General features: G+C 38.1%; 56 protein-coding genes (1 of these 56 running past the window's edge). 26 read left to right on the top strand and 30 right to left on the bottom strand.

Annotation, left to right across the window (positions count from 1 at the left end):
• A protein-coding gene (lldP, locus tag G9371_RS11785; protein WP_171059188.1) for an L-lactate permease crosses the window boundary here: on the bottom strand, window positions 1-683 show its 5' end (the start). 985 nt of this gene lie to the left of the window's left edge; the window shows 683 of its 1,668 coding nt (coding positions 1-683); it begins with the start codon at window positions 681-683; its stop codon lies beyond the left edge, outside the window.
• A 374-nt stretch (window positions 684-1,057) separates the two neighbouring features.
• Here lldP and G9371_RS11780 point away from each other — a divergent pair, with 374 nt between their 5' ends.
• The gene (locus G9371_RS11780) at window positions 1,058-2,428 is read left to right on the top strand and encodes a phosphomannomutase/phosphoglucomutase (protein ID WP_038405837.1); all 1,371 of its coding nucleotides are present in this window, start codon (window positions 1,058-1,060) and stop codon (window positions 2,426-2,428) included.
• 43 nt (window positions 2,429-2,471) lie between these two features.
• On the opposite strand, the gene galE is transcribed toward G9371_RS11780, so the two are convergent.
• The 17 genes from galE to tviB form a co-directional block, all read right to left on the bottom strand.
• Window positions 2,472-3,488 (bottom strand): UDP-glucose 4-epimerase GalE, encoded by a 1,017-nt coding sequence (galE, locus tag G9371_RS11775; RefSeq protein ID WP_001062913.1) that lies wholly within the window; start codon window positions 3,486-3,488, stop codon window positions 2,472-2,474.
• Window positions 3,481-5,151: a glucose-6-phosphate isomerase gene (gene pgi / locus G9371_RS11770; protein ID WP_057690546.1), complete on the bottom strand. Its 1,671-nt coding sequence runs from the start codon at window positions 5,149-5,151 to the stop codon at window positions 3,481-3,483. The genes galE and pgi overlap by 8 nt, the downstream gene beginning before the upstream one ends.
• Window positions 5,148-6,410: a nucleotide sugar dehydrogenase gene (locus G9371_RS11765; protein ID WP_000686136.1), complete on the bottom strand. Its 1,263-nt coding sequence runs from the start codon at window positions 6,408-6,410 to the stop codon at window positions 5,148-5,150. Before G9371_RS11765 ends, pgi begins: the two co-directional genes overlap by 4 nt.
• A gap of 115 nt (window positions 6,411-6,525) precedes the next feature.
• Window positions 6,526-7,401 (bottom strand): UTP--glucose-1-phosphate uridylyltransferase GalU, encoded by an 876-nt coding sequence (gene galU, locus G9371_RS11760; RefSeq protein WP_032034428.1) that lies wholly within the window; start codon window positions 7,399-7,401, stop codon window positions 6,526-6,528.
• Window positions 7,402-7,426: 25 nt separating this feature from the next.
• Complete coding sequence (locus tag G9371_RS11755; protein ID WP_000826958.1) at window positions 7,427-8,047, bottom strand: sugar transferase; 621 nt, start codon at window positions 8,045-8,047, stop codon at window positions 7,427-7,429.
• Between the two features lie 381 nt (window positions 8,048-8,428).
• Window positions 8,429-9,487 (bottom strand): glycosyltransferase, encoded by a 1,059-nt coding sequence (locus G9371_RS11750; protein WP_000158234.1) that lies wholly within the window; start codon window positions 9,485-9,487, stop codon window positions 8,429-8,431.
• Window positions 9,487-10,563: a glycosyltransferase gene (locus G9371_RS11745; RefSeq protein ID WP_057690547.1), complete on the bottom strand. Its 1,077-nt coding sequence runs from the start codon at window positions 10,561-10,563 to the stop codon at window positions 9,487-9,489. The genes G9371_RS11750 and G9371_RS11745 overlap by 1 nt, the downstream gene beginning before the upstream one ends.
• Entirely contained in the window at window positions 10,563-11,552 is a 990-nt protein-coding gene (locus G9371_RS11740) for an EpsG family protein (protein WP_057690548.1), read from the bottom strand. The genes G9371_RS11745 and G9371_RS11740 overlap by 1 nt, the downstream gene beginning before the upstream one ends.
• Before the next feature lie 46 nt (window positions 11,553-11,598).
• Window positions 11,599-12,552 (bottom strand): glycosyltransferase family 52, encoded by a 954-nt coding sequence (locus tag G9371_RS11735; RefSeq protein ID WP_057690549.1) that lies wholly within the window; start codon window positions 12,550-12,552, stop codon window positions 11,599-11,601.
• Window positions 12,542-13,741 carry an oligosaccharide flippase family protein gene (locus G9371_RS11730; RefSeq protein WP_057690550.1) on the bottom strand — a complete coding sequence of 400 codons (1,200 nt, stop codon included), beginning with the start codon at window positions 13,739-13,741 and terminating at the stop codon, window positions 12,542-12,544. The genes G9371_RS11735 and G9371_RS11730 overlap by 11 nt, the downstream gene beginning before the upstream one ends.
• Window positions 13,742-14,779: a pseudaminic acid synthase gene (pseI, locus tag G9371_RS11725; protein ID WP_001166640.1), complete on the bottom strand. Its 1,038-nt coding sequence runs from the start codon at window positions 14,777-14,779 to the stop codon at window positions 13,742-13,744.
• Window positions 14,780-14,805: 26 nt separating this feature from the next.
• Complete coding sequence (gene pseH / locus G9371_RS11720) at window positions 14,806-15,705, bottom strand: UDP-4-amino-4,6-dideoxy-N-acetyl-beta-L-altrosamine N-acetyltransferase (protein WP_057093807.1); 900 nt, start codon at window positions 15,703-15,705, stop codon at window positions 14,806-14,808.
• Entirely contained in the window at window positions 15,698-16,819 is a 1,122-nt protein-coding gene (gene pseG, locus G9371_RS11715; protein WP_227560985.1) for a UDP-2,4-diacetamido-2,4,6-trideoxy-beta-L-altropyranose hydrolase, read from the bottom strand. Before pseG ends, pseH begins: the two co-directional genes overlap by 8 nt.
• Window positions 16,777-17,466 (bottom strand): pseudaminic acid cytidylyltransferase, encoded by a 690-nt coding sequence (gene pseF, locus G9371_RS11710; RefSeq protein WP_057690552.1) that lies wholly within the window; start codon window positions 17,464-17,466, stop codon window positions 16,777-16,779. The genes pseG and pseF overlap by 43 nt, the downstream gene beginning before the upstream one ends.
• 2 nt (window positions 17,467-17,468) lie before the next feature.
• Window positions 17,469-18,629, bottom strand: coding sequence for a UDP-4-amino-4,6-dideoxy-N-acetyl-beta-L-altrosamine transaminase (pseC, locus tag G9371_RS11705; RefSeq protein ID WP_000470518.1), 1,161 nt, complete (start codon window positions 18,627-18,629; stop codon window positions 17,469-17,471).
• Between the two features lies 1 nt (window position 18,630).
• Complete coding sequence (pseB, locus tag G9371_RS11700) at window positions 18,631-19,629, bottom strand: UDP-N-acetylglucosamine 4,6-dehydratase (inverting) (RefSeq protein ID WP_000939040.1); 999 nt, start codon at window positions 19,627-19,629, stop codon at window positions 18,631-18,633.
• Window positions 19,630-19,675: 46 nt separating this feature from the next.
• Window positions 19,676-20,950, bottom strand: a complete 1,275-nt coding sequence (gene tviB, locus G9371_RS11695) for a Vi polysaccharide biosynthesis UDP-N-acetylglucosamine C-6 dehydrogenase TviB (protein WP_004644022.1) — start codon at window positions 20,948-20,950, stop codon at window positions 19,676-19,678.
• A 355-nt stretch (window positions 20,951-21,305) separates the two neighbouring features.
• On the opposite strand from tviB, the gene G9371_RS11690 reads away from it, so the two are divergent.
• The 5 genes from G9371_RS11690 (at window position 21,306) to G9371_RS11670 (ending at window position 26,704) form a co-directional block, all read left to right on the top strand.
• Window positions 21,306-22,406 (top strand): polysaccharide biosynthesis/export family protein, encoded by a 1,101-nt coding sequence (locus G9371_RS11690; RefSeq protein WP_057690553.1) that lies wholly within the window; start codon window positions 21,306-21,308, stop codon window positions 22,404-22,406.
• A 4-nt stretch (window positions 22,407-22,410) separates the two neighbouring features.
• Complete coding sequence (locus G9371_RS11685; protein WP_057690554.1) at window positions 22,411-22,839, top strand: low molecular weight protein-tyrosine-phosphatase; 429 nt, start codon at window positions 22,411-22,413, stop codon at window positions 22,837-22,839.
• Window positions 22,840-22,858: 19 nt separating this feature from the next.
• Window positions 22,859-25,045, top strand: a complete 2,187-nt coding sequence (locus tag G9371_RS11680; RefSeq protein WP_057690555.1) for a polysaccharide biosynthesis tyrosine autokinase — start codon at window positions 22,859-22,861, stop codon at window positions 25,043-25,045.
• Window positions 25,046-25,236: 191 nt separating this feature from the next.
• Entirely contained in the window at window positions 25,237-25,959 is a 723-nt protein-coding gene (locus G9371_RS11675) for an FKBP-type peptidyl-prolyl cis-trans isomerase (RefSeq protein WP_000030402.1), read from the top strand.
• 49 nt (window positions 25,960-26,008) lie between these two features.
• Window positions 26,009-26,704 (top strand): FKBP-type peptidyl-prolyl cis-trans isomerase, encoded by a 696-nt coding sequence (locus G9371_RS11670; RefSeq protein ID WP_000724221.1) that lies wholly within the window; start codon window positions 26,009-26,011, stop codon window positions 26,702-26,704.
• Window positions 26,705-26,748: 44 nt separating this feature from the next.
• Here the strand turns inward: G9371_RS11670 and murJ are convergent, their stop codons facing one another.
• On the bottom strand, window positions 26,749-28,299 hold the full coding sequence (murJ, locus tag G9371_RS11665) for a murein biosynthesis integral membrane protein MurJ (protein ID WP_169538965.1): 1,551 nt from the start codon (window positions 28,297-28,299) through the stop codon (window positions 26,749-26,751).
• A gap of 72 nt (window positions 28,300-28,371) precedes the next feature.
• The gene (gene ampD / locus G9371_RS11660) at window positions 28,372-28,941 is read right to left on the bottom strand and encodes a 1,6-anhydro-N-acetylmuramyl-L-alanine amidase AmpD (RefSeq protein WP_000810015.1); all 570 of its coding nucleotides are present in this window, start codon (window positions 28,939-28,941) and stop codon (window positions 28,372-28,374) included.
• A gap of 171 nt (window positions 28,942-29,112) precedes the next feature.
• On the opposite strand from ampD, the gene nadC reads away from it, so the two are divergent.
• Entirely contained in the window at window positions 29,113-29,958 is an 846-nt protein-coding gene (gene nadC, locus G9371_RS11655; protein ID WP_000026927.1) for a carboxylating nicotinate-nucleotide diphosphorylase, read from the top strand.
• Here the strand turns inward: nadC and G9371_RS11650 are convergent.
• The 6 genes from G9371_RS11650 to G9371_RS11630 all read right to left on the bottom strand — a co-directional run bounded on the left by G9371_RS11650 (window position 29,955) and on the right by G9371_RS11630 (window position 36,100).
• Complete coding sequence (locus tag G9371_RS11650; RefSeq protein WP_000938939.1) at window positions 29,955-30,122, bottom strand: hypothetical protein; 168 nt, start codon at window positions 30,120-30,122, stop codon at window positions 29,955-29,957. The genes nadC and G9371_RS11650 overlap by 4 nt on opposite strands.
• Before the next feature lie 445 nt (window positions 30,123-30,567).
• The gene (locus G9371_RS11645) at window positions 30,568-32,736 is read right to left on the bottom strand and encodes a phosphocholine-specific phospholipase C (RefSeq protein ID WP_029424616.1); all 2,169 of its coding nucleotides are present in this window, start codon (window positions 32,734-32,736) and stop codon (window positions 30,568-30,570) included.
• Between the two features lie 22 nt (window positions 32,737-32,758).
• A complete protein-coding gene (locus G9371_RS19350; protein WP_254974790.1) occupies window positions 32,759-32,893 on the bottom strand; it encodes a hypothetical protein in 135 nt (44 codons plus the stop codon).
• 133 nt (window positions 32,894-33,026) lie between these two features.
• Window positions 33,027-33,743, bottom strand: coding sequence for a ribonuclease PH (rph, locus tag G9371_RS11640; RefSeq protein WP_001217232.1), 717 nt, complete (start codon window positions 33,741-33,743; stop codon window positions 33,027-33,029).
• A gap of 158 nt (window positions 33,744-33,901) precedes the next feature.
• Entirely contained in the window at window positions 33,902-35,044 is a 1,143-nt protein-coding gene (locus G9371_RS11635) for a fatty acid desaturase family protein (RefSeq protein WP_086221562.1), read from the bottom strand.
• Between the two features lie 30 nt (window positions 35,045-35,074).
• The gene (locus tag G9371_RS11630) at window positions 35,075-36,100 is read right to left on the bottom strand and encodes a ferredoxin reductase (protein ID WP_029424618.1); all 1,026 of its coding nucleotides are present in this window, start codon (window positions 36,098-36,100) and stop codon (window positions 35,075-35,077) included.
• 173 nt (window positions 36,101-36,273) lie between these two features.
• On the opposite strand from G9371_RS11630, the gene G9371_RS11625 reads away from it, so the two are divergent.
• Together G9371_RS11625 and G9371_RS11620 are read left to right on the top strand one after the other, a co-directional pair.
• The gene (locus G9371_RS11625; RefSeq protein ID WP_165471272.1) at window positions 36,274-36,912 is read left to right on the top strand and encodes a TetR family transcriptional regulator; all 639 of its coding nucleotides are present in this window, start codon (window positions 36,274-36,276) and stop codon (window positions 36,910-36,912) included.
• A 136-nt stretch (window positions 36,913-37,048) separates the two neighbouring features.
• Complete coding sequence (locus G9371_RS11620) at window positions 37,049-37,696, top strand: TetR/AcrR family transcriptional regulator (protein ID WP_001047028.1); 648 nt, start codon at window positions 37,049-37,051, stop codon at window positions 37,694-37,696.
• A gap of 78 nt (window positions 37,697-37,774) precedes the next feature.
• Here the strand turns inward: G9371_RS11620 and G9371_RS11615 are convergent, their stop codons facing one another.
• Window positions 37,775-38,392, bottom strand: coding sequence for a thiol:disulfide interchange protein DsbA/DsbL (locus G9371_RS11615; protein WP_000737567.1), 618 nt, complete (start codon window positions 38,390-38,392; stop codon window positions 37,775-37,777).
• A 179-nt stretch (window positions 38,393-38,571) separates the two neighbouring features.
• Here G9371_RS11615 and ubiG point away from each other — a divergent pair, with 179 nt between their 5' ends.
• From ubiG to G9371_RS11555, 12 genes are all read left to right on the top strand, one after another.
• Complete coding sequence (gene ubiG / locus G9371_RS11610; protein WP_000080757.1) at window positions 38,572-39,285, top strand: bifunctional 2-polyprenyl-6-hydroxyphenol methylase/3-demethylubiquinol 3-O-methyltransferase UbiG; 714 nt, start codon at window positions 38,572-38,574, stop codon at window positions 39,283-39,285.
• Window positions 39,282-39,983 carry an HAD family hydrolase gene (locus G9371_RS11605; protein ID WP_086221555.1) on the top strand — a complete coding sequence of 234 codons (702 nt, stop codon included), beginning with the start codon at window positions 39,282-39,284 and terminating at the stop codon, window positions 39,981-39,983. The genes ubiG and G9371_RS11605 overlap by 4 nt, the downstream gene beginning before the upstream one ends.
• Before the next feature lie 65 nt (window positions 39,984-40,048).
• A complete protein-coding gene (locus G9371_RS11600; RefSeq protein WP_029424620.1) occupies window positions 40,049-40,795 on the top strand; it encodes a YciK family oxidoreductase in 747 nt (248 codons plus the stop codon).
• Between the two features lie 217 nt (window positions 40,796-41,012).
• A complete protein-coding gene (locus G9371_RS11595; RefSeq protein ID WP_000732887.1) occupies window positions 41,013-41,423 on the top strand; it encodes an RcnB family protein in 411 nt (136 codons plus the stop codon).
• A gap of 222 nt (window positions 41,424-41,645) precedes the next feature.
• Entirely contained in the window at window positions 41,646-41,966 is a 321-nt protein-coding gene (locus G9371_RS11590) for an RcnB family protein (protein WP_000724539.1), read from the top strand.
• A 120-nt stretch (window positions 41,967-42,086) separates the two neighbouring features.
• Complete coding sequence (gene argA / locus G9371_RS11585) at window positions 42,087-43,442, top strand: amino-acid N-acetyltransferase (RefSeq protein WP_001142457.1); 1,356 nt, start codon at window positions 42,087-42,089, stop codon at window positions 43,440-43,442.
• A 333-nt stretch (window positions 43,443-43,775) separates the two neighbouring features.
• The gene (locus G9371_RS11580) at window positions 43,776-44,744 is read left to right on the top strand and encodes a sulfonate ABC transporter substrate-binding protein (protein ID WP_001173274.1); all 969 of its coding nucleotides are present in this window, start codon (window positions 43,776-43,778) and stop codon (window positions 44,742-44,744) included.
• A 71-nt stretch (window positions 44,745-44,815) separates the two neighbouring features.
• Complete coding sequence (locus G9371_RS11575; RefSeq protein ID WP_029424621.1) at window positions 44,816-45,799, top strand: sulfonate ABC transporter substrate-binding protein; 984 nt, start codon at window positions 44,816-44,818, stop codon at window positions 45,797-45,799.
• 26 nt (window positions 45,800-45,825) lie between these two features.
• Window positions 45,826-47,001, top strand: coding sequence for an FMNH2-dependent alkanesulfonate monooxygenase (gene ssuD, locus G9371_RS11570; protein WP_000689552.1), 1,176 nt, complete (start codon window positions 45,826-45,828; stop codon window positions 46,999-47,001).
• The gene (gene ssuC / locus G9371_RS11565; protein WP_029424622.1) at window positions 46,998-47,795 is read left to right on the top strand and encodes an aliphatic sulfonate ABC transporter permease SsuC; all 798 of its coding nucleotides are present in this window, start codon (window positions 46,998-47,000) and stop codon (window positions 47,793-47,795) included. The genes ssuD and ssuC overlap by 4 nt, the downstream gene beginning before the upstream one ends.
• A 13-nt stretch (window positions 47,796-47,808) precedes the next feature.
• Complete coding sequence (locus G9371_RS11560; protein WP_000183288.1) at window positions 47,809-48,609, top strand: ABC transporter ATP-binding protein; 801 nt, start codon at window positions 47,809-47,811, stop codon at window positions 48,607-48,609.
• Between the two features lie 260 nt (window positions 48,610-48,869).
• Window positions 48,870-49,490, top strand: a complete 621-nt coding sequence (locus G9371_RS11555; protein ID WP_001186827.1) for a TetR/AcrR family transcriptional regulator — start codon at window positions 48,870-48,872, stop codon at window positions 49,488-49,490.
• A gap of 34 nt (window positions 49,491-49,524) precedes the next feature.
• Here the strand turns inward: G9371_RS11555 and G9371_RS11550 are convergent, their stop codons facing one another.
• Together G9371_RS11550 and G9371_RS11545 are read right to left on the bottom strand one after the other, a co-directional pair.
• Window positions 49,525-50,091 carry a 5'-nucleosidase gene (locus tag G9371_RS11550; RefSeq protein ID WP_001090743.1) on the bottom strand — a complete coding sequence of 189 codons (567 nt, stop codon included), beginning with the start codon at window positions 50,089-50,091 and terminating at the stop codon, window positions 49,525-49,527.
• Between the two features lie 80 nt (window positions 50,092-50,171).
• Entirely contained in the window at window positions 50,172-51,305 is a 1,134-nt protein-coding gene (locus G9371_RS11545; protein WP_000828360.1) for a TDT family transporter, read from the bottom strand.
• A gap of 208 nt (window positions 51,306-51,513) precedes the next feature.
• Here G9371_RS11545 and ribF point away from each other — a divergent pair, with 208 nt between their 5' ends.
• The 5 genes from ribF to G9371_RS11520 all read left to right on the top strand — a co-directional run bounded on the left by ribF (window position 51,514) and on the right by G9371_RS11520 (window position 57,097).
• Window positions 51,514-52,515, top strand: a complete 1,002-nt coding sequence (gene ribF, locus G9371_RS11540) for a bifunctional riboflavin kinase/FAD synthetase (RefSeq protein WP_000771825.1) — start codon at window positions 51,514-51,516, stop codon at window positions 52,513-52,515.
• A gap of 61 nt (window positions 52,516-52,576) precedes the next feature.
• The gene (ileS, locus tag G9371_RS11535) at window positions 52,577-55,414 is read left to right on the top strand and encodes an isoleucine--tRNA ligase (protein ID WP_004843746.1); all 2,838 of its coding nucleotides are present in this window, start codon (window positions 52,577-52,579) and stop codon (window positions 55,412-55,414) included.
• Window positions 55,407-55,937: a signal peptidase II gene (gene lspA, locus G9371_RS11530; protein ID WP_001133879.1), complete on the top strand. Its 531-nt coding sequence runs from the start codon at window positions 55,407-55,409 to the stop codon at window positions 55,935-55,937. The genes ileS and lspA overlap by 8 nt, the downstream gene beginning before the upstream one ends.
• Window position 55,938: 1 nt before the next feature.
• On the top strand, window positions 55,939-56,421 hold the full coding sequence (locus tag G9371_RS11525; RefSeq protein WP_000136002.1) for an FKBP-type peptidyl-prolyl cis-trans isomerase: 483 nt from the start codon (window positions 55,939-55,941) through the stop codon (window positions 56,419-56,421).
• A 133-nt stretch (window positions 56,422-56,554) separates the two neighbouring features.
• Window positions 56,555-57,097 carry an NADPH-dependent FMN reductase gene (locus G9371_RS11520; protein WP_000964176.1) on the top strand — a complete coding sequence of 181 codons (543 nt, stop codon included), beginning with the start codon at window positions 56,555-56,557 and terminating at the stop codon, window positions 57,095-57,097.
• 45 nt (window positions 57,098-57,142) lie between these two features.
• Here G9371_RS11520 and G9371_RS11515 read toward each other — a convergent pair whose 3' ends face one another.
• Window positions 57,143-57,493, bottom strand: a complete 351-nt coding sequence (locus G9371_RS11515) for an ankyrin repeat domain-containing protein (RefSeq protein ID WP_005124945.1) — start codon at window positions 57,491-57,493, stop codon at window positions 57,143-57,145.
• Between the last annotated feature and the right edge of the window lie 178 nt (window positions 57,494-57,671).

The raw sequence follows: 57,671 nt of genomic DNA, 5'->3' as shown, positions 1-57,671 counted from the left end.
GGCCAAGTTTCCTTAACACCACGCCAGCCATCCATAATTGCCATAATCCAGAACAGCACAATAATGGTTAAAAATGGCAACTGACGACCCACCATCTGGCTAATTTCCATAGTGTCTACACCGGAAACCTGCCCCGCCACAATAATTGGAATACCCATTGCACCGAATGCAACTGGTGCTGTATTTACGATCAAACATAAACCAGCAGCGTAAAGTGGCTTAAACCCTAAGCCGACAAGTAGTGCTGCGGTAATTGCGACAGGAGCACCAAAGCCTGCAGCTCCTTCAAGGAAAGTACCAAATGCGAAACCAACGAGTAACATTTGCAGACGTTGGTCTTCGGTAATAGATAGAATGCTTGAGCGGATAACTTCAAACTGGCCTGTTTTTACCGAAATCTTGTATAGAAAAACTGCCCCGATAATGATCCATGAAATTGGCCATAGACCGTAGAAGAAACCGTAAATGATTGACGCAAAGGCCATTTGACCCGGCATTTGATAGAAAAATAGCGCAATCAGTAATGCAATAATAACTGTGCCCGTACCCGCGATACTGCCTTTTAAACGAAAAACAGCTAAGGCCAAAAAGAAGAAAATAATCGGGATTAATGCAACCGCACTAGACAGCCAAATATTATTTAAAGGGTCATAAAGTTGTTGCCACATATTGAGCATTGTCATCTCCTTGAAATGCCGGGGCGAATTTTTGTACCTTAAAATTTCAACATTCAACACAAATTGGTATGACCAATTAAAATTTAAGTGCAAATGTTTTTCCTTAAACCACAATGCGCATCATAAACACAGTTATTGGCAAGATCAATGATTAAATAATTACCACAATTGGTATGACCAATAGTGCTAAGTAAAATCAAGCTCTTTCTGATCTATAATTTTTTTTATTCGACTAAAGTCTTAAAAATACTTTCTTATAAACTTAAATATGACCTACAGAAATGAAGTGCAAAATTTTAATATAAAAACTATAAACGTACCAATTTGATGATCTATGTATAATGTGCACACAACTCAAACCACATGTATTGAATTGAATAATGACTACTTTAACGTGTTTTAAAGCTTATGATATCCGAGGCAAACTCGGCACCGAATTGAATGAAGAAATCGCCTATAAAATTGGCCGCGCTTACGGACAAATCTATAAACCAAAAACTGTGGTTGTAGGTTGTGATATTCGTCTAAGCAGTGAGGCTTTAAAACAAGCGGCCATCCGCGGTTTAAATGATGCAGGTGTGAATGTGCTTGATTTAGGCATGACGGGTACTGAAGAAGTGTACTTTGCAGCTTTTCATTTAGACGTACAAGGTGGTATAGAAGTAACTGCGAGTCATAACCCAATGGACTATAACGGTATGAAATTGGTTCGAGAAAATGCTCGTCCAATTAGTGCCGATACTGGTTTAAAAGAAATTCAGGCTTTAGCAGAGACCAATAACTTTGAAGAAGTTGGTCAAAAAGGTACAACGCAAAGCTATAACATTTTGCCTGAGTTCGTTGATCACTTAATTACCTATATTGAACCTGCAAAAATCCGTCCATTAAAGTTAGTGGTAAACGCGGGTAATGGTGCAGCTGGTCATGTGATTGATGCCATTGAAGAAAAATTTAAAGCGCTTAATGTACCGGTTGAATTTATTAAAATTCATCATGAAGCAGATGGCACTTTCCCAAATGGCATCCCTAACCCAATTTTAATTGAAAACCGTGACAGTACCCGAAATGCTGTTCTTGAGCATAAAGCAGATATGGGTATTGCATGGGACGGCGACTTTGACCGCTGTTTCTTGTTCGATGAAAAAGGTCAGTTTATTGAAGGCTATTATATTGTTGGTTTATTGGCTCAAGCTTTCTTAATCAAACAGTCAGGCGAAAAAATTGTGCATGACCCACGTTTAGTGTGGAACACATTTGATATCGTCGACGAATATAAAGGTGTTGCTGTACAGTCAAAATCGGGGCATGCATTTATTAAAGATGTTATGCGTGAACACAATGCCGTATACGGCGGTGAAATGAGTGCCCACCACTATTTCCGTGATTTTGCTTACTGTGACAGTGGTATGATTCCTTGGTTACTCACCATTGCTCTACTCTCTGAAACAGGACAATCTCTCTCAACACTCGTTGAAAATATGATTGCCAAGTTCCCTTGTAGTGGTGAAATCAACTTTAAAGTAGCCGATACGCAAACTACGATTCAAAAGATTTTCGACTTCTATGCCGATCAAAATCCACAAATTGACCGTACCGATGGTGTAAGCCTCGACTTTGGCGCATGGCGCTTTAACGTCCGTGCTTCAAATACTGAGCCTTTGTTACGTCTTAATATTGAAAGCCGTGCAGATCGTCAAGCTCAGCCAATGCAATATTATGTAGATGAGTTGACTGGATTAATTCAGAACTAATTAAAAATAAAAAAGGAGCAAATCGCTCCTTTTTTATCCGAATTTAATTGTAGCCATTAGGATTCTGCTTTTGCCAATTCCAGCTATCCTTAAGCATATCTTCTAAGCCATATTGAGGTTTCCAACCCAACTCAGCAACTGCGCGAGCATTGTCCGCAAAAGAAGTCGCAACATCCCCTGCTCTACGTGGAGCGAACTCAAAAGCAACAGGTACACCATTCACTTGTTCAAAGGTATTTTTGACTTGTAAAACAGATGAACCATTACCTGTACCAATATTCCATGCACGGCAACCTTGCGCCTGTAAGCGGTTATTTAAAGCGCATAAATGTGCATTCGCCAAGTCAACAACATGGATATAATCTCGCACACCTGTACCATCTATTGTATCGTAATCATTACCATAAATAGATAGTTTCTCACGGCGGCCCACAGCAACTTGAGTCACGTAAGGCATTAAATTATTTGGAATACCTTGCGGGTCTTCACCAATACGCCCACTCTTATGTGCACCTACTGGGTTAAAATAACGTAGTAAGGCAATAGACCATTTAGAGTCAGCTACTGAAAGTTTTTGTAATAATTGCTCAACAATTAGTTTTGTATATCCATAGTTATTACTTGGCATACCTGTTGGCATTTCTTCATTTAAAGGAGAGGTATTTGCTTCATCATATACTGTCGCAGAAGAGCTAAATACAAGTGTATAGACACCTGCCTTTTCCATCGATTTAACCAGTTGAATACTGCCCGCAATATTATTATCAAAATAAATAAGCGGTTTTTCCTGGCTTTCACCTACTGCTTTTAAACCTGCAAAATGAATAACCGCATCAATTGCGTGCTCTTGAAACACTTGGTCAAGCTCACCAGAATTCCGAATATCGCCCTCCACAAAAGTTAAACTTTTTTGTGTGATCTCTTGAACTCTATTTAAAGATTCTTTTGAGCTATTTGAAAGGTTATCAAATACAATAACTTCATGGCCTGCTTCTAAAAGCTCTACACAAGTGTGTGAACCAATATAACCTGCACCACCTGTAACTAAAATTTTAGCCATCGACTTTTCCTAATAAAATTTTAATCAAACCACGTGTTGAAGCATCAAGTGTTGAAAGATCATTTTGAGCACCATTTAAAATTGGAAGTAACTGATCAGCAATCTGCTTACCTTTTTCAACACCCCATTGATCAAACGGATTAATATTCCAAATTACCGACTGAACAAATACCTTATGTTCATATAAAGCAATTAACATCCCTAAACTATATGGATTTAGTTCTTTTAAAAGTAATGTCGAACTCGGCTGATTACCTTCATATTGTTTATAAATTGGTAAATTCTTTAGTTCAGCTGAATCCAAAGCTTCATTACCAAAAGCCAATAAACGTGATTGCGCCAAACAATTTGATAATGCGAGGTGATGTTGTTCAATCAATGCCTCAGCATTCTCCACATACGTAAAGTGATCTGCATTATAACGTTGGATCGGTGCAATGAAATCACAGCTTACTGCCTGTGTTCCTTGATGAAGTAGCTGATAAAATGCATGTTGGGCATTTGGACCAACCTCACCCCATACAATCGGACAAGTATCTAATTCAACTTTTTGGCCATCACGTTGTACCGACTTACCATTAGACTCCATTTCAAGCTGCTGCAAATAGGCAGCAAAATACTTTAATCTTCCGTCATAAGGTAATACCGCATGGGTTTGAATATTTAAAAAATTATTATTCCAGATACCGAGTAATGCCATGAGAACCGGTATATTTTGCTCAAAGCTTGTATTTTGAAAGTGTTCATCGACAGCATGTGCGCCAGCTAAAAGCTGTTGAAAGCCATCTATACCAATCGTCAGGGCTATAGGGAAACCAATACAAGACCAAAGAGAATAACGACCACCTACCCAGTCCCAAAGCAACAACTGATTTTCAGGAGCAATACCCCAATCAGTCATTTTTTCAGCTTTTGTAGATATACCAATGAAGTGACTTTTTACAACGCGGTCATGCTTTCCTAAAGCTTTTTCAAGCCACTGACGAACTGTTTGTGCATTTGATAAGGTATCAATAGTACCAAATGACTTTGAAGAAATAATAAATAAAGTTGTTTCCGGACGCAGTTGATGGAGTAAGTCTGATAACTGGCTACCATCCATAGTCGAAACAAAGTGTACATTAAGTGGTTTGGCAGTTTTTACTTTAAAATCGCATAGTGCATGGGTCACCATTTGAGGCCCTAAATCGGAACCACCTACACCAATATTAACGACATCCTGAATCACTTCACCCGTAGCACCGCGGTATTGCCCAGCATGGATTTTTTCAACCAAAGCGTACATACGCTGTAATTGAGTATGAACCTGTTTTGTGAGTTCAGGAAATTTAGAATATTCCGATGGTAAACGCAAAGCCCAGTGCATAGCTGCACGCTGCTCAGTACAGTTGACTTTGTCTTGGGAAAATAAGCGCTCAATCCAGTGAGTTAATTGTTTCGTCTTTGCTAAAGCAAACAATTGTTCTAAAACACTTTTTGTTATACGGTGTTTACTATAATCAAAAACCAATTGATCGAACTTTACCGAATAGTTTTGAAAGCGGTCTTGCTCGGCTGCAAATAATTCTTTGATATGTAATTTTGAATTCTTCTCAACTAATGAATGAAGCTGTGCTATAGGCGAGACTAACTCTTTAGGAAATTTCTCGATAGATTTACTCATAATCGACCTACTCCTTCATAAGCGAAACCTTTTGCTTTCACATATGCCGGATCGTAAATATTACGCCCATCCAAAATAAGAGGATGCTGCATTACTTGTTGTAACTGTTTAAAATCAGGGCTCCAATATTGTTTCCATGCTGTCACTAAGCATAAAGCATGAGCTCCCTGTGCAGCTTCATATTGGTCAGCACATAAAACCAGATCTTCACGGTCTCCATAAGTTGTTGCGATCTCATCTAAGGCTTGTGGGTCATGCAAACGCACTTTTACCCCTTGTGCCCATAATGCAGCTAACAAAATATGAATAGGTGAGTTATGAGTGCTAGAGGTGTTTTCCTTAAATGAAGCCCCCCAGATCGCAACAGTTTTACCGCTCAAATCACAGTGATAATAATTCCATAATTTACGGAATAAAATTTCTTTTTGTTGCTCATTAATCGCCCACACTTGCTCTAGCAACCGACTTTTAGCCCCTGTTCCAGATACAGTACTCGAAAGCGTTAAAATATCATGTGAAAAGTTTTCACCACCAAATCCAACACCTGCCGACAAATAGGCTGCACCAATACGTGTATCTGCAGCAATACCATGTTTTACATTAGCAATATCAATACCGAGTTTTTCGGCCACCATCGCCAAATCATTCATGTAGCTAATACGGGTTGCCAACATTCCCGAAATGCTGAGCTTTGTAAATTCAGCATCTAAAATTGGCATAAATAAATATTGATAGCTAAAACGGAAAAAAGGACGTAACAGCTCTTGCATAGTGTCTTGAGCATAACTCGATTCAACACCAACAATTACATGTTTTACGTTCAGCACGCTATTAATCGCATTTCCTTCTTGAATCACATCAGGAAAATAAACCCACTCATCTTTTGGCAAATGTTGTTTTAATTGATTCGTACCATGTAGACCAAAAGTAGAGCCATTGATCATTAAACGTGGATGAACTATCGGGCGCTCGCTCAACTTTTCAACGGTTTTTAAAGCAAGCTCGATTTGTGTTGGGCTAAAACAAAATAAATAAACTTCAATATCTAAAGGAATTTCAGAAAAAGGACTTTCTTTTAAAAAACCTGCTTTTCTCTGTTTATTTAAATAATGATTAACTTCTTGATCTTGATAAGAAAGTATAGAAATGTTTTCTTCACAGGTGACACTTGTACACCAATAGATCTGATTGCCATATTCAGCTAATAATGCTGCCATTACACCAGCATGTAAGGTGGTTCCAAATACCGCGATTTTCATTGTACACCTGATTTTAATATTCTATAAAATTCTCTTCCCTTTACAGGAAGAGAATATATTGCTCTGCTCATATATTCATTCGTTTTTACAAATAGTTAAGCAGAGCTACAAAATTTTATAATTTAAGTTCCTGAATTAACTGTTTAAAATCATTTCCTAACTTAGGGTGTTCAACTCCATAGTGTAGTACAGCTTTTAAATAGCCAATCTTACTACCACAATCAAACGTTTGACCTTGCATACGATAAGCTTCAACAGTATCTGTTTCTTGAAGCATTGCAATTGCATCAGTTAACTGAATTTCATTACCCGCACCTTTCGGCGTGTTCTCAAGTAATTGCATAATCTTGGCAGGTAACACATAGCGGCCAACCACAGATAAGTTTGATGGTGCAGAGCCTACTGCAGGCTTTTCAACAATACCCTGCATAGCAATACTTTCGCCTTCATTTGGAATATGTTTTACATCCACAATCCCATATTGATCCACTAAATGGTCTGGCACTGCCTCAACCATGATTTGAGCAGCTTGGCTTGAGTTATAGCGAGCAATCATACGAGATAGATCATTTTTTCCAGAGCTATCTTTCACTAGTACATCTGGTAATAGCACTGCAAAATCATCTTGACCAACAACACTTTTTGCACATAAAACAGCATGCCCTAGGCCTAAAGGCTGAGGTTGTCTAACACTTACTACACTCACATGCTCAGGCACAATTTGAGTAATCTCTGCAAGTAAATCGAATTTTTTCTTTTGCTCTAGAGTGGTTTCCAACTCAAAGTTACGATCAAAATAATTTTCAATTGATGCTTTCGATGAATGAGTAACCAAAATAATTTGCTCAATTCCAGCTTCTACCGCTTCTCGTACTACATATTCAATTGCAGGACGATCAACAACGGTAACCATTTCTTTTGGAATAGACTTACTTGCGGGTAGAAAACGTGTACCTAAACCGGCTACTGGTAAAACTGCTTTTTTAATCATAAGAAAGATTTCAAGATATAAAAATTTACTTAACAGAAGAATCAATATTTTCTTGGGTATCATTACCTTTAAATAAAGATGGCCCGACATGCCCAGGAGCATTGATTCCTTCACGTTTTAACATCACTTTGACTGTTTTAAACATGATTTTGAAATCAACCCAAACGTTGTGATTATCTACATACCATACATCACACTTAAATCGTTCTTCATAATCAAGTTCATTACGCCCGCTTACTTGAGCTAAACCCGTCATTCCAGGGCGTACTTCTAAACGACGCGCTTGTTCTGGTGAATATAAAGCAACAAAATCTTTTAGCATTGGACGCGGCCCTACCACACTCATGTCACCTTTTAGTACGTTAATGAGCTGTGGCATTTCATCTAGACTAGTTGAACGCAGTTTTTGTCCAAACGGAGTAATACGAGCTTCGTCTGGCAATGGATTTCCTTGAGCATCAAAAGCATCTTTCATTGAACGGAACTTAATCATTTTAAATAATTTTCCGTCTTTACCAGGTCTTTCTTGGTAAAAGAATATTGGTGAACCTAAATTTTTACGGACTTTATAAGCAACTATCAGAAATATTGGCGACAGTACAGTTAAAGCTATTAAAGAAATGACTATGTCTACTAGACGCTTCATATTTTCATTCACTCTTTTCTGAATCTTTCCTAGGAAAACATATAAATAAGAAAGTCATGTTAAACCATATATTATTAACTTCTCCTTAGTCATAAGGGAAGCTGACTCTATCGTGAGTTCACAGTATTATAAAGTATTGTATTACATCTTCCCTTTCAAATCTTGTAACTTTAATTAACTCAAAAAAACAAATATTTATAATAAATATTATATTGAAAATGATTAAGTCTACTCAGGCAGCGTTTAACCATCTGTTTTCGAAAATAATTTGTAAAAGACCCAATATTTTTTTTTGGATCTCTTACAAAATATACAAAAGTTATTGATTTAATTTATAACTTCTCCATTTATCTCATCCATTACTTCCTACCTCTACAAAAATTATTCTTTGGACGAATGCTCTAATAGTGCTTTCCATGATTGTATAATCTGTTCAGGATAATATTTACGTATTAACTCTGAATTTTGCTTTGATAAAGTTTTCCGCAAATCTTCATCTAAACAAAAAGAGGCTAATAATTTAGCAAATGCCTCGGGTGTATAGTCCGATACAATTTGTGTATTTCCTTCACCTAAAATTTCTCTAGCTCCTGTAGGGAAGTCGCTCACAAGAACAGGTAAAGAATTATTCATAGCTTCCAATAGAACCATAGGAAAAGCTTCAAATCTACTTGTCATGCACATAAGTGCTGAATCTTGATAATATTTTGATATATTTTTAGTAAATGGATGAATTCTAATGAACTCATTCATATTTAATAATTTAATTTTTTCTTCAAGCTCTTTCTGTTCCGAGCCCTCGCCTACGATATCGAGAACCCATCCATTCTCATAAATTTTAGATAAATGGAATGCTTCAATAAGAAAAGCAAAATTTTTCTGAAACTCCAATCGTCCTATTGATAAAATCTTTTTTGATTCGCTGTTATATTTACTATCTAGAGGATGAATAAAATTAGGAATTACTAGTGTACGGATGCCATCATTTAAGAACTTTCTCTTATCCGTCTCTGTTAAACAGACTAAGGTAACCGTATCTTGACTATAAAATTTTTTTCTAATGAGATTCCTAAACCCTTTATGATAGTTATATTCGATGTGCTCACAGACTATAGGGGTATAATTTAATATTTTTGAAAGTTTAATATTTACTAAATTTAAATCAAAAGAAAAACTTACAACCGTATCGTTTCTTTTGAGAATCGATTTCAGCTTACGGAAATAGTTTAATCTATGGATGATTTTAGCTAACTTATTATGGGTTGGAAATTCGCCAACTTCTAATGATTGTATATTTAAGTTTTCACATCCAGAAAAAGCACATTGCTCACTTCCTGGAACGAGAATAATGACATCTTCAAGAGCTTGTGCAAGTTGAACAATAACGCGCTCTGTACCAGCCATACGGTTAATGCCATTCGTTACAAAATAAATAGTCATTAGAAATGATCCATATTGTTACTAATTACTCGAGATGATTCATATGCTTGAACCGATTCAAAAGCTCGCTTTTGAATTGCATCTAAATCAAATTTTTTTAAATTTATCTCTTCAAATAATTTTAGAATTGAATCGGGAGATTTTGCTTCAACAATAAAACCATTTGAGTTGTGTTTTATAAAATCGGTTGGCCCTGGAATATTACAACACACTGGAATCACACCATGAGCGGCTGCTTCTAAATAAACTTGTCCAAAACCTTCATGGTGAGAAGGTACACAAAGTAAATCAGCATTTAAATAATAAGAACGCAAGTCAGATTGAAAGCCTTCAAATTTTACTTTTGATAAATCTAATTCTGTTTCCAACTCATTAGCTGTGCCACCCAAAACAGTTAATTCACAGTTCAGATTTGTATGATTTATTGCTTCAATTAAATCATAAATACCTTTTCGGTGCTCTAGACGCCCAACATATAATATTTTTAATATTGAGTTATCAGAGTTTGTTTTCAATAGCGCACGGGCAGATTGTAAGTCGGTATAACTTGAATAAGGGATTTTCACACCTACCAATGTACCAGGAATTAAAGCAGTAATTTCCTTTTTTTTATAATTTAAATGCTCAAGTAATTGCTTCATAGATTGAGTAATTGTAATAGACCGGTGAGAAAAATTAATATTAACAATCTCACATAATTTTAATATATATTGCATTATTGAGCTATAACCCAAATAGGGCACGCCATGATTCACATATACCAACTGAGCCGAACTAAACAAACTAAGAATAAAAATATTTAAAGTTGAATCTACTGTAGTATGAAAATATACTTTATTTATTTTGTACTTATGCACCATTTTCAAAATAAGAAAAAGCCTACCAATATGCTTAAAAATATTTTTATATTTACTGTTCCAAGAAACAAATTTAGCTTCGTCAAGCTCGGAAGTATTTTCTAGTACATTAGGAGCAGATATCCAAACTTTATTTCCTTGCTGTATTTGATAATTAGCAATAGGTAAAATAAAGATTTTAGACCACTTATATTCTGGAGCTATATGTAAAATATTCATCACTTCAAATAACCTATAAATGCGCCAACAGAAGAAAATATTTTATAACTATAAAATGCAAGTAAAGGGATAGTTGATAGAATAGCTACTTTTTTTATCCTAAATGTTAAAAATAAATATATCAGCAGTAAGTATTGAAATGGAATACCAAGTCGAACAAGAATTTCTAGCTCAGGAGTAATAAAATATGGCAAAAAGCCTAAAGCACCATAGATACGTAAAGAATTTAATTTCTCATCATTTAATCTTGGACAAAGTATTAAAGTTAAATAGCATATAAAGGAAATTACACTTGTTGCAATTGAAACACCTTCTAACTCATCATTAGTTAAATATCCAGTCAATCGCACATAAATAAAGTCAGGCAAAATACTAAATATTAAACTAAATTTAAAAGAAAGAAGAATTATAATAAAGCTTAAATGTATTAATTTATAACTTGGAGTCTGGAATAATTTATCTTTTATACGAATATAAAAAAGAGAAAATATAGCAAATATACTCGAATAATGAGTTAAAATACCTAAAACCCCTAACAAATAAGTTTTAAAAATTGACTTATTAGAATAAAACAAAGAAAATATATAAACAAATATAGCATTAGCCAAACCAAAACGTATTTGGATTAAACAATGCATTGTACCATATACTAACAACCATGCAAAAAGTAAAATATTTGAATTTATAATAGATTTTTTAGCAATATTATAAAAACCAAAAAGTAAAAATACTTGCAAGATAAAAATATAATTAAAATAGAATATTAAAATTGGATCAATACTTAAGAAAGAGGATAAGAGCTTTGCTAGAAAAGCTAATAAATACATCGTAGGTTCTACAGTAGATTCTGAGCTATCTCCATAGTAGAATAATGAAATATAAGGGCCTAAATCAGGATTTTCTATTAAATACAAAGATACCCAAGTAAGAACTAGAGCACTAAAAAAAGCTTCCAATGGAAATATGAGATTTTTTTTCTTAAGATTCATAAAAATACCTATCGAAATTATTTTAAAATTAGCATGATATGGAATACTAATTAATTGAATCCATGCCTACTGTAGTAGCTCCACTTTTAACAAATAACTGGACTAAATCAGGATACTTAATTTCAATAGTGCTAGTTTTAATCAATCTCACCTCAACATTATTTAAAGCAATTACATTTAGAGCAGCAGTACTACATAAAGTGTAAACAATTACTTTTCTATATTTACTTAACTCTTTAGCAAAAAAATCTTCAAATATGTAGGATGTTTTTATTTCTTCGAAAAAGGCCTCGCCTGTTTCTCGAGGATGTCTAAAATGATAATCTACACTCTCTTTAGCTAGAAATTTTTTTAGAGCAAGTATATCAAAATTTTTATCAATATCTTTTAAAGGTTGACCTAAAAATATTTTTATCTCTTTATTAATACAATTATCCTCACTTCTATTTTCTTTAAGTATAGAAACATACTCTGTTCGCTCTATAATATTTTGAATTCCCTTATAAATAGTATAATGCTTTTTTGATATTTTTTTGATCTTATTTAAGTTGAACATCACTCCCATAATATTAAAGAAAACGTCCTTTAGCTTAGACTTAAAAGACTGCTTAAAATAGACACTATCTTTAATTATATTTGCAGTACCATCATCATAAGTATATAAACTATTGAATTTCAGTGCACTTAAAATACTATGAGCATATTTATTATCTATACTAGATATATATATATTTTCATAAAACTCTTCAACAGCAAAGTTATTCTTAAAATTAATAATATTTAAAATTTTTGCAATTTTACTTTGATTAACATCTAATAAAAAATACTGTTTCTTCACATTTTTATGCTGAAAATTATTATAATAATATTTATATTTATCACTATTATTTAATGCTATAACTATAAGATCAACAGAAGGCTGTTGAGCAATAATTTTTTCAGCTATAAGCATTTGCAATGGAGTAAAACAAATCACCAAACTCTTTTTTTTATCTGACATATTTAATACTCCACCATAAACTACAAAGCAGCACGATATTACTTAAAATTAATGCATACGGGATTAAATATATATCTACTGAGCATAACAACCATAGTCCTAATAGATATATGAGAGAAGAAATAAGACTAATAGTTGAAATTGTCTTATTTTTTGCATAAAAGAAAAAATAATTTACTAAAATTAGATAAGGTAAATTACACCCAAATCCTAGCAAATACATGATAACGTAGTACTTTGATCCAATATAATCTGTCCCTAAAAACCAAAGGTATACTTGTTCAGGCAACAGCCAGCCCACTACTGCGGGTAGCACACTTAAAGGTAGACTAACCAATGTATATTTTTTTATTTTTTTTATAGTTAATGAACTATCCTTAAGTCCTTGATAGTAATAAGGTACAATTGCTTTATTGAGTGCCATAAGAATAATTGGTAGCACAGCCGCTATCTGCACCCCTGCCGAATAAATTCCAAGCTCTACTTTAGAGTATTGTTGATAAATAAAGATTCTGTCTAACTGACCTTTTATAAAAAAACTTGATTGATGCAGGATCAATGGTAACCCAAATGAGAAAATATAAAATAGGCCTAAACGCAATCTTTTCCATGTAAAGCGATTATGATCTCTAAACAGATCTCCTAATACCAAACTCGCAATTAGGAATGTTGTCATGTTAGCGATAACGATTGCTAATATACGGTAAGCTACTAAATCTTGACTGAAGTACTCAAGAGCAGCTATGGTGAATAAAACATTCGTTAAAGATAATATAATTTGAATTGTAATATATTTAAGTGGTTGCTTCTGGCACTGCCGTAAGGCAAGTTGGACGTTAACAAAAGACTGAAACATAGTAGCTAGTACAACATATGCCATAATTTCAGCTTTAAGCCACCAACAGCCGAGCAACAATATAAAAGAAATAACGATATTAAATAAATATCCTGCCTTAACCACAGTATTTAATGCTTTTTTTCCATAAAAATAGAAATATCGCGTAACCGCCCCATCTTGACTTAAACCAACAAAGATACCAAATAACGATAGCATGGTTAAATAGTAAGACAACTCACCAAAGCCATCTGGTCCAAGCTTTCTTGTTAGGTAAGGCAACATCAGAAAAGGGAGACTTTTTGCAAAAAGCTCCCCAATCAAATAAATAAAGCTATCTTTTAATATCCGCATTTAGCCAATAACATCCATCGTTACTGGTGTGTTTAAACTAATATTCTGCGTTACTTTTTTCCCTAGAATTTCATCATAAAATTTAGGTGGTAAACCGAACCCTGGGCGTACACTACGGATACTTGATTCGTCAATCACATCACCTGCTTTTAAGTCTTTTACAAAGTAAAGTGAACGTCTAAATTTAACATTACCTTGTTCACTTGATTTTCTGCCGTAGTCTACACGACCAAGTGCCTGCCATGCAGTTTTTGCAGATTGACACAAGTGTTGTAATTCTATGGGTTCCAAAGAGAAACTATCGTCTGGTCCGCCACCATTGCGGTCGAGTGTAAAATGTTTTTCAATAACACATGCACCTAATGTAACCGCTGCAATTGCTGTTGTATTATCTAAGGTATGATCAGATAATCCTACTTGAACATTAAAAGATTTTGCCATATCAACCATGGTTAGCAAATTATAATCTTCCGCTGGAGCAGGGTAACCACTTACACAATGCAAAACTACAAGCTCTTTGCAACCACCGTCATAAGCAGCTTGAATTGCTTCACCAATTTCTTCTTTGTCCGCCATACCTGTTGAAATAATCATTGGTTTGCCGGTTGAAGCTACATATTTAATTAATGGCAAATCGACCGCTTCAAAAGAGGCAATTTTATATGCTGGTGCATTAAGGTCTTCAAGTAAATCAACTGCAGTCCGATCAAATGGTGAGCTAAAAATCGTAATATCTAAAGCGCGCGCGTGGTCAAAAAGCGGTTTATGCCACTCCCATGGCATTTGTGCTTTTTGATAGAGCTCATATAGAGATTGCCCATCCCATAAACCACCACGAATCATAAATTCTTCGTTTTGGCTGTTTAATGTAATAGTATCCGCACTGTAAGTTTGTAACTTAACAGCATCTGCACCACAGCGCTTAGCTTCTTCAATAATTTTAAGTGCAGTTTCCAAATGCCCATTATGGTTTGCAGAGAGCTCAGCTATCACATAAGGTGGATACTGTATACCAATATTTCTATGATTTATTTGCATTTACTTCACCTATCTTATGGATAATACTAGCTTAATAAAAACTCGGATTCGCCTTGAGCTATAAGTTTTTCTTCCTGATAAACGCCATACTCAATAATGACATAACGTCCTATTTGTGTTTTTAACTTCGCCTTTCCGGTAAGCTCTACATTTGGATAAATCGGGGCTTTAAAATCAAGGTTTTGTCCTAAATAAATTGCATTTCTACTTGGATAGTCCATAGCTGCAACTTTTGATATCTCAGCAACAAGTAAAGCGCCATGCGCGATTCTATTTTCAAAACCCAGTGAAATCGCAGCCTCTTTATCCAAATGAACAGGATTTTTATCGCCAGACAAGGTAGCAAACTGATCAATTTTTTCCTCTGGAATAGAAAAACTCCATACATAGCTTTTCTCTATTGGGCTATAAGCTTGCGACTGTATTTTTTGATAATCTTTTTTGAACAGAGCTAACTGATAGATATCATAGAATTTACCGTCTCTATAGTAATCCTGCTTCTTAATGCCTTCCATTTTAAAACCAAATTTGCGATGGAAATTAACAACAGCAAAATTAAACTCTAAAACTTCACAACATAATTTATTTAAATCTAATTCATTAAAAGCATAATCTAATGCCAGTTGCTCCATCTCAGAACCAATACCTCGTACCGTGGTATCTCCAGAGTAAAAAGCCCAAGATGCTTTCTTATTTTTGAAATCGATATCATTGAAGGAGAGCACACCTAATGGTGTATTATTTTGTTCATAAATAAAATAACGACAAGTATCATTTACCAAAATAGAATTAAACCACTTCAGATGAGCATCTAATTCAATAATATCATGGTTATACATATTCATACGGACAGAATCTTGATTACGCCATGTTAAAATCATTTCTGCGTCTTTCAGTTGGACTGGTCTTATTTTTCCTTTAAACATTACTTAACTCCAAGATTTTTTCACATGTTCTGACAACACCAAGCCCATCAACAAGTTCCATTATTTTGATTCTTCTTTGACGGTAAGAAACACTGGTGAAATCTAATTTACTTAAAAATTCGAATAATCGATCTTCTGTTAAATCGTTACAATCGCCTAAATTATCAATTAAATCTTCCTCAGCCAAATATCCTAATAAGATACGCTGGTTATCTGCTACCTGTACTAACGCTGCATTTAACCCTAAACAAAAACGCTCCCAAACCGTTGAACCACAAGCCCCTATAGCAAAGCTTGAACTATTCATTAATTCAGCCATATTTGATGATGATTGCATAATTTTGATATTTGATTTATCAGTAACTAAACTCTCTAAATACTGAAATTGCTCTTTCTCCAACATTCCCGTAATTAAAATATAATCATACTTATCCACACGATTAATTACAGATATAACTTTTTGCAAAAGTGTAAAATTACCTACACCACCAAAGTTAATCAAAATCTTATTACTATTAATTTGTTCTTGATTTCTCAATGATCTAAACAGACTAAACTCTTTCTTAAGAAGGCAGTATTCCGGCCCCAACAACTTAATAGTTGTTAATGGCGTTGTAAGATCATAGCGCTGCTTATAATATGGGAAAAAGTTTTGATCTAATAGAATTTCACATTCATGTTCACGAGCTAAATCGTCTATAACAATTAACTTCGAAACATGCTTCCGAATAATCCGTTCCCAATTAACATTTAATGCATAATGATCAACGATACAGATATCTATTGTTTTCTCTTTTATTTTTTCAATAAAGTCTTCACTATCTTTTTCTATACTTACGCCTAACCAGTCTTTTTCCAACTTTGGCAAACTGCCAATTGTTGTTTGACCTATAATTTCAAGTTGGAAGCCTGCATTCAATACTAAATTATAAAAAGCTTGCCCATAGTCTCTACAATAGAAAATACATTGATGCCCCTTTGCCTTTAAATAATTAGCAAGAGTTAAACAGCGCTGTAGGTGACCAGTTCCAATATGTTTAGCAGCATCAACTCTAAAGCCTATCCGCATTATCATAATTTCAAAGCCCCAAATAACATCTCTGCTAATTGCCAATCCTCTAGGGTATCAATATCCTGCACACGTGTTCTAGGGAGCTCGACAATTCGAGACTTGCTTGAGAAAACTGGATATTTTTCCTGCCATGCCTGTGCCGTTCCCCAGTAGAACTGCCCCGCGTCATGCCACGCTTCTTCTAAATCCTGAGAACGCTTATTAAAGTTTTCTGGTTGGAACATTTCAACATTACCCTCCTTATTCAATTTAATAGCTCTTTGAATCGGGAAAGCAAAAGTCGTTGCACTAAAAGCATAATCTAGTGGATGAGATTGTAATAGCTGTAACCCAGTTTTCAGATCATCAACCTGTACAAACGGCGCGGTGGCATATAAACAACAAACAAAGTCTGGCGATTGTCCCCGTAATTGTGCAAAAGCTTGTGTCGCATGCTGCATGACATCTGCTGTAGTTGCATAATCATCAGACAAATGAGCTGGTCGCAGAAATGGAACTTTCGCTCCAAACTCTACTGCAATATCTGCAATTTCTTGATCATCAGTCGAGACCCAGACCTCGTCAAAACATTCACTTTTCAGTGCTGCTTCTATAGACCATGCAATCATGGGCTTACCGTAGAAGTCTTTAATGTTTTTACGAGGAATTCTTTTGCTTCCACCTCGCGCAGGAATAACCGCCAGTTGCATTATTATACCAACACCTCTTTTAGTGTCTGGTAAATGTACTGAATTTGCTCATCAGTCAAATCAGGGAACATTGGTAAGCTAATAGCAGCTTCATAATAAGCTTCTGCTTCAGGGAAATCGCCTTGTTTGAATCCTAATTGTTGATAATAAGGTTGGGTATGCACTGGAATATAATGTACATTTACTCCAATACCCTTTTCTCTTAATATTTCAAAAATTTCTTTACGCCCTTTACTCAATTCATCTAGCTTTAAACGTATAACGTATAAATGCAAACCAGAATATGTTTCCGGTAATTGGTATGGAGTAATTAATGGTAAATCTTTTAAAAGCTCATTATATTTTTTAGCAATCTCATGTCGTTTAGCTACAAATGTTTCTAAGCGAGTCAACTGTGTAACCCCTAATGCAGCTTGTAACTCGGTCATGCGATAGTTATAACCTAACTCAACCTGTTGGTAGTACCAAGGGCCTTCAGATGGTTTGGTCATAAATTCCGGGTTTCTTGTAACACCATGGCTACGCAATAAATCGATTTTCTTAGCTAAATCTTCATTATTGGTAAGCGCCATTCCACCTTCAGCCGTTGTAATAATTTTGACTGGGTGAAAACTAAAGATTGTAATATCGGAATACTGGTTAGAACCAATATAACGTTCTTTATATTTACCCCCAATTGCATGGGATGCGTCTTCAATAACACTAAAACCATATTCTTTCGAAAGTGCATGGATTTTTTCCATATCACATGGCTGCCCACATAAATGCACAGGCACTACAATTTTTGGTAATTTATTATTTTTCTTAGCAATTTCTAATTTTTCTTTTAGAGCATCAACTGAAAGATTATAGGTATCTGGGTCAATATCAACGAAGTCGACATCTGCTTCACAGTACAATGCACAATTAGCCGATGCAACAAAAGTAATCGGAGATGTCCAAAGGACATCTCCTTTTTTCAATCCCAATGCCAAACAAGCTACATGTAAAGCTGATGTTGCACTATTCATAGCAAAGGCATATTTTGCCCCAACTAATTCTGCTACTGATTTTTCAAATAAAGGAACTTGAGGACCTTGTGTCAAAAAGTCAGATTGGAGAACTTGAACCACTGCATCAACATCAGCCTGATTTATATTTTGTTTGCCATATGGGATAAACATGTTAGATATTTCCTACTTTCTCAGCGTTTTCAATTAACCATTGTTGTAAATCTTCTGGACTCATCCATTCAGTATTATTATCACTAGAATAGTGGAAACCTTCTGGAACTCGTTTACCGTCTTTAATACGTTCTTGTGTTTCCGCCCAATCATTGATTACAGGCAGGATTTTATAATGCTCTGGATATTCATAAGTATAATAAGCGTCTTCAACACTGATCATTTGCTCATGTAATTTTTCGCCTGGACGAATACCTACAACTTCTTGTTTAGCTTCAGGAGCAACCACTGCAGCAAGATCAGTCACTTTCATTGATGGAATTTTTTTCACATAAATTTCACCACCAACCATATCTTCAAATGCATGCCAAACAAGCTCTACACCTTGTTCTAACGAGATCATAAAGCGAGTCATACGGTCATCTGTAATTGGTAGCACACCTTTATCTTTAATTGACATAAAGAAAGGAATAACTGACCCACGAGATCCCATTACGTTACCGTAACGTACAACAGAGAATTTTGTACCATGTTCACCAGAGTATGCATTACCAGCAACAAATAATTTGTCAGATGCAAGTTTTGTTGCACCATATAAATTAATTGGACTGCTTGCCTTATCTGTTGAAAGGGCAACAACACCTTTTACCTTTTTATCGATACATGCATCAATCAAGTTCATTGCACCATTAATATTGGTCTTGATACATTCAAAAGGGTTGTATTCAGCAGTTGGTACAATTTTTGTTGCTGCAGCATGCACAACATAATCAACCCCATCTAAAGCACGATATAAGCGCTCTTTATCACGCACATCACCAATGAAAAAGCGAACACGTTTATCATCTTTAAATTTCTTCGCCATTTCCCATTGTTTCATTTCATCGCGAGAAAAAATAATTATTTTTTTAGGATTATATTTTTCCAATGTCATTGGAACAAATGTATTACCAAAAGAACCTGTTCCACCAGTTACTAATATTGTTGAGCCTTGTAACATCTCTTCCTCATTTTTAAACAAATTAAAATTATTAGCCTAAATAATATCAAAGTCTGATATCGGTCTCTGATTTATCTAAAACATACTTCAAATCATAAAGTACATGCTTTTCTTTACCTAAGGCATGAAACTCATGTGCACTCATTGATTTAAACTGATTATGGGCAACGGCAATAACGATCGCATCATACAAGCCTTGTTGTAATTCTTTAATTGGCGCTAAACCATATTCGTGTTGTACTTCTGTATCATCTACCCACGGGTCATAGATATCTAAATCTAAATCGTACTCTTTCAACGCTTTAATAAAATCAACAATTTTTGTATTACGAATATCAGGGCAATTTTCTTTAAAACTAAGACCCATTACTAAAATACGGGCACCAACGACCTGAATTCGCTGTTTAACCATCTCTTTAATGAGCTGAGTCGCCACATGCTCACCCATACGATCATTTAAGCGCCGAGCTGCTAAAATAATTTCGGGATGCAAGCCGATAGACTGGGCTTTATGTGTAAGGTAATAGGGATCTACACCTATACAATGCCCCCCAACCAATCCAGGTCGGAATGGTAAAAAGTTCCATTTCGTGCCAGCAGCCTTGAGTACATCTTCGGTATCAATATCTAGTTTATTAAAAATAAGTGCCAATTCATTAATCAGAGCGATATTGACATCACGTTGTGTGTTTTCGATTACTTTAGCTGCTTCTGCTACTTTTATATTCGGCGCCTTATGAGTGCCCGCCTCAATAATTAAATTATAAACTTCATCAATATAATCAGCCACCTCAGGTGTGGAACCCGATGTGATTTTTAAAATATTAGTTACGCGGTGCTGCTTATCACCAGGATTAATTCGCTCAGGGCTATAACCTGCAAAAAAGTCTTGATTAAATTTTAAACCTGAAACTTTTTCCAAAACAGGAATACATACTTCTTCTGTTGCACCTGGATATACGGTGGACTCATATACCACTACATCACCTTTTTTTAAAACCTGCCCAATACTCGTCGAGGCTTTAATTAAAGGGGTTAAATCAGGCTGCTTAAAGTCATCAATTGGTGTAGGTACTGTGACTATGAAAAAATTAGAGTCCTGTAAATCATCTAAATGAGCAGTATATTTGAGGTGAACAGCTTGCTTTAATTCTTCAGGTGAAACTTCTAAGGTATGATCTTGACCATTCTTAAGCTCATCTATACGTTTTTGATAAATATCAAAGCCGACAACCGGTACCTTTTTCCCAAACTCAACTGCCAACGGCAAGCCAACATAGCCTAACCCAATAATTGCTATTTTTAATTTGGCAATTTGCATATAAACGAGCCTTTTTCCTTAGAGTTTATATCTAATAAATCATGCTTTTGGCACTAACAGTGCAGCGTACTATATCAGATTTTCATTTAGCGCCGTACGTCAATTGTATAAATGTGTTTACAACATTCATAAGTAATCTTTTCTAATTTAGCCAAAATTATACATTATTAATATTTCTACACGGTGACCACCGCTTAAAAGCCTCGCCTAGATAAACTAAACATACAAAGCCTTGCGATTTTTCTATGTTTTTTCATTTCTTTTCAGCTAGAATCAGTTCAGCCTGCGTTTAATAGACACTTGTCGCTATGCAGTGGACAATATCAATTAAAGATAAATACACAAAGGGTCGCGTGTGAAGTATTGCCAGTTTTTCTCTGTTCTTGCCTTAAGTTTAAGTGCTGCCAGCTGTGCGGTTACTTCCGGTTTACAAACTTATGATATTCCGAGTGAGGGAGTTTATAAAACGGACCTCGGAACTACGGTTAATGTAGTTAAAATTTCTCAAGAGACATTACCGGCAATACAACCAGCTCAAATCGATTATCAACGGGACTACGCATCATTATTTAAAAATCAACAAACTATTTATCGTTTAAGTCCAGGTGATGTTCTCTCTATCCAGCTATGGGCTTATCCGGAAATTACCCCTCCTGTAAACAATATTAGTAATGAACAATCTATTCAAGCGAATGGTTACCCAATCGACCAAACGGGTTATATTCAGTTTCCATTAGTTGGCCGCTATAAAGCAGCCGGTAAGACACTTGCTCAAGTCAACCGTGAGTTACATAGTCAACTTGCTCGTTTTTTAAAAAATCCGGATGTTGTAGTGCGTGTAGTCTCTTATGAAGGACAGCGCTTCTCTGTTCAAGGTAGTGTTACCAAAGGCGGTCAATTTTATTTAAGCGACCAACCTGTGAGTATTTATACTGCATTGGGTATGGCAGGTGGCGTAACTACAACAGGCGATAATACTTATATTCAACTGATTCGGAATGGCCGAACTTATAACCTAAATACGATTGATTTAGAAAAAGCAGGCTATTCACTGCACAAACTTTTGGTTCAGCCGAACGATACCATTTATGTCAGTACTCGTGAGAACCAAAAAATTTATGTGATGGGTGAATCAGGTAAAAATCAAGCACTACCTATGCGTGATCAAGGCATGACATTGACTGATGCCCTAGGTGAAAGTTTAGGAATAAATCCCTTATCTGGAAGTGCTAGCCGTATCTATGTAGTACGGACTAACCCAAATGATCGTACAACCGAAATTTACCATTTAAATTTAATGAGTATTGGTGATTTTGGTTTAGCGAATCAATTTAGACTACGTAGTAATGATGTCGTTTATGTTGATGCAACTGGCTTAACTCGTTGGCAACGTATTGTCAACCAAATCATTCCTTTCTCAAATGCTTTATATAACATAGACCGTTTGGGACAATAAATTTATGCAAATTAAAAATATTTTGGTGGTTTGTATTGGAAATATTTGCCGTAGCCCCATGGCAGAATATTTATTAAAACAGCAATATCCTCAACTTAATATTGAGTCTGCCGGTATTTCAGGACTCATTGGACATCAGGCTGACGAAAAAGCTCGGCTCTGTATGGAACGTTTAGGCATTGATATGCAACCTCATATTGCAAAAAAACTCAATGCTGAGCTCATTAAAAAAGCTGATCTTATTTTAGTGATGAGTACCAACCAACAGAAACATATTGAACAAACCTGGCCCTTTGCGAAAGGTAAAACCTATCGCTTAGGCCATTGGCAAAATAAAAATGTGCCCGATCCTTACCAGCATGAGCAAGCTGTATTTGATGAAACTTGCCAGCTCATTCAGCAATGCGTAGCTGACTGGGAACCTTATATTTAACGTCTAGATTTTTAAGCATATGAACCAACAGAATACTAATACCGAAGATACAATTGACTTAAAAGAACTGTTTTTTTCATTGATTGCTCAGTGGAAACTCATTGCTCTATGCGTTATTTTAAGCGTTGTATGTGCCCTACTCTATTTACGTGTAACGCCAGATACCTATTCGGTAGATGCTTTGGTTCAGGTTGAGGATAGTAAAGGGGCTTCTGCTGCGCTTTTAGGTGATTTATCACAAATGATCGAGCAAAAATCACCAGCTCAGGCAGAAATAGAAATTTTAAAATCACGTCTGGTTTTAGGTTCTGTTATTAAGGATTTACATCTTAATATACAGGTCTCTAGCACTGAAAATACGCTTACCCATCGCTTATTGAGTGATACTGACTATAAAACTGAATATACTACGAAATCAGTCATTTTTAAGGATGGCTTAAAAAGTTTTGATATCCGTCAGTTTGAGATTCCTACTTATTACCTAGATAAGAACTTACTTCTTGATTTTGATAAACAATCTTTACGTTTAACAAACCCAGATACTGAAGAAGTCATCTTAACTGTTCCATTAAACCAAGTTAATCACGTTGCTGGTCCTCATGGTTTATGGAAAGTTGCTATCTTTACAAAAGATCAATTTGACGCGACCTATAATATTAAAAGTTTATCTTTACCTATTGCTGTAAATGCTATTAGTGCGAATTATGCTGTGGCCGAACGTGGTAAACTTACTGGGGTTTTAGGTCTAAGTTACCAAGGGCAAGACAAAGAACATATCACTAAAGTTTTAAACGCTATTTTAGCGACTTATAGTGCACAAAATATTGAGCGTCGTTCGGCAGAATCTGCTCAAACCTTAAAATTTTTGGATGAACAACTACCTGACCTGAAAAAACAGCTAGATGATGCAGAGCGTCAATTTAATAAATTCCGTCAGCAATACAATACAGTTGATGTGACTAAGGAATCTGAGCTGTATTTAACTCAAAGTATTACTTTGGAAACTAAAAAAGCAGAACTTGAGCAAAAACAAGCGGAAATGGCAGCTAAATATACGGCTGAGCATCCGGCAATGCGTGAAATTAATGGCCAGCTCGCTGCGATTAATAAGCAAATTGGTGAACTTAATAGTACTTTAAAACAATTACCCGATGTTCAACGCCAGTATTTACAGCTTTATCGTGAAGTTGAAGTTAAGACACAGCTCTATACAGCTCTTTTAAATTCATACCAACAACTTCGTATTGCCAAAGCCGGTGAAATTGGTAATGTACGTATTGTCGACACTGCAGTTGAGCCAGTTGAACCAATTAAACCTAAAAAACTGTTAGTTCTTATTTTATCGGTATTTGTAGGTGGTTTTCTTGGAGCTCTAATAGCCTTATTACGTAATATGTTACGTACAGGTATTAAAGATTCTGGCCAAATTGAAAATGAATTGGATTTACCAGTTTATGCAACCGTTCCTCGTTCTCCAATTCAAGAAAGCCGCATCAAGATTTTAAAGAAGAAGAAGAGTATTCCTATTCTTGCGGTTAAAAACAGTGATGATATTGCCATTGAGAGCTTACGTAGTATCCGTACAGCTATTCACTTTGCATTAGCAAATGCAAAAAATAATATCATTATGATTGCAGGCCCCTCTCCTGAAGTAGGTAAATCGTTTATTTCAACTAACTTGGCGACTATTTTTGCACAAGGAGATAAACGAGTACTATTGATCGATGCCGATATGCGCCGTGGTTATATGCATAAATATTTCGATGTTGATGTAAAACCAGGCCTATCAGAACTTTTAAGTGGACAAACTGATTTACAAAAAGTATTGCACAAAACTCAGGTAGCCAATCTAGATGTGATCACTCGTGGTAAGAGCCCAACAAATCCTTCAGAGATTTTAAGCTCAAATCAGTTTAAGGAATTACTTGAGCAGCTACAAAGCCAATACGACCACATCATTATTGATACTCCACCAGTACTTGCAGTAACCGATGGTATTATTATTTCGCAATATACTGGTGTGAACTTAATTGTTGCACGCTACGCCAAGTCACAAATGAAAGAGCTTGAACTAACTGTTAATCGTTTTGAACAAGCGGGTGTTAAAGTCAACGGCTTTATTCTCAATGATATTCAACGTGCTAGCGCTGGCTATGGTTATGGCTATAACTATGCTTATGCCTATAAGGCACAAAAAGAAGACTAATTAAAACTCTTCATAAAAACCGGATCAAATGATCCGGTTTTTTATTTGCTTTTTAAGTTTTGCCACATTAAAACTAACTAAAATATATAAAAAACCACTCGTTTTTTTTGTTAAACATTCTATGCTTAAGTCGAAGCATGCTAAGATCGAAGCAGCCTTTTAGACTCAAATGATTATTTTTGGAACCCTTTATGAGTAAAGCCTTACCCATTGCTGTCGCTGTAGTTTTAGGCGGTGCTGCACTTGTACCTGTATATTATGCAACTCAACATCCGACCACAGAAGTCGGACGTAAAGCAGACAAAAATGCTTCTCCAATTCAAAAAATCAGTTATGTTCTTGGGTATGAAGTTGCTCAACAAACCCCTCCTGAGCTGGATACCAAAGCATTTGTTCAAGGGATCCATGATGCGCGTAATAAGCAGCCTAGTGCTTATACTCAAGAAGATTTAAAAGCTGCCGTTGCTGCTTATGAAAAAGAGTTACAACAAAAAATGCAGCATCAAGACAAACCTGAGCAAGCGGGTACAGCTACTGACTCTGCAGATGCACAGTTCCTTGCAGAAAACAAAACGAAAGCTGGCGTAAAAACCACTGCATCAGGTTTGCAATATATCATTACTAAAGAAGGTACTGGTAAACAGCCAACTGCTCAGTCTATTGTTAAAGTACATTATGAAGGCCGCTTAATTAATGGACAGGTTTTCGATAGTTCTTATAAGCGTGGTCAACCAGTAGAATTCCCGCTTAATCAGGTCATTCCGGGTTGGACTGAAGGTCTTCAACTCATGAAAGAAGGTGGAAAAGCGACTTTCTTCATACCATCAAATCTTGCATATGGCCCACAAGAGCTTCCTGGAATTCCAGCAAACAGTACACTGATTTTTGATGTAGAACTCATTTCAGTGAAATAATAACAATCCAGGAGAGTCGTTATACTCTCCTGTTTTTTTGGAAAATGACATGAAAAAAATCAGTTTGGTTATTGCAGCGTCAACAATGAGTTTATCTGTTTTTGCTGCTGCACCGATAACAAATAAAAGTCCGGCGAAAGATCAGTTTAGTTATAGTTATGGTTATTTAATGGGCCGTAATAATACTGATGCATTAACAGATTTAAATCTTGATATTTTTTACCAAGGTTTACAAGAAGGTGCTCAAAATAAGACAGCACGCCTAACTGATGAAGAAATGGCGAAAGCAATTAATGATTATAAAAAAACATTAGAAGCTAAACAGCTAGTCGAATTTCAAAAACAAGGTCAACAAAACGCTCAGGCTGGTGCAGCTTTTCTGGCAGAAAATGCTAAAAAATCTGGTGTGGTTACGACTAAATCAGGTCTGCAATATCAGGTATTAAAAGAAGGCTCTGGTAAAACACCTAAAGCCACCTCTCGTGTAAAAGTAAACTATGAAGGACGTTTACTCGACGGAACTGTATTTGATAGCTCAATTGCACGTAATCACCCTGTTGATTTCCAGTTAAATCAAGTGATCGCCGGATGGACTGAAGGCTTACAAACTATGAAAGAAGGCGGTAAAACCCGTTTCTTCATTCCAGCAAAACTTGCTTATGGTGAAGTTGGCGCTGGGGATAGTATTGGTCCAAATAGCACTTTAATTTTTGATATTGAGTTGCTACAAGTTTTGCCAAAATAATTTTCGAAGATAAAAAAAGCGATCTAAATTGATCGCTTTTTATTTTAGTGTTTTAAATCTCTCGGTCTAAAGCCTGTCAGTAATAAGCCAATTAAGTAAGCGATTACACCTACAACGCATAAACCTACTACCTCTGCAACACGAATCCATTGAGAGAGTTCACCGTTATACCAATTTAGCCCGAACCAAAGCGCTGCAATCATCGCAAGGTTGGCCAAGCCATATTGAAGTGCCAGTTTTTTCCAATGTGCACCAAATCGGAAAATATTACGCTTATGCAGATAAAAATAGAGCAAACCTGCATTTACTAAAGCTGAACCAGAGGAGGCTAAAGCAAGCGCCATATGCTCTGCATGCCAATTGATTAGTTTAAAGAATCCAATGAATACAACGTTTAAAATCGCATTAGCTGCAACCGACATTAAACCCACACGCACTGGTGTTTTTGTATCTTGCTGCGCATAGAAACCTGGTGCAAATACTTTAATTAACATAAAGGAAATTACACCAGCGCTCATACACTGCAATGCGAGTGCTGTCATTTGTGTATCGCGTAAATCAAACTCACCGCGTTGGAACAATGCCTGAATAATCGGTGTAGAAAGCATAAATAAAGCAATACTTGCTGGTAACCCCACCAATACAATCACTTTCGCTGCCCAATCAATCATGCTACGAAACTTCGCTTGGTCTTGTTCAGCATGACGTGCTGACAGTGAAGGTAAAATCACTGTACCAATCGCAACACCGATTAATCCTAAAGGTAACTCGGTCATACGTTCGGCACTGTAGAGCCAAGACACTGAACCATCTTGCATGAAAGATGCCCAAATCGTATTTAGCAATAGGTTAATCTGAGTCACAGATACACCAAATAATGCTGGAAGCATTAATTTTAAAATACGTTCTACACCTTCATGTTTAAAATCAACTTTCGGTGGGATCAGTAAGTTTTTACGCCATAACTCAGGAATTTGTATCGCTAACTGTAAAATACCAGCCGCAACAACTGACCAACCTAAAGCTTTGATTGGCTCAGCCATATACGGTGTAAGCCACCAAGCCCCTGCAATCATTGCTACGTTCAGTAAAACAGGTGAAAAAGCTGGCGAGGCAAACGAGCCATAACTGTTTAAGATGCTACTGGCAAAAGCCGTAAGCGACATAAACATTAAATAGGGAATGGTCAGACGGAACATACTGACCGCTAAATCAAACTTTTCAGGGTCATTATGGAAGCCCGGCGCATACATATAGATAATTGCTGGAGCTAAAACCATAGCCACGAAAGTCAGTAAAGTCATGACTGTCAGCAAACAGCCAAATACCCGACTAATCAGGATTTGAACTTCTGCATGCGCACGACCTGTTTTATATTCGGTCAATACCGGAATAAAAGCCTGTGAAAAAGCCCCTTCGGCAAACAACCGTCGAAAGAAGTTGGGAATACGAAAAGCCACAACGAAGGTATCGAAATCTTTACCCGCACCAAACACGTTGAGCAATACGACATCTCGTACTAAGCCCAATACCCGTGACAACATCGTCATCGCACTGACAATAAAAGTCGATCGCCATAATGCCATCGTACTCACCTACAGCTATATTCGAAAGTCGCTATTGTAATGAAACTAGAAAATCTTTTCGTTGTGAAATGATGAATGAACTCAAGTTTTTTTCTGTGCTAACAACTGCCTAAAGTGCTGCCATTTAAAATAAGGTCCCGGATCGGTTTTTCGGCCCGGTGCAATGTCTGAATGCCCTGCAATATGGTTTTTAATTTCAGGATAGGCCTGACGAATAGCAGTAACAACGTCAGTTAGCACTTCATATTGTACGTCTTCAAAAGGTAAATCATCACTTCCTTCAAGCTCAATACCAATTGAATAATCATTGCATTCAACTTTGGCTAAGTAGCTTGAACGCCCTGCATGCCATGCACGATCATTAAAGTTAACAAACTGTAGGACTTCACCTGTTCGTAAAATTAACAGGTGTGTAGAGACTTGCATACCTTCAATAGTCTGAAAATAGGGATGAACGGACCAATCTAATTTATTCTGGAAAAACTGTTCAATATAGCCTCCCCCAAACTGAGAAGGCGGCAAGCTTATATTATGAACCACAATCATTTGTATTTCGGTACCAGCGGGACGCTGGTTAAAATTTGGAGAAGGTACTTGTCTCGCCCCTTTTAATTGTCCATTTATAACTTCATACGGTGTGATTTGCTTCATTGAGATGCCAATAAATTGCTTGCCAATTGTTTTAGTTTAAAACAGTTAATTGCTTTTCAGAGTAGTCAGCATGATTGTTTATCGCGATTAATCTGATAAAACAGCTTATTTTTAAAGTCGACGGTGCTAATATATCGCAAGTTTTAGGGTCATCGACAAAATGGAAACCGTATGAGCATACCTCAGTCTTTGCTTGAACAGTCAATTCAAATCAATATTCAACAAGCATTACAAGAAGATATTGGGGACGGTGACATTACCGCCATGCTCACACCTGAAGATGAACAAGCTACCGCAACTATCATCAGCCGTGAAGATATGGTTTTAGCTGGACAGCCGTGGGTGAATGCGCTCATCTCAGCGTATGACAACACTGTACAGGTGACTTGGTTAAAACAAGAAGGTGACCGTGTTGCTGCAAATGAAGCCTTTTTAAAGCTTGCTGGTTCTGCACGTAGCTTACTGACTGTAGAGCGCCCTGCTTTAAACTTTATTCAAACATTATCGGCTGTTGCAACAAAAACTGCTGAATATGTTCAGCATCTTGAAGGTTTAAACACAAAGCTTCTCGATACACGTAAAACTTTACCGGGCTTACGTATTGCACAAAAATACGCCGTAACCGTCGGTGGCGGACAAAATCACCGCCTCGGTTTATTTGATGCATTCTTAATTAAAGAAAATCATATTATGGCAGCGGGCGGTATTGCCCAAGCGATTGCAAAAGCACATCAAATTGCGCCGGGTAAACCTGTTGAAGTCGAAGTTGAAACTTGGGATGAGCTAAACCAAGCGCTTGAAGCAGGTGCGGACATTGTCATGCTCGACAACTTTAGCCAACAACAAATGATTGATGCTGTAAAACACGTGGCGGGTCGCTGTAAACTCGAAGCTTCGGGCAATATCACTATTGAAAACTTACGCGAAGTAGCGACTACTGGTGTCGACTATATTTCTATGGGCGTGTTGACTAAAGATGTCAAAGCCGTTGATTTATCAATGCGTTTTAATGCCTAAATAAAATCAGCATCATTATTGGTATTTTTTTGCGACTTGGTCATGTCTGCCGCTTGTGTTTTTTGCCATGCTGACTGAGTCGCTTGTGCCCCACTATCCCGTGGATCGGCAGCCATTAAAACAAAAGTAACTACTGCTAATAATACAATAAAACCTTGTAGCATAAGTTTTCCCCATCACTTTTAAAAAATTTAGGGTTTCAAGGTAAAAGATAAATATGACCAGGCTTAGGAGATTCTGTTACAAAAGGTAAGCCTTTATTTTTATTATTCATCTATACGACAGCATCTTCCCCCATAGTATTTTATATAAACATCCTATTCCCTTTATTTACTATCGTGATGTGGATATCTCGTTTCTCTATTCGGCCTACGCGGCAGAGTCTTACCGCTTAGAATTTTTTTGCCAACAGCTCATTCTGTTACTTTGGTTTTGCCCAAAGTAACCAAAGGCATTGTCATCTGCAAAACCTGTCCACTTTCATCCTCTATCCTATTTTGTTGCAAAAATAAGATCCTTATAGATTATAGACAGGTTGCAGATGACTTTTAGCACCAGTTAATGAGGAATAAATTTCAATACCTTCATTAAGGAAAATAACCTACCAACCTAAGACTCTAAATATCCCATATATGGATCAGAAATTGAATCTTCTTGAGTTTCTATACGCCCTGCAAAACGGCGACTAAACGTCGCATCGTCCGCTAATGTCACTGTAAAATCATACCAACCACCAAATTCAGACATATCCCAAACCAGTTCTTTTTCAGAACTATTAGTTTCTATCATCCATGTCTTGTTTGGTAGATAAGCATTTGCCTTGACAGTGAGCTTGACTGACTTATTACCATCATGACGCACTTTTAAATATAAATTCGCATCACATTCTTCTACACATACTCTAATTTCCGGTAATGCTTGAGTCTGATTAGCTTGACTTAAATTACCTTTAAACGCACGGTGAAAACCATTTGGTCCAAGTACCCATAAATCATACTGTCCATTGATAGTATTCCACACGTCATCAAGCTGTTTGCCCGCCTCAACCATATAACGGCGTGGAATTGCTGTTAGATCTAATCGGTTATAGACATGGAAAACGGCTGCCTGTTTACCCGTATTGGAGAACATCAGCTTAACCGTTTTTTGAGTGACATCGACTTTGGCACTGGTGTGCAAAATATAAGGTAAAGCACGCGATGGTCGAATTCCCATTTCCTGCTGAGGAAATTGTTGCTGGCTCGGAACAGGAACTTGGGGCAATAAAGCTTGAGCGACACGAATCGCATCGGCTTCGGCTTTTGTTTTCTTCCCATCTAGTTCAGCAACAGGCAAAAGATTCGGTGTTTTAAAATTAAATGCCGTTGTTAAATCACCACATACAGCACGGCGGTATGGGCTAATGTTAGGTTCTTGCACACCAAAACGTTTTTCTAAGAATTGTAAAATAGAAGTATGATCAAAGACTTGAGAATTTACCCATCCTCCACGGCTCCACGGCGAAATCACATACATTGGAACACGTACACCCGGACCATACACTCGACCATCTGGCTTAGGTTGAGATTTTGAAGTCGCTACTGCTGGATGGTTAAAGTATTCAAAAGATACTTGTTGGTCCGTTAAAGTAGTTTTTCCATATACAACACCGTTTATATCTTTAGACGGTGCACTTGGTGAAGGGACATGGTCAAAGAAACCGTCATTTTCATCGAAGTTCACCAATAAAACGGTTTGGCTCCACACTTGAGGGTTTTCAGTTAAAGCATTTAATACTTCCTGAATATACCAAGCGCCCTGTACAGGACTCGATGGTCCCGGATGCTCACTGTAGGTCGCTGGAGCAACTAACCAACTCACTTGCGGTAATTTACCTTGGGCGATATCAGCTTTAAAAGTTCCTAAAAAACCACCGTCCGGCATGGTATTGGCAATACCTTTGTAAAGTGGTTGGGTCGCATCAATCTTTTCATCATATGCTGGGCATATTGGCGTGTCGTTACTGACAGGCTGACCAGATTGCTCGTTTGCACGGCGATATTGCTTGAAACCAGCTAAAGGGTTATCGGTAAAGTTATCCGGCATGTTTTGATAAACTTTCCATGTCACGCCAGCCTGCTGTAGTCGCTCAGGATACGTCGTCCACTCATAACCTTCTGTTGATGGGCCAATTCCATCAAATTCATTGACCACACTGGCAACACCTGCGCCTGTAGGTCCATTCGTTCCAGTCCAAATAAACTTACGGTTCGGGTTAGTCCCTGCATGCATAGCACAGTGGTAGGCATCACAAATCGTAAAAGCGTTGGCTAAGGCAAATTGATATTCGACTTCTTGTTTTTTGTAGTAGCCCATCGACTGTGGTTTTTTATAAGCGACCCAATCACTCATACGACCATTGTCCCAAGCTGCTTGGCCATCAGACCATGAGTGAGGTGTACCTGAAACACGCTGAGCATTTCCTAAACGACTATCTAAATGGTAAGGCAATACTTTCTTTTTATTCGCATCATATTGTTCCCAAACCTTTCGGCTTTCCGTCATTGGAATGGTAAAACGGTCACCAAAGCCACGTACACCTTTTAGTGTTCCAAAGTAATTATCAAATGAACGGTTTTCCTGAGTCAAAATCACGATGTGTTTAACATCTTGAATAGTTCCACTTTCAACTTTGGCGTCAATTGCTAACGCTTTTTGAATACTCAGCGGGAAACTCGCCAGAGCAGCGGTCCCAAACATTGTTTTTGTAGAATTTAAAAGAAATTCGCGACGATTCATTAGTTTCTATCCTGAGTTCTTATTATGGTGCACAGTGCATTTTGCAATTACTGGTAGGCGGTGTTGTTGGCGATGAATTATCTGAGTCGTTATCATCGTTACAAGCACTGAGCATGAGTGCTAAAGATGTAATTAATAAAATTGAAAGTTTTCGCATTGGTTTTTTCCAAACGGTTTAAATGCGAACTACTAATAAAGCGAAAAGGTGACAGGCAAGTGATGTTTTTATGTCGATTTGATGAAGGCATAAAAAAACGCATCCAAAGATGCGTTTTTTAGAAAACTTAAACTTACCAGCCTAAAGCTTCTTGTTGCTTTTTAATGAGCTCGGCAATTCCTTTTTCGGCCATTTCTAACATGGCATTGCTCTGAGCACGGGTAAACGGTTTATCTTCAGCTGTACCTTGAATTTCAATAAACTCACCTGCTTGTGTCATCACGACATTTAAGTCAGTTTGACAGTTCGAGTCTTCTTCATAGCAAAGATCAAGCAATACTTCATCTTGATACATACCTACAGAAATTGCAGCAACTAAGCCTTTAAGCGGATCTTGCTTAATTTTTTTCTGTGCAAGTAAAACATTCATCGCATCAACCAATGCTACAGCAGCACCAGTGATTGAAGCAGTACGTGTACCACCATCAGCCTGAATTACATCGCAGTCGATCGTAATCGTGTTTTCACCAAGCTTTTTCAAATCAACCATCGCACGTAGGCTACGGCCAATCAGACGTTGGATTTCTTGAGTACGACCAGTTTGTTTACCACGAGCAGCTTCACGGTCACAACGTGAGTGTGTTGAGCGCGGTAACATGCCATATTCTGCTGTTACCCAGCCTTGACCTTGGCCTTTTAGAAAGCGTGGCACTGAGTTATCAATGCTTGCAGTACAAAGGACTTTGGTGTGACCAAATTCGACCAGCACAGAACCTTCAGCATAACGGGTGTAGTTTCGTGTAATTTTCACTTCACGTAATTGGTCTAATGCACGTTGGTCAATACGCATAATCCTTCCTAAATTCTCTTAAATACAAACTTGGGCATAGTATAGCAAAGGATTTTGACAGGTTGAGTTTATTCCCTACTTTCAAATGTAAGTCTGCACTTTTCATGACTTAAAAATAAAAATAGCCCCTTTTTAGGAGCTATTTATTGGTCTATTTATTAGGCAAATTTGAATTTTGCTTTTAATTTTTCTAATGTCTGCATCACTTTTGCAGTGGTGTGGTTTGGTAATGAGCATTTTGCTAAACGCACCCATACACTCCAGAACTGACGCATGAAATTAGCTTCATTGTAGTTAATGCCGTATTCTGCACAGAGTGCCTTAATTTTCGGTGCTACTTCTTTATAGCGGTTGGCAGGCATATCAGGGAATAAATGGTGTTCGATTTGATGGCTTAAATTACCACTCATAAAATGAAGCCATTCTGTACCACTAAAATTACTTGAACCACGAATCTGACGTAAGTACCACTCTGCCTTAGTTTCAGTATCGGTATTATCCGGCTCAAACGTTTCTGCATCTTCAGTAAAGTGACCATTAAAAATCACAGCAGATGACCACAAGTTACGAATAATATTAGCAACTACATTGCCTGCAAAAACCGGTAAAAACATAGGACCAGAGATCACAGGGAAAAACACATAATCCTTTAAAACTTGGCGTGTTGCTTTTTTACGGACCTTAGCCGCATCTTCCCACACCTTTTTCCAGCTTTTGGTTTTATAAACTAATGCATCTTCAAGATGTAGATTTTGTACACCTACATACCATTCAAAGAAAAACATTAACTGTAGAGCCAGAGGAATATTAAATAGGTGACGAGGTTCCCATTTCTGTTGATCGCTTACTCGCAAAATACCATATCCGACATCATGATCTTTGCCGACAATATTGGTATAGGTGTGGTGTACATAGTTGTGTGTTTCACGCCAGTCATCACCAGAGGCAATGGTATCCCAATCATAGGTATTACCATTCAGACTTGGTTCATTTAACCAGTCAAACTGACCGTGCATAACGTTATGACCAAGTTCCATGTTTTCTACAATTTTAGAAATACCCAGTAAACCTGTACCCAATAACCAGACAGGAGGAATCCAGCCACCAAACATCAACATGCCACGTGATACGATTTCGGTATAGCGAACGAAGTTACGGACTTTATAGATATATTTTGCATCTTGCTCACCAAGGCTTTGCATAACATCTTGACGAATCTGTTCAACACGGCGGCCAAATTCTTCAATTTGCTCAGGGGTTAAATGAGCAGATTTAGAAACAGTAGAAAATTCTAATGCCATATTCATAAGGTTAATCCTCTTTAATTCTTTTTATAGATCAATCGTGACTGGGCTTAATGCCTGGCTCACGCATAGTTTAATTGGACGGTTAGGTTGGTCTTCAATTTCACCGGTTAACAGGTTTTGAGTAACACCACTTACTTTGGTACAGCTGCATTTATTGCAGACACCCATACGGCAACCATGTTGTGGGCGTAAACCGGCTTGCTCTGCACTGCTCAGTAAATTTGTTTCAGCTAAAAACTCGTGTTGAGCACGGCGGAAAATAACAGGATGCGCTGCATGTGTACCACTCACTTGAAGTGGTTGGAAATATTCTTGATGAAGCTGCGACTGAGCACCTTTTTGTGCATAAATTTCATTCGCCTGCTGCATCATGCCGTGATGACCACAAACATAAGTTGCTGTCTGCGCATAATCAGGAACCAGCTTTTGCAGTAAGCTTTCAGTTAAATGCTGCTTTTGCGAGGTGGTATTAAAAAAGTGATATTGAAGCTGTGGGTGCTGTTCTGCCAAAGCTTTTAATTCAGCATGAAAAATTTCCGCACGATTAAAATAAATGACATGAATTTGTTCAAGCTGCTGTTTCAAAGCTTGCTGCAAGAGTGAATAAATTGCAGTAATGCCACTTCCTGACGCAATTAAGATGGCAGGCTGCTGGCCTTGATGCAAAATAAAATCACCTTGTGGCTGTGAAATCTCAACACACTCACCCACATGTAATAGTTGAGCTGCACGAGACACCAAACCTTGTACTTTAATACCTAAAGCGATTTCACCCTGAGTAGTCACTTCAATAATCGAGTAACTACGCTGTTGGTAAACGCCATCGATGAGCAAAGTCAGCAGAATACTTTGACCTGCGCGGACCTGATCGAAATTAAAATTACGATTTGGTTTAAGCTTGATCAGTACCATATCGGTATGAAGCGGCTGAACAGCGGTAACTTCTGCAAGTACCCTTTTCCAAGCCCAAGTCGCGTTAATTTTCTGCAAAACAAAATCAACGAAATCTTCTCGAACCCAATGTGGTTGATAGTTAAGTGTTGCGTTCATACGTTCCTCTTTTGTTTCTGGCTATTTATTTGAGTGAACACATGTTCGTATAGTGAACATATGTACACTATATTTATAAGTGTTCACTCAGTCAACACTTGTTCACTATTTTTTTTATGAAAGTTTGCTCTTTTTTGTTAGACTTTGGCTCACGGTTTAAATAGGTTTTTTTAATGTCGATACGGGATGAACGAAAACAGCAAAGTCATCAGGCACTTCTCGATGCAGCCTTGCATCTGAGCACGTCTGGGCGTTCGTTCAGTAGTATCAGTTTGCGTGAAGTTGCACGTGAAGTGGGTTTAGTGCCAACAGCGTTCTATCGTCATTTTCAAGACATGGATGAACTCGGGAAAGAGTTGGTTGACCAAGTTGCCCTACATTTAAAAAGCGTTTTACATCAACTTGGCCAGAGTTATTTACAGCACAAGTCTGCAAAAACCCAAACCAGTATTGAACTATTTGTACAGGCAGTGAACCATAGCCCTAAACAGTGGCAATTTATGATTGCTGAACGTTGGGGTGGTTCAGAAACGGTCCGTGCAGCCATTGCTAGAGAAATTGAATTTTTGATTGAAGATCTCACAACAGATCTGACTAAACTCGAAAATTTTAAACATATTCAAAATCCTCAAGACTTAAATGTCTTATCTACCATTTTGACCAATATGTCATTTACATGGGCAATGACGTGGCTCAACCTCGCCAAACAATATCAAGGTGAGCAACTTAAACAGCAACAAACCGCGTTTATTGAAAATGCGTCTACACAAGTTCGCTTACTGTTTAGAGGTATTGCTAACTGGGAACGGTAAAACTGGCAAATGACAAAAAACAGGTTATGTGTTAATACGTAAAGAGTGAAAGAAAAAGGCGAAAATTTCGAGAAAAGTCTTTTTCTTTTTACAGGAAGTAAACTATTCGTTAGGCCAAACTGGTGTGGGAATACCTATGAATCTTGATCGTCATACACAGTTTTTGATGCGCAAAGAAAAAATTCTAAGCGTTGCAGAAAAATTGTTACTAGAAAACAATCAGGAAATTACTCTAGATGAATTAGTGGCCGAGCTAGATATTGCAAAAGGTACGCTTTATAAGCACTTTAGAAGTAAAAATGAACTTCTGCTTGAATTGATTATTCAAAATGAAAAACAAATTTTAGAAATTTCTCAAAAATATAATACTGATTTTAAAGAGTATGCACCACGGTACATGCTCCACCATTTGCTCACACCGGGAAAAACGATTTTATTGCATCAACTTGAAGAAAATCTGACGATGACAGAGTCTAAGTTGAAGCATCTTTTTGAAGAGCTTTATGAAGTTCGTCAACAACGTATTCTAGCGATTAAAGACATTACAGAAAGTTATTTAAAATCATTAAATTATGATATGTCGATTCGTGACTATTTATCTTATATCTGGTCACTCACTTACGGTGCATCGTTGCTTTTAAACTCGACTTATTATCAGCGCTCGATTGGTTCTCGCCAAAAATTAATTAATTTATATATTAACCAAGCATTATCACTACCTACCCAAACCACCAATTTTGATGCGCTAAATTTTCAGATTGAAGACGAGACTTCTCAAAATTAATTGAATTATTTCGTGATTATGAAATAAATTTTATAAAAAAAGGGCTTCTTATGAAGCCCTTTTTAAAGCAAAAAACTATTATTTTGCCTTACGTTCTTTTTCAATTAAGTAATTAAGGACTTGAGTGACTTTACCATCTTCACCCTGTACAACATATTTACCATTAACGACAACTGCTGGAACACCTGTTAATTGGTACTGTTGAGCAAGTTTATTTGACTCGGCAACTTTTGCAGTTACAGCAAATGAGTTGTAAGTGCTATTAAATTTTTGTTCAGGCACACCGTAACGAGTAAAGAATTTAGCCGCAGAAGCCTGGTCAAAAATCTGCTGACCATTCACCTGAATTGCATGGAATAATGGTAAATGCGTGCGCTTACGTACACCTAATGCCTCAGATGTATAGTAAGTACGTGCCCCTTGTTCCCATACTTTGTTCATGGCTGCTGGCGTACGCACAAAACGTACATCACTCGGAATTTGTTTTAACCACGTTTGCATATGTGGTTCAAGTTTAAAACAGTGCGGACAGCCATACCAAAAGAACTCACGAACTTCGATTTTCCCCGGTACTTCCACTTTGCCTGGATTGGCGATGACGGTGTAGTCTTTACCAGCAACAAAATCTGCTGCCATTGCACTACCCGATACGGCCATAATTGCTGCACTCAAACCACCCAAAACCAATTTTTTCATTGTTACAGCTTTTCCTCTAAGTTGTTATGCATTAGCTTATGCCCTAAATATAAAACAAATATGCTAAATTCGTTTTGCTTCTGTGAAGTTTTTTATTGGGTTTATCGCTTTTTTCCCAATAATCGCTACACTAACGGCGAACTACATCAAAAAGATAACCCAAGTTTAGAGGTGACACCATGTCGCAATTGAATGTTGATTTACAAGAAATCGCAAAATTTGAAGCACTTGCTGCCAAATGGTGGGATCAACATTCTGAATTTCGCCCACTTCATCAAATCAATCCTTTACGCTTGAACTGGATTGATGAACGTGCAGGTGGCCTTGCCGGTAAAAAAGTACTTGATGTCGGCTGTGGCGGCGGTATTTTGGCTGAAAGCATGGCACGTCGTGGAGCAGATGTACTGGGCATTGATATGGGTGAAGCACCTTTAGCCGTAGGTCGTTTGCATGCTCAACAAGAAAATGTTCAAAATATTGAATATCGTCAAATTCCAGTTGAAGAGTTGGCGCAAGAACAAGCAGGCCAATATGATGTGGTCACTTGTATGGAAATGATGGAACATGTTCCAGACCCGGCATCCATTGTGAAAGCATGTCAGACTTTGGTTAAACCAGGTGGCCATGTGTTCTTCTCGACCATCAACCGTAACCCGAAATCTTATTTATTCGCCATTATTGGTGCTGAATATGTGCTGCGCATGCTGCCAAAAGGTACGCATGATTATCACAAGTTTATTCGCCCATCTGAAATGGCACATGACATTCGTAATGCAGGCTTAACTTTAAAAGAAATGACAGGCTTGCACTACAACCCAATTACGAAGCGTTATTGGTTAGCACCAAATGTTGATGTTAACTATATGGTTCACACAATAAAGACAGGTGCATGATGAAAGCTGTTTTATTTGATTTAGACGGCACTCTCATCGATACGGCTGCCGACTTTATTCGTATTATTCAACAAATGTGCCGTGATGCAAGACGCCCTGTTGTAGAAGCCGATCTTATTCGTACACAAGTGTCTGAAGGTGCCCGTGCCATGGTCAAATTGGTCTACCCAGAGCTGGATGTGACCAATCCAATTTTCTCGGCACATCGACAAAATTTTTTAGATTTGTATGGCAATAATATAGTTGTCGATACTGACCTGTTTGAAGGGATGTATCCACTTTTAGAAGAGTTAGAAGCTCAGCAAATTCCGTGGGGTATTGTCACCAATAAACCACGTGGTTTAAGTGAATCTCTTCTAGAAAAGTTAAACCTGACGGAACGCTGTGCGGTTTTGGTATGTCCTGAAGATGTTTCTAAAACCAAGCCAGACCCGGAACCAATGTATTTGGCTGCAAAGCAGTTAAATATCCCGGCAAATGAAATCATTTATGTGGGGGATCACCCACGTGATATCGATGCTGGCCGCAATGCTGATATGTATACCATCTTGGCAGCTTATGGCTATTTACCTATCGAACATCGGGATGATTTAAACGCTTGGCAAGCCGATTCGATTGTAAATACGGTGACAGAATTACACGAGTTGTTACGTCAAAAGCTTCCTGCTCTACAGGAAAATCAGCGTATGATAAGTTAACACAAGAGTTTTATAAGCTTTTTTAACGGTTACTTATATCAATATAAAAAGAAGGAGGTTTACCAATGAAATATTCAGAATATCAACCTCGTCCGGATCTACTCAAAGATCGAATTATTTTAATCACTGGTGCTGGTGATGGAATTGGGCGAGCTGTGGCCCTCAGTTATGCTTTACATGGTGCAACTGTAGTCTTGCATGGTAGAACCTTAAATAAACTTGAAGTAATTTATGATGAAATTGAAGGTTTAGGCGCACCTCAGCCTGCTATTTTACCCCTCCAGCTTTCGAGTGCTTCCGATCGCGATTATGACTTTTTAGTAAGTACGCTAGAAAAACAATTTGGTCGTCTGGATGGCATTTTGCATAATGCGGGTATTTTGGGTGAGCGAGTAGAACTTGCACATTATCCAGCAGAAGTATGGGATGATGTGATGGCAGTCAATTTACGTGCACCTTTTGCTTTAACCCAAGCTTTATTACCGCTATTACAAAAGTCAGAAAACGCTTCTGTCGTATTTACCAGCTCAGGTGTAGGCCGTGAGGCACGCGCGCTCTGGGGTGCGTATTCTGTCTCGAAAGTCGCGATAGAAGCGGTGAGCAAGATTTTTGCGGCTGAGCATACTTATCCAAATATTCGCTTTAATTGTATTAACCCAGGGGCTACACGTACTGCCATGCGTGCTAAAGCTTATCCTGAAGAAGATCCGAAAACATTACCAACACCTGAGTCCATCATGCCAGCTTATCTTTATTTAATGGGTGAAGATAGCTTAACGCTCAATGGACAAAGTATTGATGCACAGGATTAAATAATTACAGATGAAAAGCTAAAATAATTTATAGCCGATCATCACATCTGGCTTGGCTATACCTGAAAAGATATATACAAGCCTTTTTTATTATTGAGAAAAACGCTGGATTTATCCGTAATTTTAATTGAAGCATTAAATGATCTTCACAGTTTCTCTGCATTTTGCGCGTACAGTATTCAACATGAGAGACATCAGATGTAAACGAGGATGCATCATGAAAAAGTTGTTCACCATCTTAGCCCTTTGCATCACTGTACTGACCACCAGTATGGCAAGCTTTGCTGATCCTCCTTTTGACCGAGGACATGGCCCGAAAGGTCCTAAAGGCGGACCTCGTGGTGAATGGAATGATCGTGGGCATAAATTTGACCGTGACGATAATGGTGATCGTGTTCGCGATGAACGCCGTATGCGTGAGGAACGTGGCTTTGAGCGTCTGAAACAACATCGTTGGCAGCCAGGTTATGTGATGCCACAGCACTATCGTGGTAATGGTTATAAAGTCGACTATAAAGACAATAACTTACCTAAACCGGATCGTAACCAGCAGTGGTACAAAATTAACAATGACTATATTTTAGTCGACACGGACTCTAATAGTATTGTGAGTATTCGCGGTTTCTAAGATAGATAGCTCCTCACTATCGCTTAGTAGGAAAGGATGAAGCTGATCGGCTTTATCCTTTTTTTATTTTTATATCAATATGATATAAAAATTTAAATCTTCTAAATTTCTTCTTATTTCATAGAAAATTTTCACATTTATTATTCTTCGCCTTCACGATTTATCTGTAATTTTTCACTAATCTTCAATTATCGAAATTTAATAGATCATTCGAGGTTTACGATGAAAAAGATAACAACAGCAATTGTTCTTTCAATGAGTGGTTTAATCGCAACAACAGCAATGGCTGCGCCTCACGACCATTATCACCACCAAGGTTATGAGACAAAAACCGTTAAAGTCATTCATAAAGATGACCATGCGAATATCTGGCGTGCAGGCCAAGTCGTACCGCATCAATACCAACATCCACGTTATGTCATTGACTACCGCTCACACCAGAAATTGACTAAGCCAGGTCGTTATCAAAAATGGTATAAGGTGAACGGAAATTATGTACTCGTAAATGAGCAAAGCCATAAAATTATTAAAGTAATTCGTTAAGTTCATAAAACATCTAACACCCAAAGCTAATTTGGGTGTTTTTTTATCTAAAACATGCGGCTTTAATCTTTTTTGTTTAGAATCCTCTTTATATCTTTTTGCTGTTGATTCGAGATCGGTATGCCAACTAAGTCTTTAGAGAAATCACATAATAATACCCAGCATTATGTACATTGGTTCCGACATTCAGCACCCTACATCAATGCGCATCGTGATAAAACTTTTGTTTTAATGTTTGGCGGTGAAGCAGTCCGCGATCCTAATTTCGAACATATTATTCACGATATTGCCTTATTACATTCTCTTGGCATTCGCTTAATCTTAGTGCATGGCGCACGTCCACAAATTAATCACAACCTTAAAGAAAAAGGGATTGAAACCCCTTTTTATGATAACTGCCGTATTACTACACGCGAATCTTTAAGCTGTGTTATGAGTGCTGTAGGATCTATTCGGTTAGAAATCGAAGCATTGTTATCTATGGGTTTAGCTAACTCTCCAATGTATGGCGCTCGAATAGATGTCGTATCAGGTAATTTTGTAACCGCTAAACCTTATGGTATTCGTGAAGGAATGGATTTTCAGCTTACAGGCGAAGTTCGTTCAATAGATACAGACGCGATTGAACGTCATCTTGATAACAATAATATTGTTTTACTTGGCCCAACGGGCTATTCAACCACAGGTGAAGTATTTAATTTAAGAGCTGAAGAAGTTGCAACCAAAACTGCGACTTATTTAAAGGCAGATAAATTAATATTTTTAGGTGAGCAACAAGGTTTACCTAACGAAGATGGGCAATTACTGCGTGAATTAAGCCCACACCAGCTTGATTACTATATTCAACAATACCAAACCACACACCCAACCCTAACCCTACATTTGCAAGAAGCAAAAAAAGCATCTTTATCGGGTGTACATCGTGTCCATCTAATTTCTTATTCTTATGATGGTGCACTTATTGAAGAACTCTTTACGCGTGATGGTGTGGGTACCATGATTACCGATGCGCATTATGAAGAAGTTCGTATGGCGCATATTCAAGATGTCGGCGGCTTAATGAACCTATTACGCCCGTTAGAAGAAGAAGGCATTTTGGTGTATCGCTCACGTGAACGTTTAGAACAAGAAATTAACCAGTTCGCTGTCATTGAACGAGACGGTATGATTTTGGCCTGTGCTGCCCTTTATCCAATTCCGACTGAGTTTAATGAAACACGTTCAGCAGAAATTGCTTGTGTAGCAGTACACCCAAGTTATCGTAAATCGAACCGTGGCAGCCAAATTCTGCAATTTCTCGAAGAAAAGGCCAAACAACAAGGCATTCGTCAATTGTTCGTTTTAACCACCCGTACCGCGCACTGGTTCTTAGAGCACGGTTTCCATCAGGTGAGTGTGGATGACTTACCAAATGCCCGTCAGGCACTTTATAACTATCAAAGAAATTCTTTAGTCTTTAAAAAATTGCTTCCTTAGACTATGCATTTTTTAAGATATTCTTATTTCAGATAAGCTTAGTCTAAAAAGTACAACCATAAAGGTAATTAATGTATGGTTGTACTTTTTTTAAATCTTTAAATTTTATTCTTTTAATAATTTTTACTTTATTTACATATACTTAAATATCTTTTTATAAATATTGTCCTGTTCAATAAATCATTTTTTTGCATAAGTTTATCGCCGAAAGTTTTTAGCTTTTTTTTGCATAAATAAAGACTGAATATTTATTTTTTACGAAATAAAAATCCCTTTAGGGTATCTGCTCATCCAATTATTTTTCTTTTTCTCTTTCGGGGAGCACGAAACCACATGGCACTTTTTAATTCCACTTCATGGGCAAAATATTCAGTCATTGCTGCCAGCCTTGCGGGAGTGATGATGCTAGGTGGTTGTGCCAAAAAAGAGGAGCACACCACGACAACTTTAAATATCGGCTATCAGAAATATGGCATCCTTCCTATTCTAAAAGCACGTGGTGACTTGGAAAAAGCGCTCAAAGATCAAGGCGTACAAGTGAAATGGGTCGAGTTTCCTGCGGGACCTCAATTACTTGAAGGCCTAAATGTAGGAAGTGTTTCGTTAGGCGAAGCAGGCGAAGCACCACCTATTTTTGCTCAAGCAGCCAATCCAAATTTAGTCTATGTCGCAAATCAACCTGCTGCACCAAAAGCAGAAGCGTTATTAGTACAAAAAGATTCTCCAATCCAGTCTATTAAAGACTTAAAAGGAAAACGTGTCGCACTGAATAAAGGTTCGAATGTTCACTACCTTTTATTAAAAGTCTTAGAAGCAAATCACTTGAGCTTAAGTGATATTCAACCTGTTTATTTACCACCATCAGATGCGCGTGCAGCCTTTGAAAAAGGAGCTGTCGACGCATGGGTGATTTGGGATCCGTTCTTTGCAGCAGCTGAACATCAGATTCAGGCCCGCGTTCTGGCAACAGGTGAAAACTTGGTAAGCAATCATCAGTTCTACTTAGCTGATCGTAAATTTGCAGAAAATAATCCAAAAGTTTTGAACGCGGTTGTACAAACGCTAAACCAGACAACTGAATGGGTCAGCACACACCAAGATGAGGCTGCCAAGCTACTCGAAAAACCTACGGCACTTGAATTTGATGTACTCAAAACATCCATTTCACGTATGGGTTTTGGAGTTCAGCCAATATCTGACAAGGTAGCCCAAGAACAACAATATGTAGCTGATGCCTTCTACGCGCAAAAGCTCATTCCCAACAAGCTCACCATTCAAGAAGCCATTTTAAAACTGAAATAAACCCAGCTTGGGCACAGCTTAAATAACGATATAAATGCTGTGCCTTGTGTTAAGGGAACAAGGATATCAATATGCAACATCAGTCATTATTTAATAAGAGTCAGTGGACTCAGTTAGTTAAGCGCTTTAGCGCGGTCGCTGTATTAGGTTTAACAATCGCAGCACCTGCTTGGGCAATTGACCCAACAGTGAAAGAACTTCGTATTGGTTTTCAAAAAAGTTCGATTAACTTCGCGATTGCCAAACAGCAAAAACTATTTGAACAAGAATTTCCAAATGCCAAAATCACTTGGAATGAGTTCCCCGCTGGCCCTCAAATTTTAGAAGCCTTAGCTGTTGGCTCACTCGATGTTGGCGTTACTGGAGACACGCCCCCGGTCTACGCTCAAGCCGCTGGCAAGCCTTTATATTACATTGCTTATGAAGCAGCCAAACCATTGGCCTCAGCAATTTTAGTTCCCAAAAACTCACAACTAAAACAGCTTAAGGACCTAAAAGGTAAACGTATTGCGCTACAGAAAGGTTCTAGCTCACATTACCTACTTGTACAGGCCGTACGTAAAGCAGGCTTAAAATGGAGCGACATTACCCCAATTTGGCTCACACCTGCCGATGCTCGCGCTGCATTCCAAAAAGGAGCCGTTGATGCATGGGCAATATGGGATCCGTACTACGCTTCAGCACAACTAGAAGACCAAGCTCGTGTTCTTGCATCTGGTAAAGGCCTAAGCCCGAACTATACCTTTTACTTAGCCGCTCCAAATTTTGTTAAGCAATATCCAAAAGCTGTTCCAGGACTCATCAAACAGATCAATCAAGCTGACAAATGGGTTCAAATCCATCAAGCAGAAACGGCAAGTGCGATTGGCCAAAGTACAGGCCTAAAACCTGCGACCAGTGACTTATTTATTAAACGCCGTCCACGTCCGTCATCGGCAGCTCCACTTAACAGCAAAGTCATTGCTGAACAACAGCAGCTTGCAGACATCTTTACTCAACAAGGCATCATCCCTAAACCAATCAGCATTAAACAAGCTGTTTGGGGTGCCAAGTAATTTCAATAGATATATAGGTAATGCACATGAAAATTTTCTGGTTTATTCCTACCCACGGTGATAGTCGCTATTTAGGTACAAGTAAAGGCGCTCGTCAGGTTGACCATGCCTATATGAAGCAAATTGCTGTGGCAGTAGATAACTTGGGTTACGAAGGTGTACTTATTCCAACGGGCCGTTCATGTGAAGACCCATGGATTACGGCGGCAAGCCTAATCGATGCAACTCAACACCTTAAGTTTTTAGTTGCGTTACGTCCGGGGGTAACAACACCAGCGTTGGCAGCTCGTATGGCTGCAACATTTGACCGCTTGTCGAATGGTCGTGTTCTACTCAACTTAGTGACTGGTGGTGATGAAGCAGAACTACGTGGGGATGGTTTATATGAAGATCACTCAACGCGTTATCAAACAGCCAATGAATACGTAAAAATCTGGCGTGAAATTTTGACGCGTTCACATACGGGTGAAGCTTTTACATTCCACGGTGAACGCTTACAAGTAGATGATGCAAAGCTACTTTACCCACCTGTACAAAAGCCTTATCCACCTCTTTGGTTCGGTGGTTCTTCAGATGTTGCTGTTGAACTCGCGGCTGAGCAAGTCGACACCTACCTGACTTGGGGTGAACCACCTGCAGCCGTGAAAGAAAAGATCGAACATGTTCGTGCCAAAGCTGAGGCTAAGGGCCGTAAATTAACTTATGGCATTCGTTTGCATGTCATTGTTCGTGAAACCAATGAACAAGCATGGGCAGCAGCTAACGAGCTTATCCAATATCTGGATGATGCAACTATTGCTGCAGCACAGAAAAAATTTGCACAAATGGACTCAGTGGGTCAGCAACGTATGGCTGCTCTACACGGCGGTAATCGAGACAAACTTGAAGTATCTCCAAATCTTTGGGCAGGCATCGGTCTAGTCCGCGGTGGTGCAGGTACAGCACTTGTCGGCGATCCTGAAACCGTTGCTGCACGTATTCAGGAATATGCGGATTTAGGTATCGATACCTTTATTTTCTCAGGCTATCCACACCTTGAAGAGTCAATCCGTTTTGCAGAGTTAGTATTCCCATTATTACCAATCGAGACCCGAGCTAAACTTGCTCAACCAAACTTAACCGGTCCATTCGGTGAAATCATTGCCAACAACTATGTTCCAGACGAGAAGAAACAAAATAGTTCCGTCAAGGAGCCTGCATGAGCAAAGATATAAGTATTGTTTCACGTGGAACGAAGCAAGTCGGGCAGCGTCTGCTGCCTTGGATTTTCCCGATTGTTCTATTGGTTGTCTGGCAAATTGCATCGAGTTCAGGGCTTTTAGAAAATCGTATTCTGCCGGCTCCTACGGCTGTCGTTTCTGCTTTTTGGCATCTACTCATTAGCGGCGAGCTTTGGCAACACGTTAAAGTCAGTGCAGGACGAGCCTTACTCGGACTATTTATTGGTGGTGGTTTAGGTTTGCTATTGGGTCTGCTCAATGGGTCTTCACGTTTCGCCTCTACCCTGCTCGATACAACCTTGCAAATGATTCGTAACATCCCAGCATTAGCACTTATTCCACTGGTTATCTTGTGGTTCGGTATTGATGAAACAGCCAAATTATTTTTGGTGGCGGTCGGAGTCTTCTTCCCTATTTATATCAACACCTATCACGGTATCCGTTCAGTCGATCCACAATTAATTGAGATGGGTAAAAGCTATGGTCTTTCACGTTGGCAGCTTTACAAAGAAATTATTCTACCGGGTGCGATGCCCTCTATTTTAGTTGGTTTACGTTTTGCTTTAGGCCTGGTTTGGGTATTGCTCATTGTAGCTGAGACTATTTCAGCACAAGCAGGTATTGGCTATATGACTATGAATGCCCGAGAATTTTTGCAAACTGATGTGGTTCTGGTCGGTATTCTTCTTTATGCCCTATTAGGCAAATTAGCCGATGTTCTAGCGCAACTTTTGGAACGTTATTTACTACGCTGGCATGCTGGTTATCAAAAATAAAGGAGCTTAAAATATGACAAATCTGAATTTAAATATTAATCAGAATGACGTAGAGCTCATTCCAGAAAATCATCCAGAGACACAAGAACCTGTGGTAGGCGCAGAGATTCTGATTGAACAGCTTTATAAGTTTTATGGTGAAGTTAAAGTTCTTGAAGATCTTAACCTTCATATTCAACCGGGCGAATTTTTAGCTATTGTTGGACGTAGTGGATGCGGTAAAAGTACTTTATTGCGCTTAATTGCCCAACTTGAAAAAGCCAGTTTTGGAGAAATAAAATTTAAATCTGCCCGACATTTGCGTGAAGGTATTACTAACGATGACATACGGGTTATGTTTCAAGACCCACGGTTACTGCCTTGGAGAAATATTCTTCAGAACGTTCAACTTGGGCTACCAAAATCGCAACATGCTTTGGCAGAAGAATTATTAGAGAAAGTAGGTTTAAAAGAAAAAGCGGGACAATGGCCTTCACAGCTCTCAGGTGGTCAACGACAACGTACTGCCCTAGCCCGTGCGTTATCTCATACTCCCCGTATTTTATTGTTAGATGAACCTTTGGGTGCATTAGACGCGTTAACTCGTCTTGAGATGCAAAGCTTGATTGAACGTTTATGGAAAGAGCAAGGTTTTACTGCCATTTTAGTCACACACGATGTAAGTGAAGCAGTGCAACTGGCTGACCGCATTATATTGTTAGATAAAGGTCAGATTGCTCAAAGTTTTCAAGTTAATTTGCCGCGTCCACGGAAAAAGAGCATTACTTTTGCTCAGCTTGAACAACAAGTACTCGATGCCGTTTTAGCCACTTAAGGTTGAGATGAGTAATGAGAACCATTCAACCGAAAAATGCCCAATTAACGAGCAATAAAACTGATGATTTATTGCTCTTTTTTAGGGCGAAGAATAAAAAATATTTTTAAGAATAACAATAAACTAGTGAATCTCTCTATTTTTTGCACAATAGTATATCTATTGCTCAAATAACTATCCGTTTTTTCACTAAAAAAGTGAGACACCTGTGCACAAATCAAACGATTTACCTTACAATGGGAACACTATCTTTTTAATTTATGCAGCAAATGGAACAAAAGAAGAGTACCCAAAAGCGCAATCAGCTTCTTGCTGCCGCCCTTGATGTGTTTTCACTATATGGGTTCAGTGGCGCAAGTCTGGATGAAATTGCCCAACTCGCTGACATGCATAAGTCGAATATTTTCTATTACTATGAAAATAAAGAGTCTTTATATGTGGAAGTGCTGACCACAGTTTTACAAAAATGGCTAGCTCCCTTACAAACCTTAGAAGCTGAGTTAGAACCAGCCGAAGCCTTGTCTCATTATTTAATTCAAAAAATCGAACTTTCTCGTAGCCAACCAAAAGCTTCGCGACTATTTGCTTTAGAAATTATCCAAGGGGCACCGCATATTTTGCCTATACTGAAAGGGCCCTTGAAAAAGCTATTTAAGCGCAAAGCTAAGGTCATTCAAACTTGGCAAGAGCAAGGAAAAATTTCACCGGATATCGACCCGGAACTTTTAATTCTCAATATTTGGGGGCTTACGCAAAACTATGCCGATTTTGCAACTCAAATGGAAATGGTAACCGGGAAAACGCTTCGTAACCGCAGTATGTTCCAGCGCTCGATTGAGCATACGGTACATATGATGCTCTACGGCGTATTACCTCGCTAAAATAAAAAAGATCGGCAAATTTGCCGATCTTTTTTTAGAAATGATTTTGATAAAGTGCTAAAAGCTTTTGTGCACCCAATAATAAGTTTTCTTCCCAATCCAAATGGGCCGTATCATCTGCCCCATCAGTAATATATTTCACCGAAATTAAACGTACACCTAACTTGTGGCAAACTTTTGCTAACGCATAGCCTTCCATATCGACCACATCACAAGCGACCTTCGGCTGACCCGTTTCAAATGAGTCCCCTGTCCCACAAATTCCTTTTGGTAAATCCGCAAAATGCGTTTGGAGATGAATTTCAGCCGCCAAGTGATCATCTAACGGCGTTACCCCGACTTCAAATCCTAAAGGTGAAACGTCCATATCACGTTGTACAAAAGTTTTTATTTCTACTAAATCGTGCCGATTAAAAGATGAACTTCCTGCTGTACCTAAGTTAATTAAAGTTTTACAGCCTGTTTTTTGAATAACTTCAAACGCTTTAAAAGCAGCATTGATCTTACCAATACCACTGTAATGGACTTCGATACCTGCTTGCTCGAATAAACCTTTAGACTCGTTGGGAAGTGCCATAATTAAAGCGGTATCTGTGTTCATTCAAAAAGCTCAAATCAGAATTAACAAAATTAGAAAGTAAGTATAAATCAGGTGCAAAAGCTTTTTGCACCTTTTCCCCTTTACTGCATTCTTTGTTGTAAAGCCACTAAACATGGAGAGAAGAATAGCTTGCCACTGTATGCTCCGGCTAAGGTTTTCTTCATTACCACGCTCCACATCACTAATAATAAAATACTGAATGCTACAGCGACATATTGTAAAAATACAACTTCAATCTGATGACCTAAATTAAATAAAGCCAAAATAAACACACCAAATGGGAAGGTTAAACCCCACCAACCCAAGTTAAATGGAATACCTGTCTTTGCATGACGAAGTGTTGTTAAAATCGCAAGGCCAAGCCACCATAACCCAAAGCCTAAAAGTACCAGACTACCCACAACGCCCAAGGCTTTAAATACATGGGCCAACTCAGGAAAGCCAACATTTACAAATACTCTTTGTGCCTGCTCACCTAGCAACAATAGACCTAAAGCACCTGTCCCAATCGGACCTAAAGAAAGCCAGCTAGAAATCGCGACTTCTTTTTCTGGTAACTGATGCAAAGCCATACGCAACATTAAAATCGTTAAAATGGCAAATGCAGGTAAAACAGAGATTCCCCAAAGTACGTAACCCGCTAACAATAAATGAAAGCTATGCACATCTGCTGGTAAATGTGCAACCAACATGCCCGCAGAACTTGCTGCGACTTCACATGCAACCACCGGTAAAAGCCAAATTGCAGTCATGGTATGTAGTTGATGATTCTGACGGCTAAACATACAAAATGGTACGATCCACGCAATAGCCAGTGCTAAAAAGACGTCGATATACCATAAAGCTTGGGCGATATGAACTGCCACTTCGCCGTAAAGCCCGATTCCGAAGCTTAAAAAGCCATTTAGTATGGTTGCAAGCCCCATCGGTATAGCACCTAAAAACAAGCTCATATTTGGATGATTAAATATTTGCTTCGCTTCATGAGGGAAAAGAAACCACCGCAATAAATAGAGAACTGAAAAAACACTAAATAGAACAATATTAAATTGCCATAACAGCGTAGCCAGCATAAATAAAAATGATTTGGCAAATGGAAGCTGAATTAAAATCATACTGACCACGCCAGTACCCATAGTTGCTGTAAACCAATTTGGGGTAAAATGCCGTATAACATCTTTACTTTGATTTAATTGGTAAAAGGGTCTTTTCATCTTAAGTCTCTAATCAAAGAGTGGATGAGGCTATAGTAGGATAAATTAATAATAAGAAAAATTGATTTATTTTTATTTAATTCATCAATTTTTTAGATATAAAAAGTATTCGTATTGAAAAATACCTGAGTAAAAACACAACAACAAGACGAATCTGTGAGATTATGGCAATATATAGCCCTTGCAAAAATAGCCATATTTTAAGTTCATGAAACTGCTTCGTCTTAATGCGTTATCGCCCAATTTCCAGTTACCACAAACAGCGGTAACTATTGGTAATTTTGATGGTGTCCATTTAGGTCACCAAGCGATGATTGCTCAACTCAAAAAAATTGCTGCAGCACAAGGCTTAAAAACATTGGTCATGATTTTTGAGCCCCAACCGCTTGAGTTCTTTAAAGGCTACGATGCCCCACCTCGTATTAATTCATTACGGGAAAAAGTTGAATATCTAGCTGAACTTGGGGTGGATTACATCGCGGTTGCCAAGTTTGACCAGCATTTCCGTAGCATGAGTGCTTCTGAGTTTGCAGATCTATTAAAAGACAAATTAAATGCTCAAGCTTTGGTTTTAGGAGATGACTTTCATTTCGGCAAAGACCGTCAAGGCAATAGCGAATTTTTAAAGAATTACGGCTTTCAAGTCACAAATTTACATACGATTGAACTCGAAGGTGAACGCGTCAGTTCAACCCGTATTCGCCAAGTGCTTCAAGTGGGTAATCTCGCTTTAGCAGCTAAATTATTAGGCCGTCCGTACAGTATTACCGGTCGTGTTCAATATGGTGACCAAATTGGACGAACTTTAGATTTCCCAACGATTAATGTTCGTCTCAACCGTCATAAGCCTTGTTTAAATGGTATTTATGGCGTTGAAGTCATTTGCGAAACAACTTCGCTAACTCAAAAAGTGCTTCAGGATAATCCTGAAAAGCCCGGAATTGCCGGATATCATGAAAACAGCCTCTATGGTGCAGGTCATGTCGGTACACGTCCAGCCATTCAGCAAGAACATCCAGAGTGGAGATTAGAAGTACATTTCCCTGATGTTTCTGCTAATCTGTATGGCTTATTTATGCGGGTGACTTTTCTTCACTATCTTCATGGTGAATTGAACTACCCTTCGCTTGAAGCACTTAAGGCAGGAATTGATAATGACGTGCAGCAATTACGACAATATCGTAACGACACGACACAATTTCCTTTTTAATTCGAATTTTGATTGTAAAACATGTCGGCTCCCAAGCTGATTAAACTGGAAGACAACTTGCATGAGCGATAAGCAAACTACTGAAAATGCAGTGGACTACAAAGCCACGCTAAACCTGCCGGATACTCAATTTGCAATGAAAGCAAATTTGGCAGTACGTGAAGTGAAATGGTTAGAAGAGTGGTATACCGACAACATTTATCAGCAGATTCGTGCATCGCGTATTGGCAAGAAAAAATATATTTTGCATGATGGCCCTCCATATGCGAACGGTACAATTCACTTGGGCCATGCGGTTAACAAAGTACTTAAGGACATCATCGTAAAAAGCCGTACTTTGGCAGGTTTCGATGCGCCATATGTACCAGGTTGGGACTGTCATGGTTTGCCAATCGAACTAAAAGTTGAAGAAAAAGTAGGTAAAGTTGGTGAAAAAGTTGATGCAGCCACTTTCCGTAAACACTGCCGTGAATATGCGCTAAAGCAAATTGATTTACAGCGTACTGACTTTAAACGTCTTGGTATTTTAGGGGACTGGGATAATCCTTACCTCACCATGAACTACAAACAAGAAGCCGATATCGTTCGTGCTTTAGGTTTAATCCAAAAAAATGGCCATATCCAGCCGGGCTTAAAGCCAGTGAACTGGTGTATGGACTGTGGCTCAGCACTTGCTGAAGCTGAAGTTGAATACGAAGATAAAAAATCAGACGCAATTGACGTTGGTTTTGGCGTTGTAGATTTAAAAGATTTAAGCGCTCGTGTAAATGTAGAAGTTCAAGATCCAACGGATATCGTGATCTGGACCACTACTCCTTGGACATTACCCGCGAACCAAGCAGTTGCATTGCATGCCGAAATTGAATATCAATTGGTACAAGTGACTACTGAACGTGGTAAGCAAAACTTTATTCTTGCTAAAGACTTAGTTGCTTCTGCAATTGAGCGTTACAAGCTTGAAAACCCAGTTGTTTTAGCTGACTTTACTGGTTCAGCTCTTGAGAACCTTACCCTACAACATCCTTTACTAACCGATCGTCAAGTTCCGGTTATTTTAGGTGAACACGTTATCGCAACAAGCGGTACAGGTGCTGTACACACTGCTCCTGGCCACGGTGCAGATGACTATAAAGTAGGTCTTCAATACAACCTTAAAGTTGAAAACCCAGTGGGTGGTAACGGTGTTTACTTACCAACCGCACCAATCTTTGCTGGCGAGCACATCTATAAAGCCAATCCAAAGATTATTGAAGCTTTAGGTGCTGTAGGTCGCTTATGGGCTCATCAACCGATTAAACACAGCTACCCACACTGCTGGCGTCATAAGACTCCGATTATTTTCCGTGCTACACCACAATGGTTTATCAGCATGGATCAAAAAGGTTTACGTGACGGTGCGCTTAATGCCATTGAAAACGATATCGAGTTTGTACCGAACTGGGGTAAAAACCGTATTGAATCAATGATCGAAGGCCGTCCGGACTGGTGTATCTCACGTCAACGTACTTGGGGTGTACCAATTCCTTTCTTCGTTCATAAAGATACGAACGAATTGCACCCTCGTACGCCTGAGCTCATCGAAGAAGTTGCCAAACTTATCGAGAAAGAAGGTATTGATGCATGGTTTAACCGTGATGCGAAAGACTTCATTGGTGAAGATGCTGAACAGTACAATGCTGTTCGCGATACACTTGATGTATGGTTTGACTCTGGTACAACGCATTACGCTGTACTTGAGCAACGCGACGAATTAGAAAGTCCTGCTGACTTATATTTAGAAGGTTCAGACCAACACCGTGGTTGGTTCCAATCTTCTTTATTAACGTCTATGGCAATTCACAATCGTGCGCCATACAAAGCCTTGTTAACACATGGTTTCACAGTGGATGAAAATGGCCGTAAATTGTCGAAATCTTTAGGCAACTATATTCCGCTTGAAGAAATCATCAAACACCTTGGTGCCGATGGTTTACGTTTATATGTAGCATCTAGCGACTATCGCTATGAAATTGCAGCATCGAAAGAAATCTTTAGCCGTGTAAGTGATAGCTACCGTCGTATTCGTAATACGCTACGCTTCTTACTTGCAAACTTAAATGGTTTCAAACCAAGTACTGATGCTCTGGCAGTAGATGACCTTATTGCCCTCGATCAATACATCTTGCAACGTGCGAATGAAGTACAACAAACTATTATCGCGGCCTATGAAGAAATGAACTTCCATGTCGTGTGTAGTGCATTAACAAGCTTCTGTATTAATGACTTAGGTGGCTTCTACCTAGACATTATCAAAGACCGTCAATACACCACTAAGGCTGACTCACAAGCACGTCGTTCCGCACAAACAGCGCTTTACCATATCGTACAAGCATTTGTTCGCTGGATGAGCCCTATTCTTAGCTTCACAGCTCAAGAAGCTTGGCCACTTATCCCAGAACAAACTGAGAAGTATGTATTTACAGCTGAATGGTATGACCTACCTGTTTCATCAAAAGCAAACTTGCTTTCTGAAGCAGATTGGCAAACATTGATTAGCGTAAAATCTGCAGTAAATAAACAGATTGAAGCAGCTCGTAACGCTAAACTTGTCGGTAGTAATCTTTCAGCCAAAGTTGAACTTTGGGCAAATGAATCATTACAAACAGTTTTAAACCAACTGGCTGATGAACTCCGTTTTGTTCTTATTACTTCGCAAGTAGTAGTACATCCATTTGCTGAACAAGGTGAAGCAACTGAAATGGAAGGCTTACGTGTACAAGTATCTGCAGCTGAAGGTGAAAAATGTGCACGTTGCTGGCATGTCCTTCCGGATGTAAATACACATGCCGATCATCCTGGTTTATGTGGTCGTTGTATTGTGAACGTCACTGGTCGTGGCGAAGTGAGAAAATATGCCTAATTCACAAGCTAAAAAAGGCTTATTCCAGTTTTATCCTCACAACCTCATTTGGCTTGGACTTTCTGTCCTTGCCATTGTGTTGGATCAATGGACAAAATGGATTGCAAGTACACATCTGAACTACGCAGATCCTGTACCTGTACTTCCATTTTTAAACTGGACACTATTACATAATTATGGTGCAGCTTTTAGCTTTTTATCTGATGCTGGAGGATGGCAACGCTATTTCTTCACATCTTTGGCAGGCTTAGTTTCAATACTTTTTGTATTTTGGTTGCTACGTATGCCTAAAAAAATGGTGGTGCTGCCTGTAGCTATCGCTTTAATTTTAGGTGGAGCACTTGGTAATCTAATTGACCGTATTACTTTAGGGTATGTGGTCGATTTTATTCATGTTTATTACCAAAATCATCACTTTCCAGCTTTTAATATTGCGGACAGTGCCATTACTCTAGGTACCATTTTGCTACTCATTGATACATTCTTCCTTGAGAAGCAAAGACCTAAAAATTCGGATGCATAATATGACCGAAATTATTCAACCTAATGAAGAAATTCGTATTACTGACGGTTCTAAAGTTGACCTACACTTTTCTGTTGCTATTGAAAATGGTGTAGAAATTGACAATACACGTAGCCGTGAAGAACCTGTTAGCTTAACTATTGGCGACGGTAACTTGTTACCAGGCTTTGAGAAAGCGCTTCTTGGCTTACGTGCAGGCGATCGACGTACAGTACATCTACCACCAGAAGATGCTTTTGGTCCGTGGAATCCTGAAAATATACAAACTTTTGATACGGTTAAATTCGAACAACGACCTATTCCTGGTCATATGATTGAATTTGAAGATAAAGCAAAAGCAACTTTATTTGGTGTTGTGAAGTCAGTAAATGATGATATTACTGAAATTGATTTCAACCATCCTCTAGCCGGCAAGAATATTACTTTTGAAGTAGAGATATTTAAAGTGACTCCAGCTGGTCAGCAAGGCATTAAGATCATGTAAAAAAAGCCCTCGATTGAGGGCTTTTTTATTATTTAACTTTTATTGATGACATAAGAATCCTTACAAATTCTATATTCTCACGCACCTATATAATGAATTAAGTTATAAAGATAAAAATCCTTAGGAAAAACATATGCTGGTCTATATTATCGTCGGAAGTGTTCGCGAAGGGCGCACAGCTATTAAAATTGCCAATTGGTTAGAAACAACAATACCCTCATTTAATCTAAAAGATTTTCAAACAGAAGTAATTGATTTAAAAGAATGGAATCTACCCTTATTTTCAGGTTCTCACCCACCTGCTACAGGTATTTATGATCAACCTAAACAACAAGAATGGGCTGATAAAATTGCCCAAGCTGATGCATTTATCTTTATTAGCCCAGAATATAACCACGGTTATAGCCCAGCTTTAAAAAATGCAATAGACTATGTTGGTAAGGAATGGAGCGGTAAACCAGCAGCATTTATAGGTTATGGCTCAACAAATGGTTCTCGTTCTATTAGCCAAATACGCCAAGTCACTTCAAGTTTAAGTATTGTTGACCCCAATGCTGTAATAGAAATTCGGGATATATTTAAGCGTAATAAAGATGAAAAATTCGAAGCCAATGAATTTGAAGTAAAAGGACTTCAATCAATTGTTGAGAAACTACAGAAATATCATTTGTCTTAAATTGAACAAAAAGCCTCCTTTCTAAATAAAAGGGGCTTTTTAATTTTATAAACTTTTTAAATAATTCACTATGTCAGTATTACCCGCCATTTCTGCAAGCTGTAGTGCTGTATATTCGCTTTTATAAGGGACATGCGCCCCTTTTTCAACTAATAGCTTCACTATATCTAAATGATCATTCTCAGCCGCTGCTTGCAAAGCACTATACCCTTCATCATCAGTCTGATTAGGGTCTTCTCCATCTATTAATAATTGTTTTACTTGCTCTAGATCACCTAAAGATGCCCAATAAATCAGTTCTGGAAGAGAGAGTTCTTCATCGTCTTCAGGTATGGGAGAGAAAGAATTAATTTTCACGGGGACACCAAAAATAAAAAACCTCCTCATTATATCCATAGTATCGAGTAAGCATCCAAAAATGATTTGTAGTTCTATATTTAAATAATTCTTTATTGATTGATTTCTCATATAAAAAAACACCCCAACCTCTTTTGAGATTGGGGTGTTTAGAATAATGAGCTGGCGATGACTTACTCTCACATGGGTAATCCCACACTACCATCAGCGCTAAGAG

It is taken from the genome of Acinetobacter sp. EKM10A (genome assembly GCF_011075215.1).
GTDB lineage: Bacteria > Pseudomonadota > Gammaproteobacteria > Pseudomonadales > Moraxellaceae > Acinetobacter > Acinetobacter baumannii.
Note: the sequence above shows the minus strand (reverse complement) of the source record. Positions and strands in the feature narration are given on the sequence as shown.

What these genes read in the sequence shown, in the direction of transcription:
- G9371_RS11780 (WP_038405837.1), top strand. Translation starts at nt 1,058, where the DNA reads ATGACTACTTTAACGTGTTTTAAAGCTTATGATATCCGAGGCAAACTC.
- galE (WP_001062913.1), bottom strand. Translation starts at nt 3,488, where the DNA reads ATGGCTAAAATTTTAGTTACAGGTGGTGCAGGTTATATTGGTTCACAC.
- pgi (WP_057690546.1), bottom strand. Translation starts at nt 5,151, where the DNA reads ATGAGTAAATCTATCGAGAAATTTCCTAAAGAGTTAGTCTCGCCTATA.
- G9371_RS11765 (WP_000686136.1), bottom strand. Translation starts at nt 6,410, where the DNA reads ATGAAAATCGCGGTATTTGGAACCACCTTACATGCTGGTGTAATGGCA.
- galU (WP_032034428.1), bottom strand. Translation starts at nt 7,401, where the DNA reads ATGATTAAAAAAGCAGTTTTACCAGTAGCCGGTTTAGGTACACGTTTT.
- G9371_RS11755 (WP_000826958.1), bottom strand. Translation starts at nt 8,047, where the DNA reads ATGAAGCGTCTAGTAGACATAGTCATTTCTTTAATAGCTTTAACTGTA.
- G9371_RS11750 (WP_000158234.1), bottom strand. Translation starts at nt 9,487, where the DNA reads ATGACTATTTATTTTGTAACGAATGGCATTAACCGTATGGCTGGTACA.
- G9371_RS11745 (WP_057690547.1), bottom strand. Translation starts at nt 10,563, where the DNA reads ATGAATATTTTACATATAGCTCCAGAATATAAGTGGTCTAAAATCTTT.
- G9371_RS11740 (WP_057690548.1), bottom strand. Translation starts at nt 11,552, where the DNA reads ATGAATCTTAAGAAAAAAAATCTCATATTTCCATTGGAAGCTTTTTTT.
- G9371_RS11735 (WP_057690549.1), bottom strand. Translation starts at nt 12,552, where the DNA reads ATGTCAGATAAAAAAAAGAGTTTGGTGATTTGTTTTACTCCATTGCAA.
- G9371_RS11730 (WP_057690550.1), bottom strand. Translation starts at nt 13,741, where the DNA reads ATGCGGATATTAAAAGATAGCTTTATTTATTTGATTGGGGAGCTTTTT.
- pseI (WP_001166640.1), bottom strand. Translation starts at nt 14,779, where the DNA reads ATGCAAATAAATCATAGAAATATTGGTATACAGTATCCACCTTATGTG.
- pseH (WP_057093807.1), bottom strand. Translation starts at nt 15,705, where the DNA reads ATGTTTAAAGGAAAAATAAGACCAGTCCAACTGAAAGACGCAGAAATG.
- pseF (WP_057690552.1), bottom strand. Translation starts at nt 17,466, where the DNA reads ATGCAACTGGCGGTTATTCCTGCGCGAGGTGGAAGCAAAAGAATTCCT.
- pseC (WP_000470518.1), bottom strand. Translation starts at nt 18,629, where the DNA reads ATGTTTATCCCATATGGCAAACAAAATATAAATCAGGCTGATGTTGAT.
- pseB (WP_000939040.1), bottom strand. Translation starts at nt 19,629, where the DNA reads ATGTTACAAGGCTCAACAATATTAGTAACTGGTGGAACAGGTTCTTTT.
- tviB (WP_004644022.1), bottom strand. Translation starts at nt 20,950, where the DNA reads ATGCAAATTGCCAAATTAAAAATAGCAATTATTGGGTTAGGCTATGTT.
- G9371_RS11685 (WP_057690554.1), top strand. Translation starts at nt 22,411, where the DNA reads ATGCAAATTAAAAATATTTTGGTGGTTTGTATTGGAAATATTTGCCGT.
- G9371_RS11680 (WP_057690555.1), top strand. Translation starts at nt 22,859, where the DNA reads ATGAACCAACAGAATACTAATACCGAAGATACAATTGACTTAAAAGAA.
- G9371_RS11675 (WP_000030402.1), top strand. Translation starts at nt 25,237, where the DNA reads ATGAGTAAAGCCTTACCCATTGCTGTCGCTGTAGTTTTAGGCGGTGCT.
- G9371_RS11670 (WP_000724221.1), top strand. Translation starts at nt 26,009, where the DNA reads ATGAAAAAAATCAGTTTGGTTATTGCAGCGTCAACAATGAGTTTATCT.
- ampD (WP_000810015.1), bottom strand. Translation starts at nt 28,941, where the DNA reads ATGAAGCAAATCACACCGTATGAAGTTATAAATGGACAATTAAAAGGG.
- nadC (WP_000026927.1), top strand. Translation starts at nt 29,113, where the DNA reads ATGAGCATACCTCAGTCTTTGCTTGAACAGTCAATTCAAATCAATATT.
- G9371_RS11650 (WP_000938939.1), bottom strand. Translation starts at nt 30,122, where the DNA reads ATGCTACAAGGTTTTATTGTATTATTAGCAGTAGTTACTTTTGTTTTA.
- G9371_RS11645 (WP_029424616.1), bottom strand. Translation starts at nt 32,736, where the DNA reads ATGAATCGTCGCGAATTTCTTTTAAATTCTACAAAAACAATGTTTGGG.
- G9371_RS19350 (WP_254974790.1), bottom strand. Translation starts at nt 32,893, where the DNA reads ATGCGAAAACTTTCAATTTTATTAATTACATCTTTAGCACTCATGCTC.
- rph (WP_001217232.1), bottom strand. Translation starts at nt 33,743, where the DNA reads ATGCGTATTGACCAACGTGCATTAGACCAATTACGTGAAGTGAAAATT.
- G9371_RS11635 (WP_086221562.1), bottom strand. Translation starts at nt 35,044, where the DNA reads ATGGCATTAGAATTTTCTACTGTTTCTAAATCTGCTCATTTAACCCCT.
- G9371_RS11630 (WP_029424618.1), bottom strand. Translation starts at nt 36,100, where the DNA reads ATGAACGCAACACTTAACTATCAACCACATTGGGTTCGAGAAGATTTC.
- G9371_RS11625 (WP_165471272.1), top strand. Translation starts at nt 36,274, where the DNA reads ATGTCGATACGGGATGAACGAAAACAGCAAAGTCATCAGGCACTTCTC.
- G9371_RS11620 (WP_001047028.1), top strand. Translation starts at nt 37,049, where the DNA reads ATGAATCTTGATCGTCATACACAGTTTTTGATGCGCAAAGAAAAAATT.
- G9371_RS11615 (WP_000737567.1), bottom strand. Translation starts at nt 38,392, where the DNA reads ATGAAAAAATTGGTTTTGGGTGGTTTGAGTGCAGCAATTATGGCCGTA.
- ubiG (WP_000080757.1), top strand. Translation starts at nt 38,572, where the DNA reads ATGTCGCAATTGAATGTTGATTTACAAGAAATCGCAAAATTTGAAGCA.
- G9371_RS11605 (WP_086221555.1), top strand. Translation starts at nt 39,282, where the DNA reads ATGATGAAAGCTGTTTTATTTGATTTAGACGGCACTCTCATCGATACG.
- G9371_RS11600 (WP_029424620.1), top strand. Translation starts at nt 40,049, where the DNA reads ATGAAATATTCAGAATATCAACCTCGTCCGGATCTACTCAAAGATCGA.
- G9371_RS11595 (WP_000732887.1), top strand. Translation starts at nt 41,013, where the DNA reads ATGAAAAAGTTGTTCACCATCTTAGCCCTTTGCATCACTGTACTGACC.
- G9371_RS11590 (WP_000724539.1), top strand. Translation starts at nt 41,646, where the DNA reads ATGAAAAAGATAACAACAGCAATTGTTCTTTCAATGAGTGGTTTAATC.
- argA (WP_001142457.1), top strand. Translation starts at nt 42,087, where the DNA reads ATGCCAACTAAGTCTTTAGAGAAATCACATAATAATACCCAGCATTAT.
- G9371_RS11580 (WP_001173274.1), top strand. Translation starts at nt 43,776, where the DNA reads ATGGCACTTTTTAATTCCACTTCATGGGCAAAATATTCAGTCATTGCT.
- G9371_RS11575 (WP_029424621.1), top strand. Translation starts at nt 44,816, where the DNA reads ATGCAACATCAGTCATTATTTAATAAGAGTCAGTGGACTCAGTTAGTT.
- ssuD (WP_000689552.1), top strand. Translation starts at nt 45,826, where the DNA reads ATGAAAATTTTCTGGTTTATTCCTACCCACGGTGATAGTCGCTATTTA.
- ssuC (WP_029424622.1), top strand. Translation starts at nt 46,998, where the DNA reads ATGAGCAAAGATATAAGTATTGTTTCACGTGGAACGAAGCAAGTCGGG.
- G9371_RS11560 (WP_000183288.1), top strand. Translation starts at nt 47,809, where the DNA reads ATGACAAATCTGAATTTAAATATTAATCAGAATGACGTAGAGCTCATT.
- G9371_RS11555 (WP_001186827.1), top strand. Translation starts at nt 48,870, where the DNA reads ATGCAGCAAATGGAACAAAAGAAGAGTACCCAAAAGCGCAATCAGCTT.
- G9371_RS11550 (WP_001090743.1), bottom strand. Translation starts at nt 50,091, where the DNA reads ATGAACACAGATACCGCTTTAATTATGGCACTTCCCAACGAGTCTAAA.
- G9371_RS11545 (WP_000828360.1), bottom strand. Translation starts at nt 51,305, where the DNA reads ATGAAAAGACCCTTTTACCAATTAAATCAAAGTAAAGATGTTATACGG.
- ribF (WP_000771825.1), top strand. Translation starts at nt 51,514, where the DNA reads ATGAAACTGCTTCGTCTTAATGCGTTATCGCCCAATTTCCAGTTACCA.
- ileS (WP_004843746.1), top strand. Translation starts at nt 52,577, where the DNA reads ATGAGCGATAAGCAAACTACTGAAAATGCAGTGGACTACAAAGCCACG.
- lspA (WP_001133879.1), top strand. Translation starts at nt 55,407, where the DNA reads ATGCCTAATTCACAAGCTAAAAAAGGCTTATTCCAGTTTTATCCTCAC.
- G9371_RS11525 (WP_000136002.1), top strand. Translation starts at nt 55,939, where the DNA reads ATGACCGAAATTATTCAACCTAATGAAGAAATTCGTATTACTGACGGT.
- G9371_RS11520 (WP_000964176.1), top strand. Translation starts at nt 56,555, where the DNA reads ATGCTGGTCTATATTATCGTCGGAAGTGTTCGCGAAGGGCGCACAGCT.
- G9371_RS11515 (WP_005124945.1), bottom strand. Translation starts at nt 57,493, where the DNA reads ATGGATATAATGAGGAGGTTTTTTATTTTTGGTGTCCCCGTGAAAATT.